Source organism: Variovorax sp. IB41 (assembly GCF_016405905.1).
In the GTDB taxonomy this organism is placed as follows: domain Bacteria; phylum Pseudomonadota; class Gammaproteobacteria; order Burkholderiales; family Burkholderiaceae_C; genus Variovorax.
Map to the genome: position 1 here is coordinate 57,672 of NZ_JAEFCB010000014.1, position 54,384 is coordinate 112,055.

A 54,384-nucleotide genomic window follows, 5' to 3' on the forward strand; every position below is an offset into this window, starting at 1 on the left:
GCAGCGCGGTGCGCAGGCTGCGCAGGCTCTCCACCGCCGGGTCTTCGGGTTGCAGGTGCGAGAGCACGTGCAGGCCGGCGACCTTGTTCTCGATGTTGCGGTCGAGCGTGCGCTGCGCGGCGCTCAGCGGAATGCTGCTGTAGACGTTCAGGCCCGTGTGCGTCTCGATCTCGCCGGGGTTGCGGATGCCGCCGAAGAACGAGCTGCGCGCCACCGCGGCGCCGATGCCGGCGGCCAGCCCCAGGATCAGCGCGAGCGCGACGACCAGCGGGCGCTTGGGCCACACCGGCTCCTCGGGCACGATGGCTTCGTCGAGCAGGCGCACGTTGCCCACCTTACCCTCCTTGGCCAGGCGCATCTGCAGCGAGCTGTTCAGCAGCGACACGTACAGGTCGGTGTTCACCTTGATGTCGCGCTGCATGCGCACGGTGTTCTGCTGCAGCTCGGGCATCTTGCGGATGCGCGCGTCGATGCCGGCGATGGCGCTCTTCCAGGCCCGCACTTGCGTGTCGAGCGTCTGGATGGCCGGGTGCTCGTCGGTGAAGCGCGCGGCGAGCTCGCGGCGCTTCTGCTCGGCCTCCAGCAGCTTGGACTGCAGGTCGACGGTTTGCGTGAGCGCGTTCTTGGCCTCGTCGTCCAGGCTCACCGTGCCGTTCTGGTTGCGGTAGCGGTTGTAGATGTCTTCGGACTGCTCCAGCTGCGTCTTGAACTGCGGCAGCGCGGTATCGAGGAAGCCCAGCGTCTTCTCGGCCTCGGCCGCCTTGCGCTCCATGTTCTGGCGCACGTAGAGCGTGCCGATCTCGTTGAGCAGCTGCGTGAGCTTCTCGGGGTCGGCGCTCTTCCAGCTCACGTCGAGCACGCCCGACTGCTTGCCCTTTTCGACGACCTTCAGCGCGTCCTGCAGCGCGAGCAGCGTCTTCTGCGTGGACGAGCGCACGAGCTGGAACTGCGCGCCCGGCTTGCCGCCGAGGCTGGTGACCATGAGGCTCAGGCTGCCGTTCGCGACGTTGGGAATGTTCGCCGACAGCAAGGTGCCGACGGTGCCCTTCATCGGCGTCTCGATGTCGGGGTGGCTCAGCTCGTACTGGCCGTTGGTGCCGACGGTGAGCTTGAACGGTTGCTCCTCGAAGTCGGGCGGCACGTCGAAGCGCGGCACGAGGATGCTTTCGGTCCCCGTGACGTACCCCGAGAGCCCCATGAAGCCCGGCTCCGACAGCTCGGTGGCGCGGCGCGAGAGGTAGCTCCCCACGAAGGGCGCATAGCGCGGCCGCGCGCTGATGTAGAGCTTGGTGTTGTCCACCGCCTTGCCCAGGATGGCGCGCGATCGGAGGATTTCGATTTCGCCCGCGGCCGGCGTCTTCACGCTCAGGAGCGACGAGGCCGCATCGCCGAGGAAACTGCCCGCGGAGTTGCCCGAGTCTTCCACCTGCACCGCGAGGTTGCCTTCGTAGACGGGCTTGCCCAGCAGCGCATAGGCGGTGCCCAGGAAGAGAAAAACGACGACCACGGCCGCGACGAGCCAGCGGTTGTCCACCAGGATGTCCCAGTACTCCGCGAGGTTGATGCCCTCGCCGTCGTCGTCCGGCGCTTGCATCGCTGGGGCGGCTTGCGGGGATGCGTTCATATGGTTTGCTGCTCAGGTTTTGTGATCTTCAGGACGCGGTCGATCCACGTCCGTGCGCCGGCGTCGATGAGGGCCAGCGCCCGCTCGAACGCGGCGTCGCCCTGCCGGTAGGGGTCGGGCACGTCCTGGGCCATGGTGTCGGCGATGCGGAACACCTTGCCGCGCACGAACGGGTAGGCCGACTCCAGGTAGCGGCGCTGCGCCAGGTCCATCACCAGGATGAGGTCGGCCTGGCGGCACAGCATCTGGCTGACCTGCTGGGCAACGTGGCCCGAGATGTCGATGCCGCGCGCGCGCATGAGCGCCTGCGCGGTGGCGTCGGCGGGTTTGCCCACCAGCGCGCCGGTGCCCGCGGACACCACGCGAAGGTGCGGCAGGCCCGCCGCGAGCAGGCCCTCGGCCATCGGGCTTCGGCAGATGTTGCCGATGCAGACTGTGAGCACGGTTTTCATCGGCGGCTCATCGGTGGTTCATGTAGATGCGGTCGCCGATGTCCATGACCTGGGCGGCCGGCAGGATCAGGCTGGCCACGCGGTTCCAGCTCACCAGCGGCACCGAGTCGATGTAGACGACGTCGCGAGGCTGCAGCGGGAAGCGGTCGGCCAGCGCGAGCGCGGCGGGGTTCTTCGCGTTCAGGTGGAACACCGCGGGCGTGCCCTTGGCGGTGTTGCGCACCACGTAGATCTGGCCCGGGTTGGCCGTGCCCAGGTTGGCGCTGCCGGCTTCGCCGAGCGCCTCGTTCAGCGAGAGGCGCCCGTTGTGCATGAGCAGCGCCGAGGGGCGCAGCACTTCGCCCATCACCACCACCTTGCTCTCGTCGCGGTTGCGCACCTGCACCACGTCGCCGTTCTGCAGCGGGATGTCGCCCGCGCCGTTGCCCAGGTCCTGCAGGCGCGTGAGATCGACCAGCGTGGTGCGGTCGCCGCGCGTGAGCGTGACGAACGAGCGGTCGCCGTTGGCGGTGATGCCGCCCGCGCGGTTGAGCGCCTCGGCCAGCGTCATCGGCACGTCGGTGAAGATCTGCAGCCCCGGCGTGCGCACCTCGCCCTCGACGAAGGCGCGGCGGCTGCGGAACGACTGGATGCGCACCGTGACCTGCGGCTCCTTGATGTAGCGCGCGATGCGCCTGGCGATGAGGTCGGAGGCCTCGATTTCGGTGAGGCCCTGCATCTTCACGCGGCCGATGTAGGGAAAGCTGATCTCCCCGTTGGCGCCCACGATGAAGCCCGGCGCCACGCTGATGCCGGTCGGGTCGACCTGCTGGGTGATGACGGCGCCGGCGTTGGGCAGGAGCTCGGGGTGGTCGTAGACGATGACGCCCACGACGTCGCCCGGCCCGATGGTGTACGGGGCGGCCTCGCCGAACAGCGCCTTCACGTCGGAGGGCACCGCGGTGGGTTGCGCATCGGCCATCGCGCGGATGAGCGCCGGCGAAATGGGCGTGAGCGCGCCTTCGGGCGAGCCGTCGGCGGACAGCGCGGGCGCGGGGCTCTGGTCGGGCTCGGAGGCCGCCAGGGTGCCGAAACCCGGTGCGCAGCCCTGGAGCAACATCGCGCCGGCCAGGGCGACGCTCCACCCCATCAGGTACACGTAGCGTGTCAAATTGATCTCCATTGCAAAACTGGTTTTTTCAACCACTGCGGTTCATATGCAAAGGTCGAGCCCGATTGATGCGGGAGGTCGCCTTTGGATCGCGGCGCACTTCAAAGCGAGCCTGTGCTTTATCGGTACGCGGTCGAAAACCCAATTGTCGCTGCGGCCGAAGACCTTCTTTTTCGTCGCAGAGGCGAAAAAATCGTGTCTATTCGTGGCGCAACCCTGCGCCGTGCGGGGTTATCTCCCATCGCACTCTCCGGAACATCGTTTTCATTGGGAAAACGGCCGCTGGAACAGCATTCCGGAATGCAATTGAGGCGATTGAAATGGCGACTTATTAATTACCCCGGCGCGTGGGGCGATCGTCGCATCCAGACCACGAAATCCTGGATTCAAGGGTTTTTGACCTTGCGTCCCGTTTTTGTAAGATTTTGTATTTTCGTGCAACCCCTCGAATGGAGCGCGCCCCTGAACTTGGGGTACCCTGTTCGCGAACCGGGTGCGGCGGCACCACAAGGGGCACCTCGCCAACCATTTCCGCCCGGTTTTGAATTGCTGTAGGTTCTTCGGTCTACTTCGAATTGATGCGGCTGCGGGCGGGGGCAGCACCAGGATCGTGCAACGATTGCACACGAAATAAAATGAATGATTTCAGATTCATTTTGAATTGAAACTTTCGTAGTGTTATTTGAATTCCGGTAATTCGAATGCCACGGAATTTTCGTAATTCCGTCATGCAAAACCTGTCTAATCGGACGCAATGACAGGAGGAGGCATGAAAAAGAATTCAACGCCGGTGCACCGCAATGGAATGGCGCATTTCCAGGAATTGGGCGCGCTCGGCCGCGGCCAATAAATGCAAAAGGCCTCACGAAGAGGCCTTGGGTGGGGATGTTCCGCCGAGCGAGTGGCGGAACAGGGGGCGCGGCTTACTGCTCTTCGTCGTTGCCGCCTTGGCCGAGCTGGTCTTTGGTGGCGCGAACGCCGCGCAGCACCAGGTAGAGGGTGATGCCGACCAGCACCAGGAACACGGCCAGCGCCCAGCCGCCCATGCCGAAGGCCCACCACCAGAACAGGCCGCTCAGTGGCAGCAGCACCAAGGCCAACAGCAATTCGATGAAGATCAAGCGCATCTGTCTCTCCCCCTTCGCTCGGGCACGCGTCAGCCCCAGGATGTGTAAAAAATCGCTACGCGTGTCGGGTGCGAGAGGATAGCTCAAGAAAAGTGAAGGATAGGCAGGTTCCGGGACGCTGCCTACAGAGTATTCCGGGGCAACCTGCATGCGGCCTGACTGCGCATGCCGCGCCGCCGCTCACGCCCGCGCAGAGGCGCGGAATTCGCCCGGCGTCATCCCCTGGAGGCGCCGGAAGTGGCGGTTGAAGTTCGAGATGTTGTTGAACCCCACCTCGTAGCAGATGCTGCTCACTTGCTGGCGCGTCGAGGCCAGCAGGCGGCAGGCCGTGGCCACGCGCAGGCCGATCACGAAATCGGTGAAGGTCTGGCCGGTGGCGCGGCGAAAGCTGCGCGAGAACGCGTTCTCCCGCATCCCCACGATCGCGCCCACTTCGCCCAGCGACATCGCCTCGGCGTAGTTGTCGCGGATGTGGTCCATCGCCTTGTGGATGCGCACCGCGTGGCCGTGCTCGTCGGCCCCTTCGCCATGGAGCGCAGGCGCCTCGTCGGCGAGCAGCCGGTAGTCGGTCCACTGCGCGAGTTCGTTCAGCAGCACCGTGAATTCGGAAAAACGCGCGAGCCCCTGCAGCGATGCGATGCGGCGCAGCCGCGCGAGCGTGCCTTCGCCCAGGCCTACGAACTGCACGCCGCGCCGCGCGCGCGCCAGGAGCGGCCCCGCATCGCCGAGCTCGGGAAAAAGCACCATGCCGCGGCGCAGCGGCTCGTCGCCGAAGCGCAGCACGATGCCGTCCGCATCGCCGCCGGACATCGCCCGGTGCGCGAACGCCATGGTGTGCGGCAGGTGCGGGCCGAGCAGCACGACGGTGCCGGGCGCGAAGCGGTGCGTCTCCTTGCGCGCGCCGCTGCCGATGCGAAGGCTCGCGGGCATCGTGCCGATCAGGTGCAGCTCGTGGTCGTGCAGGCAGCGCGGCTCGTGCGCGCAAGGCGTGAGCGGGAGCGCGACGGCGGGTTCGCAATGGACCGTGTTCAGCAAGACCGCATCTCCAATCTGCAGCGAAAGCGACGGGCCGCGTCAGCCCTGGCGCGCCGGCGGCGGCGCGGCGGTCTGCTGCTGGAACGCGGCCAGCAGCCGGTACTCCTCGCCCAGCTTGCGCGGCAGCGACAGGTACACCGGCAAGAGCTGCCGGTAGAGCGCGGCGTTCTTCGCATTGGGCGTGTGGCGGTGCGTGGCGCCGACCATGCCCGCGACCACGTCGAGCGAATCGACGTGGCCCAGCGCATAGAGCCCGAGCACCGCGGCGCCCAGGCACGAGCTCTCGAAGCTCTCGGGCACCACCACCTCGCGGTCGAACACGTCGGCCATCATCTGGCGCCACATGCCCGAGCGCGCGAAGCCGCCGGTCGCCTTGATGTGCGCGCTGCGCCCCGCGATGGACTCGACCGCCGGCAGGATGCTGTAGAGGTTGAAGATCACGCCCTCCAGCACCGCGCGGATCATGTGCTCCTTGCGGTGGTGGATGCCCAGGCCGAAGAAGGAGCCGCGCAAATCGGCGTTCCAGTAGGGCGCGCGCTCGCCGGTGAGAAAAGGGTGGAAGACGAGCCCCTCGGAGCCGGCCGACACGCGCTCGGCGATGCGCGTGAGCACCTCGTAGGTGTCGATGCCCAGGCGCTTGGCGGTCTCGGCCTCGGCCGAGGCAAACTCGTCGCGCACCCAGCGCAGGATGATGCCGCCGTTGTTCACCGGACCGCCCACCACCCAGCGCCGCTCGGCGAGCGCATAGCAGAAGGTGCGGCCCTCGGGGTCGGTCATCGGGTGGTCGACCACGGTGCGCATCGCGCCGCTGGTGCCGATGGTCACGGCCACCTCGCCGGGCGCGACCGCGTTCACGCCCAGGTTGGAGAGCACGCCGTCGTTGGCGCCGATGACGAAGGGCGTGTCGGCCGCAAGGCCCAACTGCGCCGCGACGTCCGCCGCGAGGCCCTCGATGTGCCAGGTGGTCGGCACCGGGCGCGGCAGCTGCTCGGCGCGCACGCCGGCCAGCGCGAGCGCGCCTTCGTCCCAGTCGAGCCGCTCCAGGTTGAAGAGCCCGGTGGCCGAGGCGATCGAATAGTCGACCTGCCACTGCCCGAAGAGCCGGAAGAACACGTACTCCTTGATGCCGACGAAGCGTGCCGCGCTGGCGAAGAGTTCGGCGCGCTCGTGGCGCAGCCACACCAGCTTGACCAGCGGCGACATCGGATGGATCGGCGTGCCGGTGCGGCGGTAGATCGCGTCGCCGTCCCATTCGTCGCGAATGCGTCCGGCCCATGCCGAGGCGCGGTGGTCGGCCCAGGTGATGCTGCGCGTGAGCGGCGCGCCCGCGGCGTCCACCAGGACGAGGCTGTGCATCGCCGCGCTGAAGGACACCGCGAGCACGTCGCCCGGCGCGGCCTGGCAGGCCTTCACGCAGCCGGCGATGGTCTGCAGCACGGCCTGGAAGATCTGCTCGGGGTCCTGCTCGGCGGCCGCGGCCTCGGGCTGCAGCAGCGGGTACTCGGCCGCGTCGTGCGCCAGCACGCGCCCGGCCGGCGTGAAAGCCACCGCCTTGGTGCTGGTGGTTCCGATGTCGACCCCGATGACGATGCGGCCCATGGCGTTGGTCTCCTTGCTTGCGATGGCGTTCAGCCGGCCATGCTAGACGACCATGCCCAGAAGCATGATGAAGACGATGGCCACCACCGAGATCAGCGTCTCCATCACCGTCCAGGTCTTGAAGGTCTCGGCCACCGTCATGTTGAAGTACTGCTTCACGAGCCAGAAGCCCGCGTCGTTCACGTGCGAAAGAATCAGCGAGCCCGCGCCCGTGGCCAGCACCAGCAGCTCGCGGTTCACGCCCGGCACCATGGTGGCGAGCGGCGCGACGATGCCCGCGCCCGTGATGGTGGCGACCGTGGCCGAGCCCGTGGCGATGCGGATCACGCCCGCCACCAGCCAGGCCAGCAGGATCGGCGAGACCTGCGCCTGCAGCGCCATGTGGCCGATCGCGTTGCCCACGCCGCTGGCCACCAGCATCTGCTTGAAGCCGCCGCCCGCGCCGATGATGAGCACGATGGCCGCGGTGGGCGCGAGGCTGTCGTCCACGAACTTCATGATCTGCTTGCTCGTGAACCCGCGCGCCGTGCCGAAGGTGTAGAGCGAGAGCAGCAGCGCCGCCAGCAGCGCGGTGATCGGGTGGCCGATGAAGTCCATCCACTGGCGCACGATGTTCTTCTCGTCCAGCGCCACGTCGGCGAAGGTCTTCAGCAGCATCAGCGCCACCGGCAGCAGCACCGTGACCAGCGTGATGCCGAAGCCCGGCAGCTCGCGCGCCTCGGGCTCGCGCGCCAGTTGCGCCAGCAGTTCGGGCGATGCCTCGCCCGGCACGTATTTCGAGATGAACTTGCCGAAGATCGGGCCCGCGATCATCGCGGTGGGCAGGCCGACGATGAGGCCGTAGAAGATGGTCTTGCCGATGTCGGCGCCGAACACGCCGATTGCCAGCAGCGGCCCCGGGTGCGGCGGCACGAGGCCGTGCACCACCGACAGGCCCGCCAGCAGCGGAATGCCGATGCGGATGAGCGACACGCCCGTGCGCCGCGCCACGATGAACACCAGCGGAATCAGGAGCACGAAGCCGATCTCGAAGAAGAGCGGAATGCCCACCAGGAAGGCCGCGAACATCATGGCCCAGTGCACGCGCTCGCGGCCGAAGGCGTCCACCAGCGTGCGCGCGATGCGGTCGGCGCCGCCCGACTCGGCCATCATCTTGCCCAGCATGGTGCCCAGGCCCAGCACGATGCCCACGAAGCCGAGCACGCCGCCGAAACCGTCCTGGAAGGACTTCATCACCAGGTCCACCGGCATGCCCGAAGTGAGGCCCAGGAACCCCGCGGCCAGCGTGAGCGCGATGAAGGGGTGCACGCGCCAGCGCGTGATCAGAAGGATGAGCCCGAGGATCGCCACCAGGGCGTCGACGAGCAGGAAAACCTCTTTGCTCATTCCGAACATTCCGAACATGTCTTGTCTCCTGAGTCCGGGGGCTGCGAGGGCGCCCGGTGGGTGGAACGACGGCGGGGACAGCGCTATCCCGCACAATCCAAAAAAACCAGCGCTGGCAGTTCCGGGTTTCTCCGGTCGGCAAAGGGCTGGGACAGCGCTATCCTAGGACAGCGCTGTCCGATTCAATCTTGGTATTAACCCTGAGAAACGACCAACGACCATGGCCGACGTCCCCGAGCGCCCCCGTTCCCGCTCTGTCTCCCGTTCTTCCAGTCACGTGACCCTCGACGACGTGGCGCGCGTCTCGGGCGTGAGCGCGATCACCGTCTCCCGTGCGCTGCGCGGCGCGCGCAACGTGGCGCCCGAGCTGAAGGCGCGCGTGCAGGCGGCGGTCGATGCGCTGGGCTACGTGCCCAACGTGGCGGCGCGCGCCCTCGCCTCGGCGCGCAGCTCGCACGTGGCGGTGCTGATTCCGTCGCTCACCAACCAGCTCTTCGTGGAACTGCTCGAGGCGGTGCAGGACGCGCTGGCGCCGCACGGCTTCCAGTCGCTCATCGGCGTGACCCACTACGACCCCACGCAGGAAGAGGCGCTGCTGCGCAGCTACCTCTCGCAGCGGCCGGCCGGCGTGCTGCTGACCGGGTTCGATCGCAGCGCCGCGTCCCTGCGCATGCTCGAGCGCAGCCACGCGCCCTGTGTGTACCTGATGGAAACCTCGGCCGCGCCCGGCATCCACAGCGTGGGCTTCTCGCAGCAGGACGCGGGCCGCGCCATCGTGCAGCACCTGCTCGCGCGCGGCCGCCGCCGCATCGCCTACGCCGCCGGCCAGCTCGACCCGCGCGTGATGCTGCGCCTGGAGGGCTACCGCGAGGCGCTGCGCGCGGCCGGCTGCCACGACCCGGGGCTCGAACTGCTCGTGCCCGGGCCGACCTCCATGGCGCTGGGCGGCCGGCAGTTCGAGGACCTGCTCGCGCGCCACCCCGACGTGGACGCCATCTTCTATTGCAACGACGACCTCGCCCAGGGCGCACTGCTCGCCGCACTGCGCACCGGCGTGAAGGTGCCCGAGCGGGTGGCGATCGCGGGCTTCAACGACCTGGGGGGCAGCGACCAGATGCTGCCGCCGCTCACCACCGTGCGCACCCCGCGCCAGGCGATCGGCGAGCGCGCGGCGACCATGCTGCTCGCGCTGATGCGCCAAGAGACCGTGGCCGAGCGCACGCTGGACCTGGGCTTCGAGCTGATGGTGCGGCAGAGCAGCTGAGTGCGCTCAATGCGAGACGACGGCGATTCCCTTGAACTGCCCTGCCTGCGCCTTCTCCTTTTTTTCCGGCCGCGGATAGCGCTCCGGCGAGAAGCGGTGCAGCAGCTCCGCCTCGCGCTCGTTGGCGAGCGCGAGGTTGGCCAGCTTCACATGCCCGAAGCCGCGGATCGAGAGCGGCAGCGCAGCGATCTGCGCGGCGATCTGCTGGTTGGCCGCTGAAAGTTCGGCGGCCAGTTCTTCGAGCCGCTGGTCGAACCGGGCGATGAGCGCGCGCTCCGTCCGGCGCTCCTGCGTGTAGCCGAACAGGTCCAGGCCCGTGCCGCGCAGCCGCTTGCCGTGCGCGAGCCACTTCATCATCGGCAGCATCCAGGCACCGAGGCGGATCTTCGCGGGTGCCTGGCCGTTCGCGGGGCGCGCGAGCAGCGGCGGGGCCATGTGGAATTCCAGCTTCAGCTCGCCTTCGAACTGGTCCTTGAGCTTCTGCAGGAACGCGCCGTCGGTGTAGAGGCGCGCGACCTCGTACTCGTCCTTGTAGCTCATGAGCTTCAGGAGGCTGCGCGCCGCGTTGCGCGTGAGCGGCAGGCGTGCATCGCCGCCCGGCAGCGCGGCTTCGGCCGCCTGCAGCGCGCGGATGCGCTGGTCGAAGCGCGCGGCCCATGCGGCGTTCTGGTAGCCGGTGAGATGGCGGCGCGCATCGGCGAGCAGCGCGTCCAGCGGGCGCTCGTCGGCCTGCTGCGCCTCTGCATTCATTGGCGCGGCACGCAACTGGTCCAGCGCGGCGGGATCACCCGCTGCGAGCCGGCCCAGCGAGAACGCCGACTGGTTCGCCGCCACGGCCACGCCGTTGAGTTCGATCGCATGCATCAGTGCCTCCAGGCTCAGCGGCACCAGGCCGCGCTGCCACGCATAGCCGGTCGCGACGATGTTCGCGGCCAGCGTGTCGCCCAGGAACTCTTCGGCCAGGCTCTGTGCGTCGAAGGTCTCGACCTGTTCCTCGCCCGCGACGAAGCGCATCTTCTCCAGCAGCAGATCGACGTGCAGGTCGGCATCGGGATTGCGCAGCGACTCGGCCACGGGAATCTCGTGGATGTTCGCAAGCACGCGCGTGCGTCCGTGCCGCACGGTCTGCAACGCGTCGGGCGAGGCGCCCACCACCACGTCGCACGCGAGGATGGCGTCGGCCTGCTGCGTGTCGATGCGCACCTGGTTCAGCCGCTCGGGCGTGTCGGCCAGCCGCACGAAGCTCAGAACCGAGCCGCCCTTCTGCGCGAAGCCCATGAAGTCGAGCACGCTGGCCGATTTTCCTTCGAGGTGCGCGGCCATCGCGATGACCGCGCCCACCGTCACCACGCCGGTGCCGCCCACGCCGGTCACCAGCAAATCGTAGGGGCCGGTCCACGCATGCGGCGCGGGATGCGCGAGCGCGGCCACGCGGTGCAGGAAGGCGTCGCGCCCGGCCGCCAGCGCCCCGCTCTTGCGGCGCAGCTTGCCGCCGGTGACGCCCACGAAGCTCGGGCAGAAGCCCTTGGCGCAGGAATAGTCCTTGTTGCAGCTGGTCTGGTCGATCTTGCGCTTGCGGCCCATGGGCGTTTCGTGCGGCAGCACGGCCACGCAGTTGCTCTGCACGGTGCAGTCGCCGCAGCCTTCGCACACGGCCTCGTTGATGTAGAGGCGCTTGGGCGGATCGGCCAGCTCGCCCTTCTTGCGGCGGCGGCGCTTCTCGGCGGCGCAGGTCTGCTCGTAGATGAGCACGGTCACGCCGGGCATTTCGCGCAGGCGCCGCTGCACCGCGTCGAGCGCGGCGCGGTCGTGGAACTCGGTGCCTGCAGGAAACTTGTTCTTGATGGCGTCGTACTTGTCGATGGCATCGCTCACCAAGACCACCTTGGTGACGCCTTCCGATTCCACCTGCCGCGCGATCGCATCCACGCTGATCACGCCGTCCACCGGCTGCCCGCCGGTCATCGCGACCGCGTCGTTGAAGAGGATCTTGTAGGTGAGCGTCGCCTTGGCCGCGACCGCCTGCCGGATCGCGAGATAGCCCGAGTGGTAGTAGGTGCCGTCGCCCAGGTTCTGGAACACATGCGGCGTCTTGGTGAACATGGCGTGCGAGATCCAGTCCACGCCCTCGCCGCCCATCTGGATGAGGCCCGCGGTGCTGCGGTCCATCCAGTTGGCCATGAAGTGGCAGCCGATGCCCGCGCGCGCGGTCGATCCCTCGGGCACCTTGGTGCTGGTGTTGTGCGGGCAGCCGGCGCAGAAGTACGGAACGCGCTTGACGGCATCGCTCGCGTTGCCCAGCAGGTCGGGCGGCGTGAAGTCGCGCACATGCTGCAGGTGGTCGCCCAGGTCGTGGTTGTCGGGGAAGTGCACGGCCAGCCAGTGCGCGACCAGCTCGATGAGGCGCGAAGGCCGCAGCTCGCCGAGCGCGGAGACGAGCGGCTGGCCTTCGCGGTCGTGCTTGCCCACGAGCACGGGGCGCGCATCGGGCGGCGCGTTGTAGAAGATGTCGCGCAGCTGCGTCTCGACCACCGCGCCCTTCTCTTCCACCACGAGGATCTCGCCGAGCCCGCGTGCGAATTCCTTCAGGCGCGTCTGCTCGAGCGGAAAGCTCAGGCCCACCTTATAGAGCCGCACGCCGGCGCGCGCCAGTTGCTCGGGCGAGAGCTCCAGGCGCCGCAGCACTTCCATCAGGTCGTGGTGCGCCTTGCCGCAGGTGACGATGCCCACCTTGGCATGCGGGCTCACGATGACGTGGCGGTCGATGCTGTTGCGCTGCGTGAACGCGGCCACGGCGGCGAGCTTGTCTTCCAGCCGCGACTCGATGCGCAGCGACGGCAGATCGGGCCAGCGGTAGTGCAGGCCGTCGGGCGGCGCGGCATGGCCGGTGGCGGCGCGCACCGCATCGGCGTCTTCCCAGTCGGCGACGCGCGCGTTCACCGCGTCGAGGTCCACGGTGCCCGCGCTCTCGACGATCTCGGACAGCGCCGCCATGCCGACCCACGCGCCCGAATAGCGCGAGAGCTCGTAGCCGTAGAGGCCGAACTCCAGGTACTCGGCCACGCTCGCGGGCTGCATCACCGGCATGCGCCAGGCCATGAAGGCGTGGTCGCTCTGGTGCGGCATCGACGACGAGACGCAGCCGTGGTCGTCGCCCGCCACCACCAGCACGCCGCCGCGGGGCGACGAGCCGTAGGCGTTGCCGTGCTTGAGCGCATCGCCCGCGCGGTCCACGCCCGGCCCCTTGCCGTACCACATGGCATAGACGCCATCGACGGTGCGCTCGGGGTCGGACTCCACGCGCTGCGTGCCCAGCACCTGCGTGGCCGCAAGCTCCTCGTTCACCGCGGGCACGAAGCGGATGCCGGTCTGCTTGAAGCGCTCGCCGGCCTTCCAGATGGCCTGGTCGACCATGCCCAGCGGCGAGCCGCGGTAGCCGCTCACGAAGCCCTGCGTGTGCAGGCCGCGCGCCGCGTCGCGCTGTTTCTGCATCGCCAGGATGCGGATCAGCGCATGCGTGCCGGTGAGAAAGACCGAGCCGGCATCGGCCCAAAGGTTGTCGGAGAGCTGGTAGTCGGGCCGTCGCAGCGCGGCCGTCTTGTGGGGGGCGTTCATGCCCGGAATTGTTCTGCCGCACCCCGAGTAAGTGTTTCTTCAATACACTGGCGCAGACCCTTGTTTGAAGAAGAATCCACTCGAAAACCACCATGAACGTCGGTTCTGTTTCTCTGGACGAGCATTGCCTCAAGATCCTTTCTGCACTGCAGCACGACGGGCGGCAGACCGTGCAGCAGATCTCGGAGGCCGTCGGGCTCTCGCCCACGCCCTGCTGGAAGCGCATCAAGGACATGGAGGCGGCCGGCGTGATCCGCGGCTACACCACGCGCGTGGACCCCGAACTGGTGGGCCTGCACGTCTCGGCCGTGGCCGAGGTGAACCTGGACCGCCACAGCGAAGCGATGGTGCAGCGCTTCGAAGAGGTGGTGGCCGCGAGCCCGCAGATCATCCGCTGCGTCTCGGCCACGGGGCCCGCGGACTACATCCTGAACGTGACGGTGCCGGACATGAAGCACTACGAGCGCTTCCTGCACGAGGTGCTCTTCAGCCTGCCGGGCGTGACCCACGTGCGCTCGAGCATCGTGCTGCGCGAGATCAAGTCGGAGGTGGCGCTGCCGCTCGGGCACCTGATGGGCGCGAAGTCGGGCGCGGCGCCTTCGCGGCGCTGAGAAGGCGCAGACCGACCGGGCCGATCAGTAGTAGCGCCGCTCGGATCGGTCGAACGCCAGGAGCAAGCCCGCAAGCAGTGCGCCGCCCGCCGCGGCGATGAGCACCGCCTTCACCGGCTCGGCTTCGATCTGCTTCACGCAGGAGGCCTGCCATCCGGCGGCTCGCTCCTTGAAACCCCCGATCTTTTTACCGGCCTCGTTGACGGCGCTCCGGGCGTAGGCCCGGCCGGTGTCGGCGGCGTCCGAGGCGACGTCCTTCGCATCGGCGGCGATGCCGCGCGCGGTGTCGAGCGCCTCGCCGGCCGTGGCCTTCGCATCCGCGGCGCTCGAGCGCAGGGTCTGGGCCGTGGCGCGTGCAATCGTCTTCGCCTCATCGGCCAGGCCGCCGGCTGCGGCCGATGCATCTCGTCCGGCCCGGCGTGCTTCGTCGGCGAGTTGGGAGGGGGTCTTCGGGTCGTCTGCCATGGCGGTCTTTCGAAAGGAGCAACAGGATTTGCGAAGGAGCTATTTGGGCGACGCGATGCACGCCGGGGTGTCGGGTGGAACGGGCATCTCTTGTAGGCCAAAGCAAACCGCGGCCATCGCCGGCCCGCACGGTTGGACGCGGGCCGGACGGGATCACTGCCTACCCCGCGTTGCGCCGGGCACCGACTGAAGCCCGCGCGCGCCGGCGAAAGATTTCCAGCACCACAACAAAGTGCACAAGGAGCAGCCATGGCCCAGTACGGCGTCAATTCACCAGTCGGCGTGATCGAAGGGTCCGCCAGCCAGAGCGGTGTGTCCTGGGGGGCGATCTTTGCCGGCGCCGCGGGCGCGGCATCGCTGTCGCTCATTCTTCTGTTGCTCGGCACGGGGCTGGGCATGTCGTCGATCAGCCCGTGGGCGAGCCAGGGCGCGAGCGCCGCCACCATCGGCGTCGCGACCATCCTGTGGCTCACGTTCACGCAGATCGCCGCCTCGGGCATGGGCGGCTACCTGGCCGGCCGGCTGCGCACCAAGTGGGCCGGCGTGCACACCGACGAGGTGTACTTCCGCGACACGGCCCACGGCTTTCTCGCCTGGTCGGTGGCAACGCTGCTGACGGCGGCGCTGCTCGGCTCGGTCGTGGGCTCGATCCTCGGCGCCGGCGCGCAAGCGGGCGCCGCGGTGGCCGGCGGTGCGGCGACGGCCGCGACCGCAGCAGGTGCTGCGGGTGCCGCGAGTGCCGGTGCCGCGGCTTCGGGATCGCAGTCACCTTCGGAGGCCGGCCCCGGTCCGATGAACTACTTCATCGACTCGCTGTTCCGCCGCGATGCGAGCGCCACGCCCGCGACCCCGGGCGACGCCAGCGCCGCACCCGCGACCGCAGCGCCCGATCGCCCTGCTGCCGCAACCAACGCGGAAGTCAGCCGCATCTTCCTGAACAGCATCCGCACCGGCGCGCTGCCGCCCGAAGACGCGCGGTACGTGGGCCAGGTCGTCGCGCAGCGCACCGGTCTCAGCCAGCAGGACGCGGAGAAGCGCGTGACCGACACCTACGCGAAGGCCCAGGCCGCGCTCAAGGATGCGCAGGCGAAGGCCAAGGACGCCGCCGATGCGGCACGCAAGGCATCGGCCTATGGCTCGCTGTGGCTGGTGATCTCGATGCTCATCGGCGCGTTCGTCGCGAGCTTCGCGGCCACCTACGGCGGTCGCCGGCGCGACCTCTGACCGGCATCCACCCACTTCCAGATTCAAGGAGATTTCCATGCGCTCACTTCTGCTGCTTTTTCTCGGCGTGCCCATCCCGGTCATCATCCTGATCGCGTTGTTCTTCCACTGAGCCGGCGCCGCGGGCCGCGCCTTCGCAGGCCCGCGGCGGCAACCCGCACCATGCACATACAGCATGCACAGACAGCCGATGCTGAAGTGCTCCTACGTGGCTGCGAATTCATTCCACTGAATCTGCATTCATGAACAACCCTTCCAACCCCCATTTCGCGCTTCGCGGCATTGCCGTTTTCAGCATCGCGGCGGGCCTCGCGCTATCGGCCGCGGCACAGTCCACCGGCAATCCCAAAGGCTCGGTGGCGCCTCCGACGAGCGATGCACAGAAGGCGCCGGCTTCGCGCAGCCCCACGGGCGGCTTCGGCGACAGCGGAAAGATCGTGACGGACAAGGAAACCGTCCAGAGCCGCTCGCAGACGATGACGCCGCCTGCCAACGCGGGGCCGGCCCAGCCCGCGCCCGACAAGTCGCCCGGTCGCGCGAACAGCGGCCCCAGTGCCAAGGGCGCCGGCACGACGACCAAGCCCGCCCCCCAGTAAGCCCAGCCCCATCCAGCCTCACAAGGAGATCGACATGAGCGACAGACCCCCCACCGGTTCAGGCGACGGAACCCGTCCCGCCACCAGCGGCGGCGTGGACAACATGGGCGGCGCCGAGAGCTTCTCCGGCAAGAAGACCGCCGCGGGCGAGGACGTCTCCGGCCCCGCGCCGAAAGAGCGGATGCAGGACAAGCGCAAGAACGTGGAGGCCACGAAGCACGACGACTCCGCCGCGTTCGGCCTCACCGAGGACCTGACGCCCGACAGCAACCGCGAGCCCGCCGAACCCGCACCTCCCCCCCACTCTGACTCCCGCCCGGACTCCCGCGAAGAAGCCATCCGCCGCGCCGCCTACGACGCGTACCAGCGCCGCGGCGGCGAAGCCGGACACGAGACCGAGGACTGGCTCGAAGCCGAGGCGCAAGTCGACCGCCAGGCCGGCACGAAAGTTTGAAAGCACAGAGGAATCCGAACATGGCGACCAGCAGCATCCTGGGCGGCGAACGCGCGCCCATCGAACCCAAGGGCACCGACGAAGACACGCTCGGCCCTTCCGATTCCAGCGACAGCGGCAGCGATGCCGCGGGCACGGGCGGCAACCGCGCGGCCGCCGAGGCGGGCCTGGAGGAGCCGACCGATTCGGACATCCTTCCCGACCGCGTCGGCGTGATCCCCGACGCGGCGCATGAAGTGGACACGGCCACCGAAGATCCGGACGCGTCCCGCGTCGAGGACCTTGCCGAGGACAACGACAGCAGCGAAGACAGCGAGGACGGCGAGCCCGAGAACGCCTGATGCCCGCCAGGCCCGCCGGCAAACAGCCCGAGGAAATACCGCCCGCGCGCCGCGTTGCAACGACCCTGCGCGGCGTCTTCGGCCACAGCCGTCTGCGCGCCGGCCAGGCCGAAGTGATCGAGCGCGTGCTGTCCGGCCTGTCCACGCTCGCGGTGATGCCCACGGGCGCTGGCAAGTCGCTCTGCTACCAGTTGCCCGCGGTGCTGCTCGAAGGGCAGACGGTGGTGGTCTCGCCGCTCATCGCGCTGATGAAAGACCAGTGCGACCGGCTGCGGGCGCTCGGCATCCGCGCCGTGCAGGTCAACAGTTCGCTCGGCGCCGAGGAACTGGCGCAATCGGAAGCCGACATCGACGCGGGCCGCGCGCGCATCGTGCTGACGACGCCCGAGCGCTTGTCCGATCCGGATTTCCTCCGGCGCCTGGGCGCGCACCCGGTGGCGCTGGTCGCGGTCGACGAGGCGCATTGCATCTCGCAATGGGGCCATGACTTCCGGCCCGCCTTCCTGGAGATCGGCCCCGCGATCCGGGCGCTGGGCAGTCCGCCCGTGCTCGCGTTGACGGCGACCGCGGGCGACGAGGTGGCCGCCGATGTGATGAAGCTGCTGGGCATTCCGCGCGCGGGGCTGGTCGATACCGGCGCCTACCGCGCGAACCTGCGCTTTGCCGTCGAACAGCTCGCGAACGAGAAGGAACGCCTGCGCCGCACGGTTGAATTCGTGCGCGAAGCGCCGGGCAGCGGCATCGTCTACGCCGCCACGGTGAAGGCTGCCGAGCATGCGTTCGATGCGTTGAAGGCGCAGGACGAATCCGTGGCGCTCTATCACGGCAAGCTCGGCGCGCGCGAGCGCAGCGCCGCGCAGGAGGCATTCATGGCGGGCGAGGTGCGCGTCATGGTCGCCACCAATGCCTTCGGCATGGGCATCGACAAGCCCGACATCCGCTTCGTTCTGCACTGCCAGATGCCGGCGAGCCTGCATGCCTATTACCAGGAGGCCGGGCGCGCCGGACGCGATGGCGACGAGGCGCGCTGCCTGCTGCTGTTCCATGCGAAGGACCGCACGGTGCAGCAGTTCTTCCTGGCCGGAAAGTATCCGCAACTGGAGGACCTGGACGCGATCTACCGGCAACTGCTGGCCGAGCCGCCCGAGACCGACGGATGGACGGCCGCCAGCCTGCTCGACGCGCTGGAGCGGCCGCGCACCCGGATGCAGTCGGGCATCGCGGTGCTCAAGCAAGCGCAGGTGCTCCAGGCCGACCGCCGCGGGCGCCTCTCGGTGCGCGAGCGCGCGGCCGGCAAGGTCGATTTCACAGCGGTGCTCGATGCCTACAAGACCCGGCGGCAGCAGGACCGCGAGACGCTCGAGCGCATGGTGTCGTACGCGCAGTCGGGCCAGTGCCGGTGGCAGTTGCTGCTGAGCGATCTCGACCGGGCTGCGGAGCCGAAACGCTGCGGCACGTGCGACAACTGCCGGCGCATCGCGGCCCATGAAAAAGAAATGGCGCAGCCCATCGTGATGAATGGCAGCGACACCGGGCCCGCCGCGCGCATACAGCCGGCCTTCGCCGCCGACGATCGGGTGCGTGTCCGGCGCTTCGGGCCCGGCGTGGTCATCGCTTCGGACGCGACGTCGATCACCGTCGGGTTCGAGGACGGGACCCAGCGCTGCTTTCATCCGGACTATGTGACCCCGCTGCACCGCAGGCCGAGCGCTGCCCGCGTGCACGGCTGAACGCCTCTGCCCCTCGCCGTCGCGTTATCAGACGCCGGGATACAGCACGGTTCAGCTTTGTCCGACGCCGGCCCCGCGCGCAAAGAACCAGACTGCCGCCTTCACCATTGGAGGACCGAGAGATGAGCAGCCGTGATCCAAGAGGTCATCAGCACCCACAACCGCCGCGCGGGGAGTTCTGGCTCCTGGTCGCCGTGGCGGTCCTGATCGCCACCATGGCGCTGTTGCACCTTGCCGTACAACGCGAGCGCGCCGCCGGCTCCGGCGCGCTCGATTTCCAGCTTCTCTCCGGCTCGCCGGGCAAGAGCACCATCCAGGCGATGCGCGAGCCGCGCGACGTGCGATGACGCGAGCGATCCGACCGGGTGCGAAAAGCATCTCGACCCCCACGCCCGCCGCGGCGAAGGCGTGGGCCGACCACCTGGGGTGCTCCGTCGCCGAACTCAGGATCGCGATGCGCGCCGTCGGCACGTCGGTGGAGCGCGTGCAGGCTTACCTCGATGCGCTCAAGCGGCGGGAAAGCGCGGCGCCGGGGAACGATGCCCGCTTCGGCCAGGCCGCGGCGCCATGAGCACGGGCCAAGACGTCCTGCGCCGGATCGCGGTCCATGTGGAGGAAACGCCATCCGGCGGATTCGAGTGGGTGCTGAGCGAAGCCGGCGACGACGACGGGGACGAGGCCGACGAGGGGCCGTGGCGGTCCTTGAAGCGCGCCCGCAAGGCGGCCGACACCTACAAGGCATCGATGGCCGATGGCCTCCTCGCGCTGCAATCGCTCATCGACGACCTGGATGCCGGACCGCGAAAGCCGACCGGCAGCGACCCCGATTCGAAAGCCTTGCGAGCCGGCAAGCACCCCGCCCGCAAGGCAGCGAAGCCCGAGCCTGAAAAGAGGCCCGCCACGGGAAGCGCCTTCGGATTCGGCCTGATGAAGTAGCACATCGCTGCCAACGCTGGAAGCGCCGGATGGAGGGCCCGATGTGCGCCGCGTCCTCCCGGCGGCATTGGCCATGTCCCACACCGCGCCCATGCAGCGCGAGACACGCTTTCCATTCGCCGGTCTTCGCCGGCTCCGTTTTCTTTCCAGCGTTAAGGATGAACTCCATGGCCACAGGCAGCAGGACCCTTTGGAAAGGCGCGATCACTTTCGGCCTGGTTCACATCCCGGTGGGCCTGCACACGGCCAGCAGCGAACAGGGCATCGATTTCGACTGGCTCGACAAGCGCAGCATGGACCCGGTGGGCTACAAGCGCATCAACAAGAAGACGGGCCGGGAGATCGACAAGGACAACATCGTCAAAGGCTTCGAGTACGAGGACGGCAAGTACGTGGTGATCTCGCCCGACGAGATCGAGGCGGCGTATCCGCGCACGACGCAGACCATCGAGATCCAGCGCTTCATCGATGCCAACGAGATTCCCTTCGTGTACCTGGAGCGCCCCTACTACGTGGCGCCGGTCAACAAGGGGCAGAAGGTCTATGCGCTGCTTCGCGAGGTGCTCATCAAGACCGGCAAGGTCGGGCTCGCCAAGGTGGTCATCTCGACCAAGCAGCACCTCGCAGTGCTGGTGCCGTCGGGCAAGGCGCTGGTGCTCAACCTGCTGCGCTGGGGCGACGAGGTGAAGCCGCTGGAAGGGCTCGATCTGCCCGCCGCCGGGGTCAAGGGCGCAAAGATCACCGCGGCGGAAGTGAAGATGGCCGAACAGCTCGTAGGCGACATGTCGGGCGAATGGAAACCGGAAGACTTCACCGACGAGTTCAAGCACGCGGTGATGAAGATCGTGCAGAAGAAGGTGAAGGCCGGCGACACGGAAACCGTCATCCAGCCAGAGGAAGAGGCGCCGGAAGAAAGCTCGAACGTGATCGACCTCACCGAACTGCTCAAGCGCAGCCTGAAGGGCGGCAAGGCTGCCAAGGCCGGTACGCCGGCGAGCAAGAAGCGTGGCGCGGGGGCTGCGGCCAAGTCGGCCGGAACCGCGCGCAAGGCGGCATCGAAGAAGACCAGCGCCAAGGCCCGGAAGGCGGCATAGCGCCGCTTCTTCGCCGCGCCGTCCGGCAGCGTCTCGATGAAAGCATCCGCCGATTTTTCGCAGTCGTTGCGCGGGGTGTCGCAGTCGCTCGGGCTGTCGCGCCATGCGGTCGGCAAGCTCATCGAGCTCGGCTTCGTGGCGCCCGTGAAATTGCAGGGCAAGGTCTGGAAGTTTTCCTTCCAGGACCTGGTCGTCCTGCGTTCCGCGCATGAGCTGCGCGCGGCACGCATTCCCACGCGGCAGATCCTCAAGGCGCTGCGCCAGCTGCGGGCCACGCTGCCCGAGGCGCAACCGCTGCAGGGCATGCGGATCACCGCCGAGGGCGACCGCGTGACCGTCAGGTGGGGCGATGCGCAATGGGAACCGCAGACCGGGCAATTCGTGCTCGATCTGCAGATCGCTGCTGGCGGCGACAGCGCATTGCGCTTCTTTCCGCGGCCGCACGAGCCGGTCGTCGATGCGGCCGCGCTCGATGCGCGCTTTGCCGAAGCCCAGGCGCTGGAGGAAAGCAGCCCCGAGGCCGCCGAGGCGCTGTACCGGCGCATCCTGAAAGACGATCCCTCGTACGCCCACGCGTACCTGAACCTGGGCTTCATGCTGTGCGAATCCGGCCGGTGCGAGGCGGCCGCGGCGCTCTACGAAAACGCGCTGCACTTCTGCGCCGACGATCCGCTGATGCATTTCAACCAGGCCGTGGCGCGCGAGGGCATCGGCGACCTCGACGGCGCGCTGGCAAGCTACGAAGAGGCGCTGCGGCTGCAGCCGGACCTTCTGGACGCGCACCGGAATGCCGCCCTGCTCTGCGCGCAGACCGGGAGGCATCAGATGGCGATACGGCACTTCAGCGCGTTCAGGCGCCTTCAGAGAACCTGATAGATGCGAAAGTCGATCCGCCCTGCCGACATTTCGTTGTAGCCCAGGAGAACGAGTTCGTTCAGCCACAGGTAGCGCTCGTCCGAGGTCTCCAGCTTTGGCGTGGTGCGCAGGTAGGTCTCGCCGAACGGCAGGCGCTCTCCCTTGGCCAGCCGCTTCCTGCCGTCCGGCGGCAGCTTGGCGACGCCCTTGCTCTCGAAGTAGACGAGCGCGCCGTCGTCGGTGCGGATCGCACCGCGAATGTCGAGCCGGCTGATGCCGTCCGCGCCGATCGCGACCCAGTCGACGCTGCCCGGCAGGAATTCGCCGCGCAGCTTCGGCCCTTCCAGCCGGCCGCCTTTGCCGATGTAAGGGACCAGCGTGCCGCGCGGCGTGGGGATTGCGATCGGTGTTTCGAGGTCGACCTGCAGATCGCACAGGTGCCTGATCGGCATCTCTTCGAGCAGTGGCTGCTCGAAGAGAGACTGCGTGGTGAGGATGGCGTTCATGGCGTCAGCTCGAGGCGGCCTTGACTTGCGCGTAGTCGAAGAACGTGTCCTTGCGCGTGATGAGCCCGGCGCTGTCCACCTCGACGACGTCCAGCGCATGGAACCCGCGGCGCTCCTTGCCGGGGGGTTGGAAGGTCAAGGTCCAGTCGAGCGTCCAGTGCCCGTCGCCCAGGAGCAGGCGGTGGGTCTCCACGCCGAAACCGGGATAGCGCTCGAAGACGCCGGCGAACTCCTGCAGCAACGCGGCCTCCCCCCGCACCTCGGCGCCGCGGCCGTGCGCCTGGAAGGTCGAGTCGGGCGCGTGCAACGCAAGGATGGCTTTGGGATCGTGCGAGAGCCACGCGGCGGCGTAGCGATCGGCAATGGCGGCCAGGTCCAGCTTGACAGGTTCAGACATGAGAAACCTTTCGATGTGGTTCAGTGAATGTTCACGGAAAGCCCCATGGATTCCGCGGTGCGCGAGGAGGTTTGCAAGTCGCCCCGCGAACGCTGGCGACTATACCTATGATTTTCATAGTGACAAGAGGTATGATGCCGGAAATGACCAAGACGCCGAGAAATTCATCCGCAGATGGCGAGACGACGGGCCCAAATTCCAGCCCGACCCTGTGCCCGGTCGCGCGCGCGCAGGACGTCGTCGGCGACCGCTGGACCGTGCTGGTGCTTCGGGAGTTGTTCCTCGGAACGCGCCGCTTCGAGGAGATCCAGGCGCACACGCAAGCCACGCCGCAGATGGTGGCCAGCCGCCTCAAGAAGTTGGAATCGGCGGGCCTGATCGAGCGCCGGCCCTACAGCGAAAGGCCGCCGCGGCACGAGTACCACCTGACAGAGATGGGCATCGCCTTTCATCCGGTGTTCCTGGCACTGCGCGCCTGGGGCGAGACATGGTTCAAGTCCGAGGACGAGGAAGTCGCCATCCACTACATCCACATCCCCTGCGGGCAGGACCCCGGCCTCGGCCCCGCCTGCCAGGCCTGCGGGAAGACGATGCGCAGGGAGGAGCTTTCCGGGAAGCTGAGCGGGTCGTTCCATGCGGAGCGGCAAGCGCGGCTGGGGGCTTTCAAGGCCGGGCGGCCGTAGCGGCGGGCGTTCACCGAACGCCTTGCATCACTTCGCTGGCGGGCGCGCCGCGCGCCACGTTGGCAGAGGCGCGCGCAAGAGCCGCCTCACTCCACCGTCACGCTCTTGGCCAGATTCCGCGGCTTGTCCACATCGGTCCCGCGCGCGCAAGCCGTGTGATACGCCAGCAACTGCAGCGGCACCACATGCAGCAGCGGCGACAGCTGGCCGTAGTGCTCCGGCATGCGGATCACGTGCAGGCCTTCGCTGCTCTTGATCTTCGTGTCGCCATCTGCCAGCACATACAGCACGCCGCCGCGCGCGCGCACTTCCTGCAGGTTGCTCTTGAGCTTTTCGAGCAGCGCGTCGTTCGGCGCGACCGCGACGACCGGCATCTCGCTCGTCACGAGTGCGAGCGGGCCGTGCTTGAGTTCGCCGGCCGCGTACGCCTCGGCGTGGATGTAGGTCACTTCCTTGAGCTTGAGCGCGCCTTCGAGCGCGATCGGGTAGTGCAGCCCGCGGCCGAGGAAGAGCGCGTTGTCCTTGCGCGCGAAGTCCTCGGCCCAGCCGATGATCTGCGGCTCCAGCGCGAGCACCGATTGCAGTGCGACCGGCAGGTGGCGCATTTCCTTCAGGTAGCGCGCCTCGTCGGCTTCGGTGAGGCGCCCCTTGGTCTGCGCGATGGCCAGCGTCAGGAGGAACAGGCCCGCCAGCTGCGTGGTGAAGGCCTTGGTCGATGCCACGCCGATCTCCACGCCGGCGCGCGTGATGTAGGCGAGCTTGCACTCGCGCACCATCGCGCTGGTGGCCACGTTGCAGATCGTGAGGGTCTGCTCCATGCCGAGCGAGCGCGCGTGCTTGAGCGCGGCGAGCGTGTCGGCCGTCTCGCCCGACTGGCTGATGGTGACCACCAGCGTCTTGGGGTCGGGCACCGATTCGCGGTAGCGGTATTCGCTCGCGATTTCCACCTGCGTCGAAATCTTCGCGATGCCCTCGAGCCAGTACTTGGCGGTGCAGCCGCTGTAGTAGCTGGTGCCGCAGGCGAGGATCAGGATCTTGTCGATGTCCTTGAACACGCGGTGCGCGCTCGCCCCTGTGGCGCCGTCCTGCCCGATGCCGTCGAACAGCTCGGGCACGATGCCCGCGACGCCCTCGAGCGTGTCGCCGATGGCGCGCGGCTGCTCGAAGATTTCCTTCTGCATGTAGTGGCGGTAGGGGCCGAGCTCGGCCGCGCCGCTGTGGGCCTGCACGGTGCGCACCTGCCGTGTCACCGGCTTGTGGTTCTTGTCGACGATCCAGTACTTGCCGGGCTGCAGATCGACCACGTCGCCTTCTTCGAGGTACACGATCTGGTCGGTCACGCCGGCGAGGGCCATCGCATCGCTCGCGAGGAAGTTCTCGTTGCCTTCCTTGCCCGCACCGAGGATCAGCGGCGAGCCGGCGCGCGCGCCGACCACGCGCTGCGGCTCGTCGCGGCAGATGACAGCGATGGCGTAGGCGCCGTGCAACTGCAGCACCGCGGCCTTCACGGCCTCGAACAGGTCGCCGTCGTAGAGGCTGTCGACCAGGTGGGCGATGACCTCGGTGTCGGTCTGGCTCTCGAACACGTAGCCCTTGGCTTCGAGCGCGGCGCGCAGCGTTTCGTGGTTTTCGATGATGCCGTTGTGCACGAGCGCGATGCGGCCGGGGCGCGTGCCTTGCGCATCGGCACCGGGGCCGTGGCTGAAATGCGGATGGGCGTTGTGCACCGCCGGCGCGCCGTGCGTGGCCCAGCGCGTGTGGGCGATGCCGGTCAGGCCTTCGACCTTGTCGTCGCGCACCTGCGTGACGAGGTCCGCCACGCGCGAGGTGGTGCGCGCCCGCGTCAAGCCGCCCGCATGCACCGCCACGCCGCAGGAGTCATAGCCGCGGTATTCGAGCCGCTGGAGGCCCTGCACGAGGACCGGAACGATGTTGCGATGGGACGCTGCCCCGACGATGCCGCACATGGTGAGCTGCCTTTGGATGAAGAGGATGGGTCGATGGTAGGTAGGGGAAAGAAAAATATGCCCTCGAAATTCGATAGATTTTGGAGTTTTATTTCACCATTTCTTTAATTTGGATTTTTATTCCATAATTTATAGATATATGGAATCAATCTCCCTCGATGCAATAGACCTCCGATTGCTCGACGCCCTCCAGCGCGACGCCTCGCAGACCAACCAGCGGCTGGCCGCCGACATCGGCATCTCCCCGCCCACGTGCCTGCGCCGCGTGCAGCGGCTGAAGGACGAAGGCCTCGTCGAGCGCCAGGTCGCGCTGCTCTCGCCCGACCGGCTGGCCGCGGTGCTCGGCCACGGATTGCAGGCGGTGGTCGAGATTTCGCTGGACCGGCAGGACGCTGGCGCGCTCGACGCCTTTGAAGCGCGCGTGATCGCCGACGACGCGGTGCAGCAGTGCTGGCGCGTCTCGCCCGGCCCGGATTTCGTGCTCATCGTCGCGGCGCGCGACATGCCGGGCTACGGCGCGTTGACGCAGCGCCTCTTCACCGCCGACGCCAACGTGCGCAACGTCAAGGCCTTCTTCAGCCTCAAGCGCGCGAAATTCGAGCCCGCCGTGCCGCTGGCCTGAGGCCTCGGTTTTCCGTCAGGCCTTGGGCTTTTTCTGTGGCCGCTTCCAGTTGGGAAAGCTCACCGGCTTGCTGCGCGCCACGGTCAGCGCGCCCGGCTCGGTCGACTTGTTGACGGTCGATCCGCCACCGATGGTGCCGCCCGCGCCGATGGTGATCGGCGCCACCAGCACGCAGTTGCTGCCCACGTGCACGTCGGCTTCGATCACCGTGCGGTGCTTGTTTGCGCCGTCGTAGTTGGCGGTGATGCTGCCCGCGCCGTAGTTCACGCGCTCGCCCACCGTGGCATCGCCCAGGTAAGCCAGGTGGTTGGCCTTGGCGCCGGCCGCCAGCGTTGAATTCTTCACCTCGACGAAGTTGCCGATGTGCACTTCGGCGCCCAGCTGCGCGCCGGGCCGCAGCCGCGCGAACGGGCCGATCAGTGCCCGCTCGCCCACCGTCACGCCGGCCTTCTCGCCTTCGATGTGGGTGAACGGATGGATCACCGCGCCGGCTTCGATGCGCGCATTGGCGATCACGCAGTTGGCCCCGATGCGCACGCCTTCGCCCAGCGACACCTGGCCTTCGAACACGCAGTTGACGTCGATCTCGACATCGGCCGCGCATTCGAGCGTGCCGCGCAGGTCGAAGCGCGCCGGGTCCGCGAGGCGCACGCCCTGCTCCATGAGCGCATTGGCCTGGCGCAGTTGCCAGGCGCGCTCGAGCGCCGCGAGCTGCGCCGGGCTGTTGATGCCCGCCACCTGCAGCGCATCGGTCGTGATGTGCGCCACCACCGGCACGCCATCGGCCGCGGCGAGTTTCACGACGTCGGTCAGGTAGTACTCGTTCTGCGCGTTGCGGTTGTCCAGCCGCGCGAGCCAGCCCTTGAGCAGGCGCGCGGGCACGGCCATCACGCCGCTGTAGATCTCGCGGATGGCGCGCTGCGCGTCGGTGGCGTCCTTTTGCTCGACGACGGCGGTCACCGCGCCGCCGGCCGACGTGCGGATCACGCGGCCGTAGCCGGTCGGGTCGTCGAATTCGATGGTCAGCAGCGCGAGCCGCTGGCCCGCGCTCGCGGCCACGAGGGCGCGCAATGTGTCTTCGCCGATCAGGGGCACGTCGCCCGAGAGCACGAGCACCGTGCCGTCGTCCGGCAGCAGCGGCACGGCCTGCTGCACGGCGTGGCCGGTGCCCAGCTGCGGCTCCTGGCGCGCAAAGCGCAACCGGGTGCCGTCCATGGCCGCCTCCACCTCGGCCGCGCCGTGGCCGGTCACGACCACCACGTGGCGGGCGCCGATGCGCGCGGCGGTGTCGGCCACATGCGCGATCAGTGCGCGGCCGCTCAAACGATGCAACACTTTGGGCAGTCTGCTTTTCATGCGCGTGCCCTTGCCGGCCGCCATGATCACCACGTCGATCGGCCCCTGGATGTCTTGCTGCTGCGGAGTCTGATTCATGCTTTCTTCTTTCCGGATTCGTTGCGCGGAGCTCGCGCGGATTATCGGCGTGCTGACATTGGTCGCCGCGCTGGGCGCCTGCAGCGCGATCAAGCTGGCCTACAACAACCTGCCCGAGGTGAGCTACTGGTGGCTCGATGGCTATTTCGACTTCGACAGCACGCAGACGCCCAAGGTGCGCGACGAGCTGGCCCAGCTGCTGGCCTGGCACCGGCAGAACGAACTGCCCAAGGTCATCGCCCTGCTGCAGGACGCGCAAGGCCTGGCGCCGGGCGAGGTGACGCCCGCGCAGGCCTGCAGCTTCGCAGACGGCATTCGCGAGCGCCTGCTGGCCGCGGTCGAGCACGCCGAGCCGGCCACGGCCGACCTCGCGCTGACCCTGAGCGAATCGCAGCTGCAGCAGCTCGAACGCAAGTACGCCAAGCTCAACAACGAGTACCGCAAGGACTGGCTCGACCGCACGCCCGCGCAGGTGCAGGACAAGCGCTACGACCAGTTCCTTGACCGCATGGAAGACTTCTACGGACGGCTGACGGCCGAGCAGCGCGATCTGCTGAAGCTTCAGGTCGCGCAGTCGGCGTTCAACCCGCAGCTCGCGGACGTCGAACGCCGCAAGCGCCAGCAGGAGGCGCTGGCGATGCTGCGCGGATTCAATGCGAAAAAGCCGTCGCCGGCCGAGGCGCGCGCGGCGCTGCACGCCTACCTGCTGCGCATCGCCGAGCCGCCGCCCGGGCCCTGGCGCGACCAGCAGCAGGCGTTGCTGGAAGAAGGCTGCCGCAACCTCGCGGCCCTGCACAACGGCACCAGCACCAGCCAGCGCGAGCAGGCGGTGCGACGGCTGCAGGCCTACCAGAGCGATCTGCGCCAGCTGGTGGCCGCGCGCTGAGGCCGCGGCGCGGGCACTTTTGCGTCAGATCAGGGGAACGGGCCGCAGGGGCCGCTCGAAGTAATCGCCCAGCGCTTCCAGCGCATGCGGCTCCAGGATGCGCAGCCACCCCGCATCGAGCTTGTAGAGCCCCAGGCGCTGCAGCCGCCGCAGCGTCTTGTTGGTGTGCACCAGCGAGAGCCCCAGCGCATCGGCGATGTGCTGCTGGTTGAATGGAAACTCCACCCAGCCGTCGCGCACCATGCCCACGCGCTCGGCGCGGCGGTACAGGTGCATGAGCAGCATGGCGATGCGCTCGCCCGCGTTGCGCCGGCCGGCGGTGACGAGGTTGTCGTCCACCATCTTTTCCTCGCGCGCGGCCAGCCAGGTGATGTCGTAGCCCAGCTTGGGCTGGGCGTGAAAGAGCGGCCAGAGCCGGTCGCGGGAGAAGGCGCAGAGCGTGGCGTCGGTCACGGCCTCCACGCCGTGCGTCTGGCCTTCGGCGAACTCGTCCTGCAGCCCTATGAAGTCGCCGGGCAGGAGGAAGCTCAGGATCTGCCGGCGCCCGTCGGTCAACGTCTTGTAGCGGAAAGCCCACCCCGAATAGAGGGTGAACAGCTGCGCGCTGGGCCGGTGCTCCTCGACGATGGCGCCGCCGGCCGCCACGCGCCGGGCGCCGACGCGGAACGACTGGATGGTCTTGAGTTCTTCCTGCGACGCGGGCAGGAACGCATCGAGCCGCCGCAGTGCGCAGTCGTCGCAGGGATTGGCACCTTGCGGCGGGGAAGCGGCTGCGGGGTAGTCGTCGAATCGCACGGCTCACTATAGGCGCTCCGGCCATGTCTTTTTACATTTCGCCGTGCGTCGCGGCTGTCTAGACTGCGCACCGTTTTCCCTTCCAGACGCATGACAGAACCACAGACGCTTCACGAGATTTTTTACTGCAGCGTGCTCGCGCAGGACTTGCCCGCCAACGCCGTGGGCGCCATCGTCAGCCAGGCGCGTGCACGCAACGCGGCGCAGGGCATCACCGGCCTCCTGGTCTTCGACGGCCTGCGGTTCTGCCAGCACCTGGAGGGGCCGCGCGAAGCGGTGGCGGCATTGATGCAGCGCATCGAATCGGACCCCCGGCACATCGAAGTGCGGGTGGTGCACCAGGGGCCGCTGCCAGCGCGCCGCTACAGCGGCTTCGGCATGGGGCTGGCCGAGAGCGAAGGCCCCGACCTCATGGCCGGCGTGCATGCCCTGGAGGGCGAGGCGGCCCTCAAGCACTTCCTGGCGCTGCGCTCCAGCTTCGACATCAACGGCTGAAATAGAAAAAACGGGGCGAAGGCCCCGCGCAAAAAGAAAAAGGCGGCCGAAGCCGCCTTTCCCGTCCATGGGAGCGCGTGGCCGTTCAGGCCTGGTCCCACGTGTAGGTGGCACCGTAGCCATCCCATGCTTCCATGACGATGCGCTGGCCGGCGGCCACCGCCATCGATTCGCCCGGTGCGAGCACCAGGTCTTCGCTGGGGTGGGCCAGCGTGGCGTCGGGCGTGATCCACACCCGGCCCTGCTTGACGCGCAGGACGCTGGCCGCCCGCGCCTTCAGGCTCATCGCCTCGCCGGGAGCGATCTGCCAGGCGCCACGGCGCACGGCCGCAGGCACGGTGACGGCGGTGCGGGCGGGAATGGACAGGGAAGCGAGCGATTCGGTGGTGCAGACGGCGGTGGACATGATGGAGACTCCTTGGGCTGTGCCGAAGTGCGATGCCAGGACGGTGGCAATGGCGCAGTTCGGGAATGAATGATCGTTTCTATGGCGTTGTGGGTCCAATGAAAACGAAGTAGCCTACTGATGCTGATACCGCATCAATCGACCCGACCGCCGGGCCGCCCCCGGAAGCTCCATCCATGCAACATTCGCAAACCCACCTGCGCTCCCGGCCCATCTCGGCCGGGCACCTGCGCGCCTTCGAGGCCGTCGCCCGGCACCTGAATTTCCGCGCCGCGGCCGAGGAAATGGCGCTGACCCAGTCGGCCGTGAGCCGGCAGATCCAGTCGCTGGAAGAGGAAGTGGGCGTGTCGCTGTTCCTGCGCCATACGCGGGCGGTGGAGCTGACCAGCGCGGGGGCGCAGCTGCTGCTCTCGGTGCAGCAGTCGCTGCCGCGCATCGACATGGCGGTGCGCCAGATCCGCCAGAGCGCGGGACGCAAGAGCGTGTCGCTCACCACGTTCGCGTCGTTCGCCTCGATGTGGCTGATCCCGCGGCTGGAGGTCTTCCAGCGCGACAACCCCGAGATCGACATCCGCATCGACGCGAGCGACGTGGCGGTGGACCTGGAAGTAGCCGACGTGGACATCGCCCTGCGCTACGGCCCGCGCGAGGCCATGCCGCCCACCGCGGTGCGCCTGTTCGGTGAAAACCTGACGCCGGTGGCCAGCCCCTGGCTCATCAAGAGCAGCCCGCCGATCAAGACGCCGGAAGACATCACCCGCTTCACGCTGATCGAGGCGGGCGACGCGCACCGCACACACCTGGAATGGCTGACCTGGCGGCGCTGGTTCGAAGTGAACGGTCTGGAGCGCGCGCAGCCCAAGCGCTGGCTCTATTTCAACTACGCCTACCAGATGGTGCAGGCCGCGCTCACCGGCCAGGGCGTGGTGCTGGCGCGCAGCTCGCTGATCGCCGAGAGCCTGGCCAACGGCGACCTGGTCGAGGTGCTGCCCCAGCACCGCATGGATTCACCGATGTCCTACTGGCTCATCGCCGGTCCGCGCAATGCGCTGCGGCCCGAGATCAAGGCCTTCTGGGACTGGCTGCTGCTGCAGGCCGGCACCACGCGTGGGACCATCGGCGAGGTGCCCGATCCGGACATGATCGACGATATCGATTGAGGCTTTTCAGCTCGTCGGCCAGACGACGCCGTTGTCGTTCAGGATCGCGTCCAGCGGCAGGTCGTGCGCCTCGGGCTCGAAGTCGTCCAGAAAGCCGTGCGTGAATCCGAGCCCCACCGTGAACGGCCGCGGCTCCAGCGCCGCCAGCGTGCGGTCGTAGAACCCGCCGCCGTAGCCCAGCCGGTACCCGCCAGCGCTGTAGCCCACGCAGGGCACGAACAGGAGGGTCGGCACGATGAGTTCGGTGTCCTTGGGCTTGGGAATGCCGTAGGCGTCTTCTTCCATCTGGCAGCCGGGGTACCAGGCATGGAAGGTGAGGGTCTTGTGGACCTTGTCGATCACGGGCAGTCCGATGCGGCGGCGCTGGGTTTCTTCCATCAGCTCGCCGTCTTCCTTCCAGCGGTGCAGCGCGGGCAGCGGATCGAACTCGCCCTTGATGGGCCAGTAGGCGCCGATCACGGTGTCGGGCCGGCCGACCAGCCAGATGCGCATGACGCGCTGCAGCAGGTCGGCGCGCGTCATCCGATCCGGCATGGCCAGGCGTTGTTCGATCAAGGCCTTGCGCAGTTGGTCCTTCAGAAAACTCGCCGTCGCCGAAGTGTCGGCACCCTTTGACTTGTCCATAATCCCCCGATGCAGTTCCCAAGCATTTTGGCATCCACGCGCAACCGCCCGCGCAACGCAACGCCAGCCGTTGCTTTTTCCCTCGTCCTCGCTGCCGCCGCACTGCTCTTTCACCCACCCGCCAGCGCACAGACCAACACCAACGACGACGTGCTGGTGCAGATGAAGCAGGCCTTCGGGCGCGGCGACAAGGCCCGCCTCACCGCCCTCCTGCCGCAAGCCCGCGGCCACGCGCTCGAGCCCTGGGCCGCCTACTGGGAACTGAAGGCCCGCCTGCAGGAAGCCCAGCCCAACGAAGTGCAGGACTTCTACGCCCGCTACCCCGGCACCTACCAGGAAGACCGCCTGCGCAACGACTGGCTGCTGCTGCTCGGCCAGCGCCGCGACTGGGACGGCTTTGCCGCCAACGTGGCCGGCTATCGCATGGGCGACGACGCGCAGGTGCGCTGCTATGCGATCCTGGCCGAGACGCTGCGCTCGGGCACCGCCACGCAGGCCCAGGCCGACGACGTGCGCCGCGCCTGGCTCGGCCAGAAGGACGCCGACGACGGCTGCCTCACCGCGGCCGACCGCATGGTCGCCTCCCGCCTCATGTCGCCCAACGACGCCTGGAAGAAGGCGCGCCTGGCCATCGAGGCCAACCGCCCGCAGGCCGCGCGCGGTGCCGTCACCATCGCCGCGCCCGATGCGCTGCCGCTCTTCGAGGAACTGAACGCCAGCTCGGCCAAGTTCCTCACCGGCCGCGCCTTCGTCGCCGCCAAGTCGCGCAAGGAACTGGTGGTGCTCGCGCTCATCAAGGTCGCGATCGCCGATCCGGACATGGCCGCTTCGCAGCTGGACAGCAAATGGGGCCCGATGCTCTCGGCCGAAGAGCGCAACTGGCTCTGGGGCGCCATCGGCCGCGCGGCCGCCAACAAGCTCTCGCCGCAGGCGGTGGGCTATTTCGCGAACGTGACGAAGAACGGCGACCTCTCGGACGACATGCTCGGCTGGCGCGTGCGCGCCGCGCTGCGCGCCGGCCAGTGGAAGGACGTGGCGCCCGCGATCAACGCGATGAGCGAAACCGCCCAGCTCGATCCGACCTGGGTCTACTGGAAGGCCCGGGCGCTCGCCACCGAACGCAGCGACGAGCGCCGCGCCCAGGCCCGCGAGCTCTACACGAGCATCGCCGGCACGCGCGGCTTCTACGAAATGCTCGCGCTCGAAGAGCTGGGCGAGCGCGTCGTCACGGCCACCCGGCCCGCACCGCTCACGCCCGAGGAAAAGGCCGCCGCGCGCGGCAACCTCGCGCTCAACCGCGGGCTCTACGCGATCGCGATCGGCCTGCGCTCCGAAGGCACGCGCGAGTGGAACTACGCCACCAACCTGCACGACAAGGGCGGCATGGACGACCGCGCGCTGCTGGCCGCGGCCGACTTCGCCTGCCAGCGCGAGGTGTGGGACCGCTGCATCAACACCAGCGAGCGCACCAAGGGCGCGATCGACGTGGAGCAGCGCTTTCCGATGCCCTTCCACGACACCGTGCTGCGCAAGAGCCAGGACATCGGCCTGGACCCGGCCTACGTCTACGGCCTCATCCGCCAGGAGAGCCGCTTCATCATGGACGCGCGCTCGGGCGTCGGCGCCTCGGGCCTGATGCAGGTCATGCCCGCCACCGCGCGCTGGACGGCCCGCAAGATCGGCATGGCCGACTTCACGCCCGGCCAGATCAACGACCGCGAAACCAACATCACCATCGGCACCAACTACCTGAAGCTGGCGCTGGACGATTTCGACGGCTCCATGGCGCTGGCCGCCGCCGCCTACAACGCCGGCCCGGGGCGCCCCCGCAACTGGCGTAACGGCCCGGTGCTCGACGCGGCGATCTGGGCCGAGAACGTGCCCTTCACCGAGACCCGTGACTACGTGAAAAAGGTGCTGGCCAACACCACGAACTACGCGGCGATCATCAGCGGCCGGCCGCAGTCGCTGAAGGAACGGCTGGGCCGCATCGGCCCGCGCGACGCCGCCGAATCGGAACCAAATAAGGACCTTCCCTGAGATGAGTTGGCACGACGAGGTGCTCGACACCATCGCCTCCGAGTTCTCGGACGTGACGGACGTCGCGCAGCTCACGCGCATCGTCGTTCGCCTCATGCTCGCGGCCATCCTGGGCTTTGTGCTGGGGTTCGAGCGCGAGCAGCAGGGCAAGGCGGCGGGGGTTCGCACGCACATGCTGGTGGCCATCGGCTCGGCGATGTTCGTGCTGATCCCGCAGCAGACGGGCATCGTGCCGGCCGACATGAGCCGCGTGATCCAGGGGCTGGTGGCGGGCGTGGGCTTTCTCTGCGCGGGCACCATCCTCAAGCAGGGCAAGGACGAATCGCACGTGCAGGGCCTCACAACCGCCGCCGGGCTCTGGATGACGGCGGCCATCGGCATGGCCTGCGGGCTGGGCCGCGAGGCGACCGCGGTGCTCAGCGCGCTGCTGGCGCTGGCGGTGCTGTCGCTGGTGCCGCGGCTGGTGAGCCTGCTCGAGCGCACCGTCGCGAAGAGCGACGACGCGCAAGATGCGCCGCGCGTGATCGCATCGACGGACGACAAGCCGCGCAACGGCTGACCGCGCCGCCGGCCCGCATCAATTCGCGCCGCGTTCGGCATCAATGGCCGCGCGCCGCGCGGCTAGCATCGAAGGCTTTGCACCGAACCGAACCGAAGGAACCCCCATGCGCAAGCTCTACATCGGCAACAAGAACTACTCGTCGTGGTCCATGCGCCCCTGGGTGCTCATGAAGCAGGCCGGCATCGCCTTCGACGAAGTGATGGTGCGCTTCGATTCGTTCGAGGCGGAGTCGCAGTTCAAGCACACCATCGCGCCGCTCAACCCCGTGGCCAAGGTGCCGGTGCTGGTCGATGGCGACCTGGTGGTCTGGGACACGCTGGCCATCGCCGAATACCTGGCCGAGACCTTTCCCGAGAAGCAGCTGTGGCCCAAGGCCGCGGCCGACCGGGCGCGCGCGCGCAGCATCTGCGCCGAGATGCATTCGGGTTTCGGGGGCCTGCGCGGTCACTGCGGCATGAACATCGAGGCGTCGCTGCCCGAAGTCGGCGCGAAGCTGCTCGAGGACGAGCCCGCCGTGCGCAGCGACCTGGACCGCATCGTGCAGATGTGGAGCGACCTGCTCGGCACCCATGGCGGCCCGCTGCTGTTCGGCGAATTCACCATCGCCGATGCGTACTTCGCGCCCATCGGCACGCGCCTGAAGACCTACGGCTTGCCGGTGCCGCCGGCCATCTCGGCCTACATCGAACGCGTGCAGGCGCTGCCCGGCATCAAGGCCTGGATCGACGAAGCGCTGGCGGAGAAGGATTTCCTGCAGTTCGAAGAGCCCTACCGCACGGGGCGGTAAGGCTTTCGGAGCAGGTGCCGGGACCGGTCAGAACCGGTAGGTTGCCGACAGGAAGGTGACGATCGGGTTGAGCTTCAGGCTCGCTTCGCTGCGCGCGACCGGAAGGCCCGTGATCGAGGTCGTCGTCAGCTTGGCCTTGGTCTTCAGCGGGATGTACGACACCGAGAACGAGATGCCCCAGTGCTTGTCGAACTGGTAGGAGACACCGGCATTGAGCACGGGCGCGAACGAGCTGTCGAGCTTGGCGGTGGTGTTCACCGCGTACGGCGACTGGCGGAACTGGCTGGCCAGCGCGCCCTGCAGGTTCGAGGTGAGCTTCACGTCGCTGTACCAGACATAGGTGGCGCCCAGGCCGACGAACGGACGGAAGGCGTCGTTGCCTTCGTTGAAGTTGTACTTGACCAGCACCGTGGGGCTCCACTGGCGGGCCTCGCCCAGTTCGCCCACGCGGGCCAGCGTGCCCTTGCCCTCGAGCTTGAACTTCGGCGGAACGCCCAGCACGCCTTCCACGGCCCAGTGGCTGTCGAGGAAGTAGGCCAGGCTCAGGCCGAGCGTGTCCGAGTCCTTGACGCTGGCGCCCGACCCCTGGAGCACGCTCTGCACCGGCGCCGTGACTGTGAGCGGCTTGCTCGAGTCCTGGGGCGCCAGGTGGAACCAGCCTGCCCCCGCGACCCAGTCGCCGGCGTTTTGCGCAAACGCACTGCCGGACGCCAAGGCACCCAGAGCCGCCAGCGCAAACATTGTTTTCTTCATGATGTGAATGCTCCTTTGGTTGAAAAATCCCCGCGAACGCGGTGCCGGCCCGTGGCGGGCGCTGCATTCGAGCAAATAAACGAACGTTCGTTCTGTTTGCAATTCGAATTATCGAACGCTCGTTCTATTTAGTGGGTGCGGGGTATCCCTATCTCGTATCCCAGGCTAATTCCGGGCTAATTCCGGGCTAGTTCCCGGCTCATTCGCGACCGCCCCATCTCTCTGCCTCCCTACACTGCGGCCATGAAAATCTTTCTCGTCGGCGGCGCCGTCCGCGACCGGCTGCTCGGGCGGCCGGTCTCCGACCACGACTGGCTGGTGGTCGGCGCCACGCCCGAAGACATGACCCGCCGCGGCTACCTGCCCGTAGGGCGCGACTTTCCGGTGTTCCTGCATCCGAAGACGCGCGAGGAGTACGCCCTGGCCCGCACCGAGCGCAAGAGCGCCCCCGGCTACCGCGGCTTCACCATCCACACCGCGCCCGACGTGACGCTGGACGAAGACCTCGCCCGGCGCGACCTGACCATCAACGCCATCGCGCTGCCGGCCGAGCTGGTGGGTGCCGACGGCCAGTTCGAACCCGACCCCGAAAAACTGGCCGACCCCTTCCACGGCCAGCGCGACCTCGAGGACCGGCTGCTGCGCCACGTGACCGACGCCTTCCGCGAAGACCCGGTGCGCATCCTTCGGGTGGCGCGCTTCGCCGCCCGCTTCGACGATTTCTCGGTCGCGCCCGAAACCATGCAACTGATGCGCGAGATGGTCCACGCCGGCGAGGCCGATGCACTGGTGCCCGAGCGCGTCTGGCAGGAACTCGCGCGCGGCCTCGCGGAAACGCGCCCCTCGCGCATGTTCGAGGTGCTGCGCGAATGCGGCGCCCTCGCCGTGCTGCTGCCCGAGGTCGACCGCCTCTGGGGCGTGCCGCAGCCCGAGGCCCACCACCCCGAGATCGACACCGGCGTGCACCTGATGATGGTCGTGGACACCAGCGCGCGGCTTGCGGCCAGCTTGCCGGTGCGCTTCGCCTGCCTGATGCACGACCTGGGCAAGGGCACCACGCCCGCCGACGTGCTGCCGCGCCACATCGGCCACGAAAAGCGCAGCGTCGAGTTGCTGCACGCGGTGTGCGACCGCTGGCGCGTGCCGGTCGAGATCCGCGAGCTGGCCGAGGTGGTCGCGCGCGAGCACGGCAACGTGCACCGCAGCGGCGAGCTCGATGCGGCGCCGCTGGTGCGCCTCCTGGAGCGCTGCGACGCCTTCAGGAAGCCCGCGCGTTTTGCCGAAGTGCTGCTGGCCTGCGAATGCGATGCGCGCGGCCGGCTCGGTTTCGAGGACAGGCCTTATCCGCAGCGCGAGCGCCTGCTCGCCGTGCTGGCCACCGCCGCGGCCGTGCCCACCGACGTGGTCGCGCGCAAGGCACAGCAGTCCGGCGCCACCGGTCCGCGCATCGGAGAAGCGATCCACCGCGCGCGCATCGACGCGGTCGCCGCCTCGCTGGCCTGAACAAGGCGAAGGGAAGATGCGAAAAGCGCTGCCCTGCCCCGCGCGGTGCATGGCCTTTTGATGAAGCGCCGCACCGGGAGGAGCGTCCGCGCGCTTCCGGTTTTGGCCGACACGCGGCGGCGGACGCCCGTGTTATGGTTTTTCCCAATGCCAAAGTCCTCCGACAGCAACGCGCAGTTGCCCCCTCCGCTGGGCCGGAACGCCGCCCTTTTCCTCGACTTCGACGGCACGCTGGTCGGCCTTGCGCCCACCCCCGAGGCCATCGAGATTCCCCCCGCGCTCGTCGCTCTCCTGAGCGACCTGCGCGACCAACTGGGCGGCGCGCTGGCCGTGGTGTCGGGCCGCCAGATCGACTCGATCGACCGCTTTCTCGCGCCGCTGCGGCTGCCCGCGGCCGGCGAGCACGGCGTGCAGCGCCGCGATGCCAAGGGCCACATGCAGGAGCAGCACGCGCCCGATCTCGTGCCCATCCTGGACATCGCCAACGAACTCGCGCGCGTGCACGAAGGCCTGCTGGTGGAGCGCAAGCACGCCGCCATCGCGTTGCACTACCGGCTCGCGCCGCAGCTGGAGGCGGTGTGCCGCGACGCGATGTCGCGCGCCATCGAGGGCCGGCCGGCGCTCGAACTGATGCACGGCAAGTTCGTCTTCGAGGTGAAGCCCGCGGGCGTCAACAAGGGCATCGCCATCGACGCCTTCATGACCGAGGCGCCCTTCGCGGGCCGCGTGCCGGTGTTCGCGGGCGACGACACCACCGACGAGAGCGGCTTCGCGGTCGTGCAGCCGCGCGGCGGCATCGCGATCAAGGTCGGCTCGGGGCCGAGTCTGGCGCTGCACCGGCTCGAATCGCCGCGCGCGGTGTACGAGTGGCTGGTGCAGGCGCGCGACATGCTCGTGGCGCCACCCGCATCGCCACCGCCGCCTGCCTCCAGGGTCGAAGAAAACACCGAACAGAAAACCGAAGACCCCAGGAGCCCCGGATGAGCGAAGAACAATTGTCGAAGGCGCCCGAGGACCGCGCCGGCGAGGCGCTGGCCGACGCTGCCGGTCCCGACGACCGCGCGCCGGTCGACGTGAAGGCCGCCGCCGCACCCGGCCCGCGCGGCTTCGCACCGCCGGCCGAGCCGTCGCTCAACGTCGGCGTGATCGGCAACTGCGCCTACAGCGCGCTCATCGATGCGCGCGGCCGCGCGGTCTGGTGCTGCCTGCCGCGCTTCGACGGCGATCCGGTGTTCAACGCGCTGCTGCATCCCGGCGACGGCGCGGGCGCATGGAGCATCGACATCGAGGACTTCGCCGAGGCCAAGCAGTGGTACGAGCCGAACACGGCCGTGCTGCGCACCCAGCTCTTCGACAGCGCCGGCCAGGGCATCGAGATCACCGATTTCGCGCCGCGCTTCTACAGCCGCTCGCGCTACTTCCGCCCGCTCATGATGGTGCGCCGCGTGCGGCCGATCGCGGGCGCGCCGCGCATCCGCGTGTCGCTCGATCCGCGCTTCCAGTGGGGGGCCTCGGAACCCATCGAGGTCACGCGCGGCAGCAACCACATCCGCTACGTCGGGCCCGACGTGACGCTGCGCCTGAACACCGACGCATCGATCTCGCACATCCTCGCGCGCCAGCCCTTCGTGATCTCGCGCGAGTACAACTTCATGTTCGGCGTGGACGAGACGCTGCTGGACGGCATCGCCGACACCGCGCGCAAGTTCGAGCAGGAAACCATCGCCTACTGGCGCACCTGGAGCAAGCGCCTGGCGATCCCCTTCGAGTACCAGGACGCGGTGATCCGCGCGGCCATCACGCTCAAGCTCTCGCTCTACGAGGACACCGGCGCCATCGTCGCGGCCATGACCACCAGCATCCCCGAGGCGCCGGGCAGCCAGCGCAACTGGGACTACCGCTACTGCTGGCTGCGCGATGCCTTCTTCGTGGTGCGCGCGCTCAATTCGCTGAGCGAAGTGGGCACGATGGAGGACTACCTGCGCTGGCTGGGCAACGTAGTGATCGGCTCGCACGGCGAGCACATCCAGCCCCTCTACGGCATCGGGCTGGAGCGGGAGCTGCCCGAGTCGTTCGTCGAGGGCCTGCCCGGCTACCGCGGCATGGGCCCGGTGCGCGTGGGCAACCAGGCGCAGGAGCATTTCCAGCACGACGTGTACGGCAACATCGTGCTCGGCGCGGCGCAGGCCTTTCACGACCACCGGCTGCTCGCCCGCGCGGGGGTGGCGGAGTTTCCGCACCTGGAGGCGGTCGGCGAACAGGCGGTGCGCGTCTACGGCACGCCCGACGCCGGCATGTGGGAGCTGCGCACGCGCGCACGCGTGCACACCAGCTCGGCGCTGATGAGCTGGGCCGCCTGCGACCGGCTCTCCAAGATCGCGCGCACCCTGGAGCTGCCCGAGCGCGCCGCCTACTGGCACGGCCACGCCGCGCGCATGAAGGAAGAGATCCTCGCCAAGTCGTGGTGCGAAGAGCGCCAGGCCTTCGCCGAGAGCTTCGGCGGCCATGAGCTGGACGCGAGCATCCTGCTCATGGTCGAGGTGGGCCTGATCGACGCGCGCGATCCGCGCTTCATCTCCACCGTCGATGCGATGGAAAAGTCGCTCTGCGATGGCCCCTACATGCGCCGCTACGAAGCGGCCGACGATTTCGGCAAGCCCGAGACCGCCTTCAACATCTGCACCTTCTGGCGCATCGACGCACTTGCCAAGATCGGCCGCAAGGCCGAGGCACGCCAGATCTTCGAGACCATGCTCGCCGCGCGCAATCCGCTGGGCCTGCTCTCGGAAGACACCCACCCGGTCACGGGCGAGATGTGGGGCAATTTTCCGCAGACCTATTCGATGGTCGGCATCATCAATGCGGCTGTGCGTCTGTCCGCCCCCTGGGATTCCTGCATATGACAACAACAGCCCCCCGGCTTTTCACTCGCTTCGCTCCTGTAACTCCACCCCCCGGGGGGGAGGCGCGGCCCGGCGGCGGCCGCAAGGAGGCGCCATGAGTCGCCTTGTCGTCGTTTCCAACCGCGTGGCCGACCCACGCAAGCCCGCCGCCGGCGGCCTGGCCGTCGCCCTGGGGGAGAGCCTGCAGCAAAGCGGCGGCCTCTGGTTCGGCTGGAGCGGCCAGATCGTGGAGGACGGCCCCACGGGCGAGGGCGAACTGCACAAGCAGCAGGCCGGCAAGGTCACGCTCGCCACCATCGACCTGAGCCGCGAGGACCACGACAGCTATTACCTCGGCTACAGCAACGACGTGCTCTGGCCCGTGTTCCACAACCGCCTGGACCTGGCCCACTTCGACGCCGGCTTCATCGGCGGCTACCGGCGCGTGAACCAGCTGTTCGCGCGCAAGCTGCTGCCGATGCTGAAGGACGACGACGTCATCTGGATCCACGACTACCACCTGATGCCGCTGGCCGCCGAGCTGCGCGCGATGGGCTGCAGGCAGCGCATCGGCTTTTTCCTGCACATTCCGCTGCCGCCGCAGATCATCGTGGCGGCCATTCCGCAGCACGAGTGGCTGATGCGCTCGCTGTTCTCCTACGACCTGATCGGCTTCCAGGCCCAGCAGGACGTGCAGCACTTCGAGCACTATGTGCGCAACGAAGCGCATGGCGAATACCTGGGCAACGAGATGTACCGCGCCTACGGGCAGACGGTGCGCTGCAGCGCATTTCCGATCGGCATCGACGTCGACGAATTCGCGGCGCTCACGCACGCCAAGGAATCGCGCGACATGTACGAGACGATGAAGCGCGAGTACTCGAGCCGGCGCCTCCTCCTGGGCATCGACCGGCTCGACTACTCCAAGGGCATTCCGCAGCGCGTGCGCGCATTCCGCGAACTGCTCGCCAACTACCCCGAGAACCGGCGCAGCGCCACGCTGATCCAGATCGCCTCGCCCACGCGCGAGACGGTCGACGCGTATGGCGACATCCGGCGCGAACTCGAATCGCTGTGCGGCGCGATCAACGGCGACTACGGCGAACTCGACTGGATGCCGGTGCGCTACATCCACCGCATGGTGGCGCGCAAGCGCGTGCCGGGCCTGTGCCGCGCTGCGGCGGTCGGACTGGTCACGCCATTGCGCGACGGCATGAACCTCGTTGCGAAGGAGTACATCGCGGCGCAGGACCCGGCCGATCCGGGTGTGCTGGTGCTGTCGCGTTTTGCCGGCGCGGCCGAGCAGTTGAAGGAAGCGCTGCTGGTCAATCCATACGACACGCACGGCACGGCCGAGACCGTGCAGCAGGCGCTTCAGATGCCACTGGAAGAGCGGCGCGAGCGGCACCAGAAATTGCTGTCGCGCATCCGCGAGCAGGACATCCACTGGTGGCGGCGGACCTTTCTGGACGCATTGCGCGAGGCGGCCAGCGAACGCTGAGGTTTGCTGTTCGGGGCGGCGATCGCGCCGACGGGGTACCTTGCTCCGCGAATGTCCCCCGGGCTTCGCCCTCCTCCTTGATTTCGCTGCGCAAGGCACCCCATCGGCGCGCTCGCTTTCAGAGCACTGGTTGATCAGCGATACACCAGCAGCGCGTCCAAGTGCGCAGGGCATCGGGTGCTCCCCGCAGCGAAATCAAGGAGGAGGCCGCAGGCCGGGGGACATTCGCGGAGGGGAGTACCCGGTGGCCTGCGCACGCCGCCCTGAATGCCCCTTACCAGCCAGTGAGCAGCCGCACGAAGCGCATCACCGGCCGAGCCTCCGAATAAGCAGAAACCGGCGACACCTTCGGCGCATGCACCCGCAGGTGTGCAGAGGTCAGCGCAGACACCTCGATCCACCCGCCGTGCGTCAGGCGATGCACGTCGCCTTCATCGAGCGCCGTCTCGCTCATGAACACCGTGCCGCCGAACCAGCCCGGCGGCGACACGAGCCGCACGCGCCCTTCTGCCACCTGCAGCCAGGTGCCCGCATCGACGCAGGTGCGCAGGGACTGGCCGGGCTCCAGGACGATGGAGTCGGGTGCTTGGGACAGGGTGGTGATCATGGCGGGCCTCGAAGGTGAGTGAGTGAACGAGCGGATGAAGAAGCGGTTCGGCGAGTCCAGATCGTAGAAATTCGGGCGCTCAAAAAACAGGCACAAACATTGGCTATTCGCACCGGAACAGTCAGGCGTCGGCCCATCTGTTATGGTCGTTTTCCCGTTCAACTGCATCTGTTTTCGGATGCCCGTTTGGGGGAGCATCGACGCCATGGACTCGCTACCGCTCTACCGGCAACTCGCAGCGCACTACGTGGACGCGATCCACACCGGCTCGCTCAAGCAGGGCGACAAGCTGCCCTCGCTGCGCGGCCTCATGCGCCTGCACGACATCAGCCTCTCGACCGCGCTGCAGCTGTGCCGCGCGATGGAGAGCGACGGCTGGGTCGAGGCGCGCGACCGCTCGGGCTACTTCGTGCGCCGGCCGCAGCGCCTGGCCATCGCGCCGATGGAGGAGCCCGTGGCCGACGTGCCGCCGGACCCCGCGCAGTTCGTCAGCATGCGCACCCGCATGGCCAACTTCATGGCGCGCGGGCGGCACGCGGGCGTGAAGCTCAACTTCGCCATCGCGCGCGCCGCGCCCGAGCTGTACCCGGCCGAGGCCCTGCGCAATTCCATGACGCGGGCGCTGCGCCAGCGGCCCGAACTGCTGACCACCGCCTCGTCCCAGAAGGGTCACGAGCAATTCCGCGAGGCCGTGGCGCAGCGCAACCTGCGCGTGGGCATGACGGTGTCGCCCGACGAGGTGTTGGTCACCAACGGCTGCATCGAGGCGCTGAACCTCGCATTGCGCGCGGTCGCCAAGCCCGGCGACACCGTGGCCGTGGAGTCGCCCACCTTCTACGGCCTGCTGCAGGTGCTCGAGAGCCTGGGCATGCGCGCGCTGGAGATTCCGACCAGCCCGCAGACCGGCATCTCGATCGAGGCGCTGGACCTGGCCATCCACACCTACGACGACATCAAGGCCGTGGTGGTGGTGCCGCACCTGCAGAACCCCATCGGCAGCGTGATGCCGGATGCACACAAGCAGCGGCTCGTGCAGCTGTGCGAGAGCCATGGCATCGCGCTGGTCGAGGACGACACCTACAGCGACCTGGTGGAGACCGAGGTGCCGCTGCGCGCAGTGAAGTCGTGGGACCGCACGGGCAACGTGATCTATTGCGCTTCGCTGCACAAGGTGCTCGCACCGGGCCTGCGCCTGGGCTGGATCACCGCCGGGCGCTGGCACGCGCAGGTGGAAATGCTCAAGTACGCGCAGACGCGCAACAACGAGGCGCTGGCGCAGATCGCCGCGGGCGAGTTCATCGCGAGCGGCGCCTACGACCGGCACCTGCGGCGCCTGCGCGACCGGCTGCATGTGCAGCGCGACCAGACGGCGGACGCCATCGCGAAGTACTTTCCGCCCGGCACGCGGCTGAACCTGCCGCGCGGCGGCCTGCAGCTGTGGGTCGAGCTGCCCGAGCAGCGCTCGTCGATCACCGTGTTCGAGGCCGCGCTGCGCGAGCACATGCTGGTGTCGCCGGGCGCGCAGTTCTCCAACTCGGGGCGCTTCGACAACTACCTGCGCATCAACTGCGGCTGGCCGTATTCGAAGGCGGTGGACGCGGGGCTGCAGCGGCTGGGCGAGATCGTGTCGGCCACGCGCAAGACGCCGCGCGCGCCAGCTGCCTAACCTGCCAACCTGCCTAGACGATGTAGAAAACGACGGCGTCGCGTCGCGCAGCCGCCTCGGCGAAGAAGCGCTTCACGCCTTCCAGGAAGTCCGCGAGGTCTTCGGTGCCGCTTTGCCAGGCTTTCGCCCAGTAGAGCTCGGCGAACTGCGCCGGCTCGCCGGTGAAGCGCGCCATCGCGTCCGGCACGCTGCGCCGCGCGAGCCGTGCCGCAGCGCGCTCGACGTGGCTGGCCGTGAGGTAGATGCAGCCCAGGCCCTCGGTGCCTTCGAGCTGCTCGCCGTCCACGGCTTCGGGCAGCAGCGCGCGCACCACGTCCCAGGCCTGCTCGACCGTCTGGCTGGCGTGCGGGCCGCCCTTGTTCGCTGGCGTGTGGAAGAGAAAGCCCGAGACGCTGGCCGGATCGATGACCAGTTCGCGCAGCCGGTAGCGGTCGAAGGCGTAGAACGCGCCCCCGATGCTCACGTGCTCGGCTCCAGCCGCGCGGCCCGCGCGACCGCCGCCAGCGCGAGGCTCACGTTGTCGATGTTGCGCTGCGCATTCGCGAGGTTGCCCAAGTGGTCCGGCGCGCAGATCTGGTTGAGCAGCAGCGTGCGCTTGAAGTGCCTGAGCGCTTCGCGCAGGTCGCCCTCGTCCTGCGCGATCAGGCCCAGGTCGTTGTGCGCGGTGGCCGCGCTGGTGGAAATGCCCCGGCAGCTGCGCTCCTGGATGGCCAGCGCGCGCTCGAACAGGGGCTTGGCATGCTCGGACTCGTTGCGCGCCATGTGCAGCTGGGCGAAGTTGATCAGGAGGTCGGCGTGCAGGTCGGCATCGCCCTCCCCTTTGTCTTCCGACGCGAGCTTGTCCAGGTGCACCATGGCCCGCGCATAGCAGAGCTCGGCCTTCTGGTCCTGGTCGGTGTTGGCGTAGAGAAACGCGAGGTTGTTGAAGGCGCGCACCACTTCGTCGGTCGAGTTGCCCTTGCTCAGCGCGACGGCCATCGCAATGGTCTTCTTGTAGAGAACCTCCGCCTCGTCCGAGCGCCCCGCGCCGGCGTGCAGCAGCGCGAGCGTGTTGCTCGGGCCGAGCCGCCAGCTGTCGTCCAGGCCCAGCTGATCGATGATGGCCAGGCTCTCGTCCAGCAGGGAGACGGCCTTGTCGTGCCATTGCAGCTGCCGGCAGAACTCGGCATGGCTCACGAGGTGGAACACGACGGCTTCGCCGAGCCCGCCGCACAGCTGGCGGCTGGTGTGGACGGCCTCGGCGCAGAGCCGCTCGGCGAGCGCGAGGTCGCGCCGCTCGAAGGCCGCCTTGTAGCGCCGCTCCTGGTCTTCGAGCAGGCCCAGCAGCACGGTGTCGTCGCCGGTGCGGCCGTCCGTGGAAAGGTGTGCGGGGAGGTTCGCGGGCAGGTGCGCACGGCGCCGGCGCGCGGCGGCATGCTCGCCGATGCCGGCCAGGGTCATGGCCAATGCCTTGCGGACGATCTCCATGTCCTCGGCCGGCATGCCGATCTGGCGGCCGATGGCGAGGCTTTCTTCAAGGCTGGCCTTGGCCTCGTCGAAGGCCTTGAACTGGTAGCAGGCCTGGCCGTGCATGCACAGCGACATCGCCAGGTTCTGGTGCGGTCCCTTGAAGACCTTGCGCGCGTTGGCGACGATCAGCTCGCCCAGCGCCACGGCCCGGGCCCAGTCGTGCATTTCGGCGGCGGCGACGAAGCGCTCGCGCAACTCGTCGGCCTGGCCGAGCGCCTGGAGGTCGTAGGCCTTGGCGGCCCGGTGGCGGGCGGCGTCGAGCGCTTCCTGCCGCTTGAGCTGGACGTAGACCCAGTAGATGTCCACCAGCAGCCAGGACAGGAGCAGGGCCAGCCCGACGCGCGCGCCCGGCAGCCCGGTCGCTGCGAAGAGGCACAGCAGCAGTTGCGCCGCCGCGCCCAGGTAGCTGCGCAGGTAGAACCGATGCGCCCCGAGGAAGCCGCCCACCAGCAACAGCAGGTAGGCGAACGGCTTGCGGCGGGGCGTCGGGATGCGCATGGTTCGCCGAGGGTATTGCGGCGCGGCCGCTCAGTCCAGCAAAGCCAGCGCGGCGTAGTCGCCGACCTTCTCGCCGAGCCCCGCGGGCACGAGCAGCACGCCGCGGGTGAGCGGCATCAGCTTGCCGTCGATCTGCGCCTGCAGCCGGGGCAACAGGAAATCGCGGTGGTGCCAGAACACGCTGCCGCCCAGGCTGATGCGCTGCAGGTCCAGCGTGATGATCATGTTGTAGAGCATGCGGCCCATCACGCGGCACAGCGCATCGACGATTTCCAGCGCATGCGGCTCGCCGGCCGAGGCGGCCGAGAACAGGTCCGCAGCGGGTTGGCCGAAGCGGCGCGAGATCGAATTGCCGGCGACCAGCGCTTCGACATCGCCCAGGTTGCCGCAACCGCACAGGGCGCCGCTTGCATCGTCGGCCACGAAGCTGTGTCCCGCATGGCCCGCATTGCCGTTCTTGCCGCGCAGCGCACGGCCGTCCACGCACAGGCCCACGCCGACGCCGGTGCTCCAGGTGGCATAGGCGCAGTGATCGAATCCCTTGAGCGCGCCCCAGTGGCGCTCCGCCTCGAGCCCGGCCACCGCATCGTTCTCGACGCGCACCTGTCCGAAGCGCTGCGCCAACGGGGCTTCGATGATCGCGGTCATCCACTGGTTGGGCAGACCGCGAGCCGGGCCGGCGATGCCGCCGCAGATGTTGGGCGTGGCCAGTTCGACCATGCCGTCGCGCAACTCGAAGGGCCCGGTCGACGACACGCCCACGCGGTCGATCGCGGCCGGATCGACGCCCTGCTCGGCGCAGACCTCGTCGATCATCCGCATGATCTGCACCGCCACGGCGTCGTTGTCGCCGGTCTTGGCGGTCGGCTCGCTGCGGCGGCCGACCAGCGGCGCATCGCTCGAGGGGGAAAGGCTCACGGCGACCTTGGTGCCGCCGATGTCAACGCAGGCTCTCATTGCGGTTTGTCTTTTCTCTACAGGAGGCGCGCCACCAGCGCCGCGATCATGCTGAGCACCACGGTGCTCCCGATCGGCAACTGCCAGTCGCGGCCGAAGGCGCGAAACTCGAAATCGCCGGGCAACCGTCCGAAGCCGAAGCGGCGCAGCCAGGCGGTCAGCCCGCTCATGAGCAGCAGCGCAAGGACGACGACGATCAGCCAGCGGAACATGGGGAGAGTCTAGGCCGCGAGGATCGCCATGGCTTGTCGGTGAAGTTCGGGCGTTGCGGCCGCGATGACCCGGCCGTCGGACTTCAGGTTCAGCGGCTGCCCCTGCCAATCGGTGATGACGCCGCCCGCAGCTTCGATCAGCCCGGCGGGGCCGAGGTAATCGTAGGGCTGCAGGCCGGTTTCCACCACCAGGTCGATGGTGCCGCCGGCCAGTTGGGCGTAGCCGTAGCAGTCGCCACCGAAGCGGCGCATCGCGCACTGGCGGCTCAACCGGTCGAAGGCCTGCCAGTCGGCCGGCGCGAAGATGTCGGGCGAGGTGGTGACGATGCGGGCCTTGGCCACCTCGGTGCAGTTGCTCACGCGCACCGGCTGGCCGTCGCGCGTGGCGCCCTGGCCGGCCCGGCCGATCCAGCGTTCTTTCAGCACCGGCATGTCGATCATGCCCAGCACCACGCGCTCGCCCTGCAGCACGCCGATCAGCGTGCCCCAGAGCGGCGAGCCGGTGATGAAGCTGCGCGTGCCGTCGATCGGGTCGAGCACCCAGATGCGTCCCGCGTCCAGCCGCTCGGCGCCGTGCTCCTCGCCGTAGATGCCGTCCGCCGGCACGCGCGCGCCGAGGATCTCGCGCATCGCCGTCTCCGCCGCGCGATCGGCCAGCGTGACGGGGCTCTCGTCGGCCTTGGTGATGATGTCCAGTGGCGTGCGGAAATAGTGCAGCGCCTTTGCGGCGGCCGCATCGGCCAGCGCCTCTGCAATCGATGACAGATCGGGAGTGGGAGAGCTCATGGGAGAGAGTGAACGCGTGCCAAAACTGCGATTAGACCCGAGCCCACGCGGGTTTGACACGACAAGGGCTGTCGCCCTAGCATGGCGCGAAAATTGCCAGGGATAGAACCAATGGCCTCCTTAAGATTCCTGCGCGCCGCGCTCCTCACCCTGCTCCTTGGCGCCTTCGCCGCGCTGGCCCAGGCCACGCCCTCCGACGCCGAGGGAAAGCTGATCGACACGCTGATCCAGCGCGTCTCCAGGATGAGCGCCATGGTGTTCCTGCGCAACGGCAACGAATACAACGCCGCCGATGCCGCCAAGCACATGCAGGCGAAGTACGACTACTTCAAAAAGGAACTGGCCACGGCCGAAGACTTCATCGAGCGCTGCGCCTCGCGCTCCGAGATGACCGGGCAGGCCTACAAGGTGAAGCTCGACAACGGCGCGGTGCGCGACGCCAACGAGTTCCTCAACAGCGAGTTGCGCGCGCTGCGGCAGCAGGCGAAGAAATCGAGCGGTTGAGCCAGCAGCCGCTCTAGCGCTGCTGGCCCCAGCGCCGCACGGTCAGCCGCTCCAGCGTCTTGAAGCCCAGGCTTTCCACCAGGAGGCCGATCAGCACCACCATCGCGAGACCCGCGAACACGCGGTCGGTGTAGAGCTCGTTGCGGTTCTGGAAGATGTACCAGCCCAGCCCGCCCTTGCCCGAGGAGGCGCCGAACACCAGCTCGGCCGCGATCAGCGTGCGCCACGCGAAGGCCCAGCCGATCTTCAAGCCCGAAAGAATCGACGGCAGCGCGGCCGGCACCAGGATCTGCAGCACGTAGCGCAGGCCCTTGAGCCCGTAGTTGCGCCCGGCCATGCGCAGCGTCTCGGGCACGCCCTGGAAGCCCGCATAGGTGTTGAGCGCGAGCGGCCACAGCACCGAATGAATCAGCACGAACACCAGGCTCCCGCGGCCGAGGCCGAACCACAGCAAGGCGAGCGGCAGCAGCGCGATGGCGGGCAGCGGGTTGAACATCGACGTGAGCGTGTCCAGCAAATCGCGGCCGATCTGCGTCGATACCGCCAGCGTGGTGAGCGCGAAGGCCAGCAGCACGCCGGCCAGGTACCCCTGCAGCAGCACGGCCAGCGAGATGCGCACCTTCTCGATCAGCTCGCCGCTCGCGAGCCCTTCGAACAGCGCCGATGCGGTGGCGGTGAAGGTGGGCAGCAGCAGGTCGTTGTTCTGCCAGCGCGCCGCGAGCTCCCAGAGCACGGCGATGACGGCGAGGATCAGGCCCTTGCGCAACCAGGCCTGCGACCAGATGCGCACGCCGAGTGGCAGCGTGCGCTCGACGGCCAGTTCGGTGAAGGGCTCGAGCGTGCGCTCGTACTCGGGCCGGATCGGCGGGACGATGGCGCTCATGCCACGGCCTCCGCGTGTTCTTCCTCGAACAGCATGTCGTGGATGCGCTGCGCCGTGCCCTGGAATTCGGCGCCGCCCAGACTCGCGAGCGAAAAGCCGTGGCTGTTGACCTCCGCGCGCATGCGCCCCGGATGCGGCGACATCAGCGCCACGCGGTTGCCCACCACCAGCGCCTCTTCGATGGAGTGCGTGACGAAGAGCAGCGTGAAGCGCACTTCGTCCCACAGCTCGAGCAGCTCCTGCTGCATCTTGCGGCGCGTGAGCGCATCGAGCGCGGCGAAGGGCTCGTCCATCAAGAGCACGCGCGGCTGCATTGCAAGCGCGCGGGCGATGGCCACGCGCTGCTTCATGCCGCCCGAGAGCTGGTGTGGATGCACGTCGGCGAATTTGGCCAGGCCCACCTTGTCCAGGTAGTGCAGCGCGCGTTCGTTCGCTTCTTTCTTGCCGAGCGTTCGGGAGGCGAGCAGCGGGAACATGACGTTCTGCTTCACGGTCTTCCACGGCGGCAGCTGGTCGAACTCCTGGAACACGACGATGCGGTCGGGGCCGGGCTGCGTCACGCGCTGGCCGTCCAGGCGGATCTCGCCTTCGACCGGCGCGATGAACCCGCCCACCGCCTTCAGCAGCGTGGACTTGCCGCAGCCCGAGGGGCCGAGCAGCACGAAGCGATCGGCCGCGTGCACGTCGAAGCTCACACGGTGCGTGGCGCGCACGACGCGCTCGGGGGTGCGGTATTCGAGGCTCACGCCGTCGACCTGGAGCAGCGGCGCCGTGTCTTGTTCCCTCTCCCGCTCACGCGAGAGGGTTGGGGTGAGGGCGGGTGGCGATGCCAGAGGCTCCCCCCTCACCCCCGCCCTCTCCCGATGGGAGAGGGAGTCACCCCGCGAATCCAGGACGGCCGCGTTGCTCACTCAGTTCCCCGAAGCGTTCTGCGCGTCGTCGAAGAAATAGTCCTTCACCGACGCCGGCTTGTTCTTGATCGCGCCCACGCGGTGCATGAACTCCGCCAGCGCGTAGGTGTTCTGCGGCGTGGTCTTGAACTGCACTTCGGGGTTCTTGATGATCTTCAGAAGCAGCTCGCGATCAAGCTTGGCGTTGCTCACCTTCAGGTAGATGTCGGCGGCCTTCTCGGGGTTGGCCGTGACGAACTTCGCCGCCTCGTCGAGCGCATCGACGAAGGCCTTGTAGGTCTTGGGGTTCTCGTTGCGGAATTTCTCGGTGGCATAGAGCACCGTGGCCGAGGCCGGACCGCCGAGCACCTGGTACGAATTGAGCACGATGTGCGCATTCGGATTGCCCGCCAGTTCCTGCTCCTGGAACGGCGGATTGCCGAAGTGGCCGGTGATCTCGGTGCCGCCCTTGATGATGGCCGCGGCCGCGTCGGGGTGCGGAATGGCCACGCTGATCTTGTCCAGGCGGTTGAATTCCTTGTCGCCCCAGAGCTTGGCCGAGGCGAACTGCAGCACGCGCGACTGCACCGACACGCCCACCGCAGGCAGCGCGATGCGGTCCTTCTCGGTGAAGTCGGCGATCGTCTTCACGTTCGGGTTGTTGCTCACCAGGTAGTAAGGGAAGTTGCCCAGCGACGCCACGCCCTTGACGTTCTGCTTGCCCTTGGTGCGGTCCCACAGCGTGAGGAGCGGGCCGACGCCCGCACCCGCGATCTCGATGTTGCCGGACAGCAGCGCATCGTTCACCGCCGAGCCGCCCGAGAGCTTGATCCACTCGACCTTGGCATCGACGCCCGCGGCCTTGGCATGCTTCTCGATGAGCTTCTGCTCCTGCGCGACGTTGAGCAGCAGGTAGACGATGCCGAACTGCTCGGCGATGCGGATCTGGCCCTCGGCGTGCGCCGCGAGGCTGCCGGCGAGGAGGCCGAGGCCGGTAACGAATGCAGCGGCCTTGCGTGTGAAGCGGTTCATGGAAAGCGGTCCGGAAAAAAGAACGATCGAAAAGGATCAGAAAGGCGTGTCGCCCACGATGGTGGTGCGGTTCAGGCGCCGGCGCAGGTGGTCCGGCGTGCCTGCGGCCAGGTGCATCAGCGAGCGGTTGTCCCAGAACACGAGGTCGTGCGGCGCCCAGGTGTGGCGGTACACGAACTCGGGCTTCACGCTGTGCGCGAACAGCTCGGCCAGCAGCGCATCGCTCTCGTCCTGCGGCAGGCCGACGATGCGCGTCGTGAAATGCTCGCTCACGAAGAGCGCCTTGCGGCCGGTCTCCGGATGCGTGCGCACCACCGGCTGCACGGCGGGCGCGACCTGGTCGATCTGCGCCTGCGAGAGCTTGGGCCGCCACGGGTTCTTCGCGCGCAGCTCGTCGTACTTGGCGAGGTAGCTGTGCTCGGCTTTCAAGGGCAGGATGCGTTGCTGCAGCTCGCCCGGCAGCGATTCCCATGCGAGATGCTGGTCGGCGAAGAGCGTGTCGCCGCCTTCGCTCGGCAGCTCCTGCGCATGCAGCAGGGAGCCGAGGCTCGGCTTGGTCTTGTACGAGATGTCGGAGTGCCAGTACACGCCCGCATCGCCCAGGCCGATGGGCTCGCCGTTCTCCTTGATGTTGGAGACGATCAGGATCTCGGGGTGGTTCTTGAGCTGGAACTGATGCAGCACATGGATTTCGAGCGGGCCGAAACGGCGGCTGAATTCAATGTGCTCGGCGGGGGTGACCTGCTGGTCGCGGAACACCACGACGTGATGGTCCAGGTGGGCGCGGTGGATGCGTGCGAAGTCTTCGGCGTTGATCGGCTTGGAGATATCGAGGCCGACGATTTCGGCGCCGACCGGGGCGGCGAAGGGGCGCACTTCGAAGTGCTGCGCGGCGGCCTCGGGTTCGTGGGAGAGAACGGCAGTCATGCCGGGAATGTAGGGGCCGGCCTTTCGTTTCCCAACGAACTCTTCGTTGCTAGCTTATGACTTGTTTTTTGTTTTGAAGTCGGGGGCCGGGTCTCGAGAAGCCAACGAAGCAGCAAAGAGAACTTCACAGCGTATGGCTGCGATCCCCTTCAACAAACCCCATCGCATCCCACGGCGCGCCGACTGCGAAACCAATCACCTTGAAGAGCTCCCCCATCTCATGCTCATGGATGAGGCGCGCCGCCATCGCCCGCTCCGCAGTCGTCCCCTGCTCCATCTTCGACAGCAACCCGCAGTTCAGCAGAAACCGCGCCTGGCTCGTGTACCCCAGCACCTCGAGCCCCGCATCCTGCCCCGCCAGCGCGATCCCGGTGAAATCCACGTGCGCGGTGATGTCCTTGTAGCCCACGTCGGCCAGCGGATCGCCATCGGCCTGGTGCGCCCGGTGGCACATCACCGTTCCCATGTGCCGCTGCGGGTGGTAGTACTCGCTCTCGGGAAAGCCGTAGTCGATGAGAAAGGCCGCGCCCTTGTCCAGCCGGTCTGCCAGCGTGGCGATGAAGGCCTGCGCCTGCGGATGGATCTCCGTGAGGTAGTCGTGCTCGCCGGGCACATCGACCGGCGGGCGCAGGTCGGTCGCGCGATCGGCCCAGGTCCAGCCGTCGTTGCCCGCATTGCGCACCACGCCGCGCTCGAACCACAGGCCTTTCACGCGCGCCAGCAGTTGCACGGGCATCGCATCGAGCACCTCGTTGCCGACCACCACGCCCTGCATCTTCTCGGGCAGTTCGCCGAGCCATTCGACGCGGTCCGCATAGCGCACCAGCGCCTGCTGCTGGCGCTCGCGCAAGGTGCCCGAGAGATCGACGATGCGGTAGCGCACGTCGCTGCGGCCCATCTCGTCGAGCGCGTGCAGCAGCTGCACCGCCAATGCGCCAGAGCCGGCGCCGAATTCCCAGACGGTGTCGGTGCCGGTTTTTTCCAGCGCTTCGGCCACCTGCGCGGCCAGCGTCTGGCCGAACATCGGCGTGAGCTCGGGGGCGGTCACGAAGTCGCTGCCCGATGAAGGCATGTGGCCGAACTTGGCCGAGGTGTTGGCGTAGTAGCCCAGGCCCGGCGCGTACAGGGCGAGCGCCATGAAGCGATCGAAGCCGATCCAGCCGCCCGCGCGCTCGACGGAGCGGGCGATCAGGTGGTCCAGGGCGGTGGGTAAACTGTTCGGGGTCTTGGTCGTCACCCCCCCATTCTCCCTCTGTCTTTCTCTCTCCTCGCCTCTCTCCTCGCATGAGTACCGCCCCCCTCCCCCCCGTCCGCCGTACCGTCCTCGTCACGGGTGCGGGCCGACGGCTGGGCCGCGAGATCGCGCTGGCGCTCGCGGCGGGCGGCTGGCAGGTGGCGGTGCACTACCGCAGCTCGCGCGCCGAAGCCGAGGAGACGGCCGCCGATTGCGCGGCGCGCTCGGGCGACTCGGCGCTCTTCGAAGCCGACCTCGAGGACGAGCACGCCACGCGCGCGCTGCTGCCCCGCGTGGCGGCGCGTTTTCGCACCGTCGATGCCGTGGTCCACAGCGCGGCCCTCTTCGAGCACGACGACACCGCCAGCTTCGGCTACGCGCTCATGGAGCGCCATGCGCGCAGCAACACGGGCGCGGCCATCCTGCTGGCGCAGGCGCTGCACGACCACCTCGCGCGGCGCGATGCGCAGGGCGCGGTCGTGCACCTGCTCGACCAGAAGCTGTGGAACCCGAACCCCGATTTCGTGAGCTACACGCTCTCCAAGGCCGCGCTGGAAGCCGCCACGCCGATGCTCGCGCTGGCCCTGGCGCCGCGCGTGCGGGTGGTGGGCGTCGCGCCCGGCCTCACGCTGCCCAGCCACATGCTGGACGACGACAAGTTCGCGCAGCTGCACAAGCTGTCGCCGCTGGGCCGCTCCTCCACGCCGGCCGACGTGGTCGCCACGGTGAAGTTCGCGCTGGAGAACGGCTCGATCACCGGCACCACGCTGCTGGTGGACGGCGGCCAGCACCTGATGAAATTCGAGCGCGATTTCTCGCTCATGTGAAGAACGACTGCGAGCAACCACCATGTCCTCCCCCCACACCCACGGCCGCCAGACCCTCACCCTGCTGGGCCTGCGCTTCAACGCCAACCTGGGCATCCTGGACCACGAGAAGGTCGCGCCGCAGCCGATCCAGGTCGATGCCGAACTGAGCATGGGCCAGCAGCCGCTGCTGCCGCAGGACGACAACATCTTCCACGTGCTGGACTACGGCAAGGTGCGCCTGATCATCATCGACGAGTGCACCGCCGAGCACGTCAACCTGCTGGAGAGCCTGATCGGCAAGGTGGTGCA

At 68.2% G+C, this 54,384-nt stretch carries 57 protein-coding genes (2 of these 57 running past the window's edge); 29 read left to right on the forward strand and 28 right to left on the reverse strand.

The features are described 5' to 3' along the window. The 3 genes in view from JC881_RS22640 to JC881_RS22650 are tightly spaced (at most 7 nt apart) and all read right to left on the reverse strand, a layout consistent with a single transcriptional unit that may run on beyond the window. Window positions 1-1,624, reverse strand: the 5' portion of a protein-coding gene (locus JC881_RS22640) for a polysaccharide biosynthesis tyrosine autokinase (RefSeq protein ID WP_198787928.1). It extends 638 nt beyond the left edge of the window; 1,624 of the gene's 2,262 nt are visible here — the first part of the coding sequence; the start codon lies at window positions 1,622-1,624; its stop codon lies beyond the left edge, outside the window. After that, window positions 1,621-2,076, reverse strand: a complete 456-nt coding sequence (locus JC881_RS22645) for a low molecular weight protein-tyrosine-phosphatase (RefSeq protein WP_198787929.1) — start codon at window positions 2,074-2,076, stop codon at window positions 1,621-1,623. The genes JC881_RS22640 and JC881_RS22645 overlap by 4 nt, the downstream gene beginning before the upstream one ends. A 7-nt stretch (window positions 2,077-2,083) precedes the next feature. Further along, a complete protein-coding gene (locus JC881_RS22650) occupies window positions 2,084-3,238 on the reverse strand; it encodes a polysaccharide biosynthesis/export family protein (RefSeq protein WP_198787930.1) in 1,155 nt (384 codons plus the stop codon). Between the two features lie 72 nt (window positions 3,239-3,310). Between JC881_RS22650 and JC881_RS22655 the strand changes: the two genes are divergently transcribed. Further along, the gene (locus tag JC881_RS22655) at window positions 3,311-3,781 is read left to right on the forward strand and encodes a hypothetical protein (RefSeq protein WP_198787931.1); all 471 of its coding nucleotides are present in this window, start codon (window positions 3,311-3,313) and stop codon (window positions 3,779-3,781) included. Window positions 3,782-4,149: 368 nt separating this feature from the next. Here the strand turns inward: JC881_RS22655 and JC881_RS22660 are convergent, their stop codons facing one another. The 4 genes from JC881_RS22660 to JC881_RS22675 form a co-directional block, all read right to left on the reverse strand. Continuing rightward, window positions 4,150-4,353, reverse strand: coding sequence for a hypothetical protein (locus JC881_RS22660; protein WP_198787932.1), 204 nt, complete (start codon window positions 4,351-4,353; stop codon window positions 4,150-4,152). Window positions 4,354-4,533: 180 nt separating this feature from the next. Further along, window positions 4,534-5,388 carry an AraC family transcriptional regulator gene (locus tag JC881_RS22665; RefSeq protein ID WP_233101979.1) on the reverse strand — a complete coding sequence of 285 codons (855 nt, stop codon included), beginning with the start codon at window positions 5,386-5,388 and terminating at the stop codon, window positions 4,534-4,536. 39 nt (window positions 5,389-5,427) lie between these two features. After that, window positions 5,428-6,987: a gluconokinase gene (gntK, locus tag JC881_RS22670; RefSeq protein WP_198787933.1), complete on the reverse strand. Its 1,560-nt coding sequence runs from the start codon at window positions 6,985-6,987 to the stop codon at window positions 5,428-5,430. Between the two features lie 42 nt (window positions 6,988-7,029). Continuing rightward, window positions 7,030-8,382, reverse strand: coding sequence for a GntP family permease (locus tag JC881_RS22675; RefSeq protein WP_198788038.1), 1,353 nt, complete (start codon window positions 8,380-8,382; stop codon window positions 7,030-7,032). A 211-nt stretch (window positions 8,383-8,593) separates the two neighbouring features. On the opposite strand from JC881_RS22675, the gene JC881_RS22680 reads away from it, so the two are divergent. Beyond that, window positions 8,594-9,637: a LacI family DNA-binding transcriptional regulator gene (locus tag JC881_RS22680; RefSeq protein WP_198787934.1), complete on the forward strand. Its 1,044-nt coding sequence runs from the start codon at window positions 8,594-8,596 to the stop codon at window positions 9,635-9,637. Window positions 9,638-9,643: 6 nt separating this feature from the next. Here JC881_RS22680 and JC881_RS22685 read toward each other — a convergent pair whose 3' ends face one another. Beyond that, a complete protein-coding gene (locus JC881_RS22685) occupies window positions 9,644-13,252 on the reverse strand; it encodes an indolepyruvate ferredoxin oxidoreductase family protein (protein ID WP_198787935.1) in 3,609 nt (1,202 codons plus the stop codon). A 92-nt stretch (window positions 13,253-13,344) separates the two neighbouring features. On the opposite strand from JC881_RS22685, the gene JC881_RS22690 reads away from it, so the two are divergent. Next, complete coding sequence (locus JC881_RS22690; RefSeq protein ID WP_198787936.1) at window positions 13,345-13,863, forward strand: Lrp/AsnC family transcriptional regulator; 519 nt, start codon at window positions 13,345-13,347, stop codon at window positions 13,861-13,863. Window positions 13,864-13,887: 24 nt separating this feature from the next. On the opposite strand, the gene JC881_RS22695 is transcribed toward JC881_RS22690, so the two are convergent. Then, window positions 13,888-14,328: a hypothetical protein gene (locus tag JC881_RS22695; protein WP_198787937.1), complete on the reverse strand. Its 441-nt coding sequence runs from the start codon at window positions 14,326-14,328 to the stop codon at window positions 13,888-13,890. Window positions 14,329-14,577: 249 nt separating this feature from the next. Between JC881_RS22695 and JC881_RS22700 the strand changes: the two genes are divergently transcribed. The 10 genes from JC881_RS22700 to JC881_RS22745 all read left to right on the forward strand — a co-directional run bounded on the left by JC881_RS22700 (window position 14,578) and on the right by JC881_RS22745 (window position 21,576). Continuing rightward, a complete protein-coding gene (locus JC881_RS22700) occupies window positions 14,578-15,552 on the forward strand; it encodes a hypothetical protein (protein WP_198787938.1) in 975 nt (324 codons plus the stop codon). 242 nt (window positions 15,553-15,794) lie between these two features. Continuing rightward, window positions 15,795-16,148 (forward strand): hypothetical protein, encoded by a 354-nt coding sequence (locus JC881_RS22705; protein WP_198787939.1) that lies wholly within the window; start codon window positions 15,795-15,797, stop codon window positions 16,146-16,148. A 34-nt stretch (window positions 16,149-16,182) separates the two neighbouring features. Continuing rightward, a complete protein-coding gene (locus JC881_RS22710; protein WP_198787940.1) occupies window positions 16,183-16,602 on the forward strand; it encodes a DUF2934 domain-containing protein in 420 nt (139 codons plus the stop codon). A 20-nt stretch (window positions 16,603-16,622) separates the two neighbouring features. Then, the gene (locus JC881_RS22715; protein WP_198787941.1) at window positions 16,623-16,943 is read left to right on the forward strand and encodes a hypothetical protein; all 321 of its coding nucleotides are present in this window, start codon (window positions 16,623-16,625) and stop codon (window positions 16,941-16,943) included. Then, the gene (locus tag JC881_RS22720) at window positions 16,943-18,673 is read left to right on the forward strand and encodes a RecQ family ATP-dependent DNA helicase (RefSeq protein ID WP_198787942.1); all 1,731 of its coding nucleotides are present in this window, start codon (window positions 16,943-16,945) and stop codon (window positions 18,671-18,673) included. Before JC881_RS22715 ends, JC881_RS22720 begins: the two co-directional genes overlap by 1 nt. Window positions 18,674-18,795: 122 nt before the next feature. Continuing rightward, window positions 18,796-19,020, forward strand: coding sequence for a hypothetical protein (locus JC881_RS22725; protein ID WP_198787943.1), 225 nt, complete (start codon window positions 18,796-18,798; stop codon window positions 19,018-19,020). Then, window positions 19,017-19,244: a DUF3606 domain-containing protein gene (locus JC881_RS22730; protein WP_198787944.1), complete on the forward strand. Its 228-nt coding sequence runs from the start codon at window positions 19,017-19,019 to the stop codon at window positions 19,242-19,244. The genes JC881_RS22725 and JC881_RS22730 overlap by 4 nt, the downstream gene beginning before the upstream one ends. Then, window positions 19,241-19,609, forward strand: coding sequence for a hypothetical protein (locus tag JC881_RS22735; protein WP_198787945.1), 369 nt, complete (start codon window positions 19,241-19,243; stop codon window positions 19,607-19,609). Before JC881_RS22730 ends, JC881_RS22735 begins: the two co-directional genes overlap by 4 nt. Before the next feature lie 167 nt (window positions 19,610-19,776). Further along, window positions 19,777-20,703, forward strand: coding sequence for a non-homologous end joining protein Ku (ku, locus tag JC881_RS22740; RefSeq protein ID WP_198787946.1), 927 nt, complete (start codon window positions 19,777-19,779; stop codon window positions 20,701-20,703). Window positions 20,704-20,739: 36 nt separating this feature from the next. After that, window positions 20,740-21,576 (forward strand): tetratricopeptide repeat protein, encoded by an 837-nt coding sequence (locus JC881_RS22745; protein ID WP_198787947.1) that lies wholly within the window; start codon window positions 20,740-20,742, stop codon window positions 21,574-21,576. Here the strand turns inward: JC881_RS22745 and JC881_RS22750 are convergent. Beyond that, a complete protein-coding gene (locus JC881_RS22750; protein WP_198787948.1) occupies window positions 21,564-22,064 on the reverse strand; it encodes a DUF3237 domain-containing protein in 501 nt (166 codons plus the stop codon). The genes JC881_RS22745 and JC881_RS22750 overlap by 13 nt on opposite strands. A 4-nt stretch (window positions 22,065-22,068) precedes the next feature. Then, complete coding sequence (locus JC881_RS22755; RefSeq protein ID WP_198787949.1) at window positions 22,069-22,461, reverse strand: nuclear transport factor 2 family protein; 393 nt, start codon at window positions 22,459-22,461, stop codon at window positions 22,069-22,071. Window positions 22,462-22,604: 143 nt separating this feature from the next. On the opposite strand from JC881_RS22755, the gene JC881_RS22760 reads away from it, so the two are divergent. Further along, complete coding sequence (locus JC881_RS22760; RefSeq protein WP_198787950.1) at window positions 22,605-23,144, forward strand: winged helix-turn-helix transcriptional regulator; 540 nt, start codon at window positions 22,605-22,607, stop codon at window positions 23,142-23,144. A gap of 86 nt (window positions 23,145-23,230) precedes the next feature. Here the strand turns inward: JC881_RS22760 and glmS are convergent, their stop codons facing one another. Beyond that, the gene (gene glmS / locus JC881_RS22765; RefSeq protein ID WP_198787951.1) at window positions 23,231-25,111 is read right to left on the reverse strand and encodes a glutamine--fructose-6-phosphate transaminase (isomerizing); all 1,881 of its coding nucleotides are present in this window, start codon (window positions 25,109-25,111) and stop codon (window positions 23,231-23,233) included. 139 nt (window positions 25,112-25,250) lie between these two features. On the opposite strand from glmS, the gene JC881_RS22770 reads away from it, so the two are divergent. Next, window positions 25,251-25,733, forward strand: a complete 483-nt coding sequence (locus JC881_RS22770; RefSeq protein ID WP_198787952.1) for an Lrp/AsnC family transcriptional regulator — start codon at window positions 25,251-25,253, stop codon at window positions 25,731-25,733. A 15-nt stretch (window positions 25,734-25,748) separates the two neighbouring features. On the opposite strand, the gene glmU is transcribed toward JC881_RS22770, so the two are convergent. After that, window positions 25,749-27,167, reverse strand: a complete 1,419-nt coding sequence (gene glmU / locus JC881_RS22775; RefSeq protein WP_198787953.1) for a bifunctional UDP-N-acetylglucosamine diphosphorylase/glucosamine-1-phosphate N-acetyltransferase GlmU — start codon at window positions 27,165-27,167, stop codon at window positions 25,749-25,751. On the opposite strand from glmU, the gene JC881_RS22780 reads away from it, so the two are divergent. Beyond that, complete coding sequence (locus JC881_RS22780) at window positions 27,166-28,053, forward strand: DUF6279 family lipoprotein (protein WP_233101980.1); 888 nt, start codon at window positions 27,166-27,168, stop codon at window positions 28,051-28,053. The genes glmU and JC881_RS22780 overlap by 2 nt on opposite strands. 24 nt (window positions 28,054-28,077) lie before the next feature. On the opposite strand, the gene JC881_RS22785 is transcribed toward JC881_RS22780, so the two are convergent. Then, window positions 28,078-28,848 carry a Crp/Fnr family transcriptional regulator gene (locus tag JC881_RS22785; protein ID WP_198787954.1) on the reverse strand — a complete coding sequence of 257 codons (771 nt, stop codon included), beginning with the start codon at window positions 28,846-28,848 and terminating at the stop codon, window positions 28,078-28,080. A gap of 90 nt (window positions 28,849-28,938) precedes the next feature. Here JC881_RS22785 and JC881_RS22790 point away from each other — a divergent pair, with 90 nt between their 5' ends. Next, window positions 28,939-29,343 (forward strand): BLUF domain-containing protein, encoded by a 405-nt coding sequence (locus JC881_RS22790; RefSeq protein WP_198787955.1) that lies wholly within the window; start codon window positions 28,939-28,941, stop codon window positions 29,341-29,343. An 85-nt stretch (window positions 29,344-29,428) separates the two neighbouring features. Here the strand turns inward: JC881_RS22790 and JC881_RS22795 are convergent, their stop codons facing one another. After that, entirely contained in the window at window positions 29,429-29,749 is a 321-nt protein-coding gene (locus JC881_RS22795) for a DUF2917 domain-containing protein (protein ID WP_198787956.1), read from the reverse strand. 176 nt (window positions 29,750-29,925) lie between these two features. On the opposite strand from JC881_RS22795, the gene JC881_RS22800 reads away from it, so the two are divergent. Then, window positions 29,926-30,909, forward strand: a complete 984-nt coding sequence (locus JC881_RS22800) for a LysR substrate-binding domain-containing protein (protein WP_198787957.1) — start codon at window positions 29,926-29,928, stop codon at window positions 30,907-30,909. 6 nt (window positions 30,910-30,915) lie between these two features. On the opposite strand, the gene JC881_RS22805 is transcribed toward JC881_RS22800, so the two are convergent. Then, complete coding sequence (locus JC881_RS22805) at window positions 30,916-31,533, reverse strand: 5-formyltetrahydrofolate cyclo-ligase (RefSeq protein ID WP_198787958.1); 618 nt, start codon at window positions 31,531-31,533, stop codon at window positions 30,916-30,918. Window positions 31,534-31,542: 9 nt separating this feature from the next. Here JC881_RS22805 and JC881_RS22810 point away from each other — a divergent pair, with 9 nt between their 5' ends. The 3 genes from JC881_RS22810 to JC881_RS22820 all read left to right on the forward strand — a co-directional run bounded on the left by JC881_RS22810 (window position 31,543) and on the right by JC881_RS22820 (window position 34,922). Further along, window positions 31,543-33,573 carry a lytic transglycosylase domain-containing protein gene (locus JC881_RS22810; protein WP_198787959.1) on the forward strand — a complete coding sequence of 677 codons (2,031 nt, stop codon included), beginning with the start codon at window positions 31,543-31,545 and terminating at the stop codon, window positions 33,571-33,573. Between the two features lies 1 nt (window position 33,574). After that, entirely contained in the window at window positions 33,575-34,132 is a 558-nt protein-coding gene (locus JC881_RS22815; RefSeq protein ID WP_198787960.1) for an MgtC/SapB family protein, read from the forward strand. A 106-nt stretch (window positions 34,133-34,238) separates the two neighbouring features. Beyond that, complete coding sequence (locus tag JC881_RS22820; protein ID WP_198787961.1) at window positions 34,239-34,922, forward strand: glutathione S-transferase family protein; 684 nt, start codon at window positions 34,239-34,241, stop codon at window positions 34,920-34,922. A gap of 27 nt (window positions 34,923-34,949) precedes the next feature. On the opposite strand, the gene JC881_RS22825 is transcribed toward JC881_RS22820, so the two are convergent. Further along, entirely contained in the window at window positions 34,950-35,675 is a 726-nt protein-coding gene (locus JC881_RS22825; protein ID WP_198787962.1) for an OmpW/AlkL family protein, read from the reverse strand. Between the two features lie 243 nt (window positions 35,676-35,918). On the opposite strand from JC881_RS22825, the gene JC881_RS22830 reads away from it, so the two are divergent. The 4 genes from JC881_RS22830 (at window position 35,919) to otsA (ending at window position 41,561) form a co-directional block, all read left to right on the forward strand. Then, the gene (locus tag JC881_RS22830) at window positions 35,919-37,178 is read left to right on the forward strand and encodes a multifunctional CCA addition/repair protein (protein WP_198787963.1); all 1,260 of its coding nucleotides are present in this window, start codon (window positions 35,919-35,921) and stop codon (window positions 37,176-37,178) included. 147 nt (window positions 37,179-37,325) lie between these two features. Beyond that, complete coding sequence (otsB, locus tag JC881_RS22835) at window positions 37,326-38,162, forward strand: trehalose-phosphatase (protein WP_198787964.1); 837 nt, start codon at window positions 37,326-37,328, stop codon at window positions 38,160-38,162. Next, window positions 38,159-40,081 (forward strand): glycoside hydrolase family 15 protein, encoded by a 1,923-nt coding sequence (locus tag JC881_RS22840; RefSeq protein WP_198787965.1) that lies wholly within the window; start codon window positions 38,159-38,161, stop codon window positions 40,079-40,081. The genes otsB and JC881_RS22840 overlap by 4 nt, the downstream gene beginning before the upstream one ends. Window positions 40,082-40,175: 94 nt before the next feature. Then, window positions 40,176-41,561, forward strand: a complete 1,386-nt coding sequence (gene otsA, locus JC881_RS22845) for an alpha,alpha-trehalose-phosphate synthase (UDP-forming) (protein ID WP_198787966.1) — start codon at window positions 40,176-40,178, stop codon at window positions 41,559-41,561. 274 nt (window positions 41,562-41,835) lie between these two features. Here the strand turns inward: otsA and JC881_RS22850 are convergent, their stop codons facing one another. Continuing rightward, complete coding sequence (locus JC881_RS22850) at window positions 41,836-42,168, reverse strand: hypothetical protein (RefSeq protein ID WP_198787967.1); 333 nt, start codon at window positions 42,166-42,168, stop codon at window positions 41,836-41,838. A 205-nt stretch (window positions 42,169-42,373) separates the two neighbouring features. Between JC881_RS22850 and JC881_RS22855 the strand changes: the two genes are divergently transcribed. After that, window positions 42,374-43,834 carry an aminotransferase-like domain-containing protein gene (locus JC881_RS22855; protein ID WP_198787968.1) on the forward strand — a complete coding sequence of 487 codons (1,461 nt, stop codon included), beginning with the start codon at window positions 42,374-42,376 and terminating at the stop codon, window positions 43,832-43,834. 13 nt (window positions 43,835-43,847) lie between these two features. Here the strand turns inward: JC881_RS22855 and JC881_RS22860 are convergent, their stop codons facing one another. Genes JC881_RS22860 through hisN form a run of 5 tightly spaced genes read right to left on the reverse strand, consistent with a single transcriptional unit; the run spans window position 43,848 to window position 47,796 of the window. Next, on the reverse strand, window positions 43,848-44,297 hold the full coding sequence (locus JC881_RS22860) for a DUF1877 family protein (protein WP_198787969.1): 450 nt from the start codon (window positions 44,295-44,297) through the stop codon (window positions 43,848-43,850). Continuing rightward, window positions 44,294-45,841: a tetratricopeptide repeat protein gene (locus JC881_RS22865; RefSeq protein WP_198787970.1), complete on the reverse strand. Its 1,548-nt coding sequence runs from the start codon at window positions 45,839-45,841 to the stop codon at window positions 44,294-44,296. Before JC881_RS22865 ends, JC881_RS22860 begins: the two co-directional genes overlap by 4 nt. A gap of 30 nt (window positions 45,842-45,871) precedes the next feature. After that, on the reverse strand, window positions 45,872-46,798 hold the full coding sequence (locus JC881_RS22870) for an ROK family protein (RefSeq protein WP_198787971.1): 927 nt from the start codon (window positions 46,796-46,798) through the stop codon (window positions 45,872-45,874). A gap of 17 nt (window positions 46,799-46,815) precedes the next feature. Next, window positions 46,816-47,010, reverse strand: coding sequence for a DUF2905 domain-containing protein (locus tag JC881_RS22875; protein ID WP_198787972.1), 195 nt, complete (start codon window positions 47,008-47,010; stop codon window positions 46,816-46,818). Between the two features lie 9 nt (window positions 47,011-47,019). After that, the gene (gene hisN, locus JC881_RS22880; protein WP_198787973.1) at window positions 47,020-47,796 is read right to left on the reverse strand and encodes a histidinol-phosphatase; all 777 of its coding nucleotides are present in this window, start codon (window positions 47,794-47,796) and stop codon (window positions 47,020-47,022) included. A 111-nt stretch (window positions 47,797-47,907) separates the two neighbouring features. Between hisN and JC881_RS22885 the strand changes: the two genes are divergently transcribed. Beyond that, window positions 47,908-48,300, forward strand: a complete 393-nt coding sequence (locus JC881_RS22885; RefSeq protein WP_198787974.1) for a DUF5329 family protein — start codon at window positions 47,908-47,910, stop codon at window positions 48,298-48,300. Window positions 48,301-48,313: 13 nt separating this feature from the next. On the opposite strand, the gene JC881_RS22890 is transcribed toward JC881_RS22885, so the two are convergent. The 5 genes from JC881_RS22890 to JC881_RS22910 form a co-directional block, all read right to left on the reverse strand. Beyond that, entirely contained in the window at window positions 48,314-49,183 is an 870-nt protein-coding gene (locus JC881_RS22890) for an ABC transporter permease (RefSeq protein ID WP_198787975.1), read from the reverse strand. Further along, window positions 49,180-50,016 carry an ABC transporter ATP-binding protein gene (locus JC881_RS22895; protein WP_443083370.1) on the reverse strand — a complete coding sequence of 279 codons (837 nt, stop codon included), beginning with the start codon at window positions 50,014-50,016 and terminating at the stop codon, window positions 49,180-49,182. The genes JC881_RS22890 and JC881_RS22895 overlap by 4 nt, the downstream gene beginning before the upstream one ends. Window positions 50,017-50,094: 78 nt before the next feature. Continuing rightward, window positions 50,095-51,105, reverse strand: coding sequence for an ABC transporter substrate-binding protein (locus JC881_RS22900; protein ID WP_198787976.1), 1,011 nt, complete (start codon window positions 51,103-51,105; stop codon window positions 50,095-50,097). Between the two features lie 36 nt (window positions 51,106-51,141). After that, a complete protein-coding gene (locus JC881_RS22905; protein WP_198787977.1) occupies window positions 51,142-52,032 on the reverse strand; it encodes a TauD/TfdA dioxygenase family protein in 891 nt (296 codons plus the stop codon). Window positions 52,033-52,156: 124 nt separating this feature from the next. Further along, on the reverse strand, window positions 52,157-53,269 hold the full coding sequence (locus JC881_RS22910; RefSeq protein ID WP_198787978.1) for a class I SAM-dependent methyltransferase: 1,113 nt from the start codon (window positions 53,267-53,269) through the stop codon (window positions 52,157-52,159). Between the two features lie 47 nt (window positions 53,270-53,316). Here JC881_RS22910 and JC881_RS22915 point away from each other — a divergent pair, with 47 nt between their 5' ends. Continuing rightward, a complete protein-coding gene (locus JC881_RS22915) occupies window positions 53,317-54,093 on the forward strand; it encodes an SDR family oxidoreductase (RefSeq protein WP_198787979.1) in 777 nt (258 codons plus the stop codon). 22 nt (window positions 54,094-54,115) lie between these two features. Next, window positions 54,116-54,384: the 5' portion of a dihydroneopterin aldolase gene (locus JC881_RS22920; protein ID WP_198787980.1), read on the forward strand. It continues 109 nt past the right edge of the window; the window shows 269 of its 378 coding nt (coding positions 1-269); its start codon is at window positions 54,116-54,118; its stop codon lies off the right edge, out of view.

Coding starts and splice junctions, on each gene's coding strand:
- JC881_RS22795 (WP_198787956.1), bottom strand. CDS start 29,749: ATGTCCACCGCCGTCTGCACCACCGAATCGCTCGCTTCCCTGTCCATT.
- JC881_RS22725 (WP_198787943.1), top strand. CDS start 18,796: ATGAGCAGCCGTGATCCAAGAGGTCATCAGCACCCACAACCGCCGCGC.
- JC881_RS22645 (WP_198787929.1), bottom strand. CDS start 2,076: ATGAAAACCGTGCTCACAGTCTGCATCGGCAACATCTGCCGAAGCCCG.
- glmS (WP_198787951.1), bottom strand. CDS start 25,111: ATGTGCGGCATCGTCGGGGCAGCGTCCCATCGCAACATCGTTCCGGTC.
- JC881_RS22760 (WP_198787950.1), top strand. CDS start 22,605: ATGACCAAGACGCCGAGAAATTCATCCGCAGATGGCGAGACGACGGGC.
- JC881_RS22870 (WP_198787971.1), bottom strand. CDS start 46,798: ATGAGAGCCTGCGTTGACATCGGCGGCACCAAGGTCGCCGTGAGCCTT.
- gntK (WP_198787933.1), bottom strand. CDS start 6,987: ATGGGCCGCATCGTCATCGGGGTCGACATCGGAACCACCAGCACCAAG.
- JC881_RS22840 (WP_198787965.1), top strand. CDS start 38,159: ATGAGCGAAGAACAATTGTCGAAGGCGCCCGAGGACCGCGCCGGCGAG.
- JC881_RS22690 (WP_198787936.1), top strand. CDS start 13,345: ATGAACGTCGGTTCTGTTTCTCTGGACGAGCATTGCCTCAAGATCCTT.
- JC881_RS22850 (WP_198787967.1), bottom strand. CDS start 42,168: ATGATCACCACCCTGTCCCAAGCACCCGACTCCATCGTCCTGGAGCCC.
- JC881_RS22735 (WP_198787945.1), top strand. CDS start 19,241: ATGAGCACGGGCCAAGACGTCCTGCGCCGGATCGCGGTCCATGTGGAG.
- JC881_RS22900 (WP_198787976.1), bottom strand. CDS start 51,105: ATGAACCGCTTCACACGCAAGGCCGCTGCATTCGTTACCGGCCTCGGC.
- JC881_RS22790 (WP_198787955.1), top strand. CDS start 28,939: ATGACAGAACCACAGACGCTTCACGAGATTTTTTACTGCAGCGTGCTC.
- JC881_RS22915 (WP_198787979.1), top strand. CDS start 53,317: ATGAGTACCGCCCCCCTCCCCCCCGTCCGCCGTACCGTCCTCGTCACG.
- JC881_RS22660 (WP_198787932.1), bottom strand. CDS start 4,353: ATGCGCTTGATCTTCATCGAATTGCTGTTGGCCTTGGTGCTGCTGCCA.
- ku (WP_198787946.1), top strand. CDS start 19,777: ATGGCCACAGGCAGCAGGACCCTTTGGAAAGGCGCGATCACTTTCGGC.
- JC881_RS22710 (WP_198787940.1), top strand. CDS start 16,183: ATGAGCGACAGACCCCCCACCGGTTCAGGCGACGGAACCCGTCCCGCC.
- JC881_RS22885 (WP_198787974.1), top strand. CDS start 47,908: ATGGCCTCCTTAAGATTCCTGCGCGCCGCGCTCCTCACCCTGCTCCTT.
- glmU (WP_198787953.1), bottom strand. CDS start 27,167: ATGAATCAGACTCCGCAGCAGCAAGACATCCAGGGGCCGATCGACGTG.
- JC881_RS22745 (WP_198787947.1), top strand. CDS start 20,740: ATGAAAGCATCCGCCGATTTTTCGCAGTCGTTGCGCGGGGTGTCGCAG.
- otsA (WP_198787966.1), top strand. CDS start 40,176: ATGAGTCGCCTTGTCGTCGTTTCCAACCGCGTGGCCGACCCACGCAAG.
- hisN (WP_198787973.1), bottom strand. CDS start 47,796: ATGAGCTCTCCCACTCCCGATCTGTCATCGATTGCAGAGGCGCTGGCC.
- JC881_RS22800 (WP_198787957.1), top strand. CDS start 29,926: ATGCAACATTCGCAAACCCACCTGCGCTCCCGGCCCATCTCGGCCGGG.
- JC881_RS22650 (WP_198787930.1), bottom strand. CDS start 3,238: ATGGAGATCAATTTGACACGCTACGTGTACCTGATGGGGTGGAGCGTC.
- JC881_RS22855 (WP_198787968.1), top strand. CDS start 42,374: ATGGACTCGCTACCGCTCTACCGGCAACTCGCAGCGCACTACGTGGAC.
- JC881_RS22865 (WP_198787970.1), bottom strand. CDS start 45,841: ATGCGCATCCCGACGCCCCGCCGCAAGCCGTTCGCCTACCTGCTGTTG.
- JC881_RS22680 (WP_198787934.1), top strand. CDS start 8,594: ATGGCCGACGTCCCCGAGCGCCCCCGTTCCCGCTCTGTCTCCCGTTCT.
- JC881_RS22810 (WP_198787959.1), top strand. CDS start 31,543: ATGCAGTTCCCAAGCATTTTGGCATCCACGCGCAACCGCCCGCGCAAC.
- JC881_RS22905 (WP_198787977.1), bottom strand. CDS start 52,032: ATGACTGCCGTTCTCTCCCACGAACCCGAGGCCGCCGCGCAGCACTTC.
- JC881_RS22780 (WP_233101980.1), top strand. CDS start 27,166: ATGCTTTCTTCTTTCCGGATTCGTTGCGCGGAGCTCGCGCGGATTATC.
- JC881_RS22700 (WP_198787938.1), top strand. CDS start 14,578: ATGGCCCAGTACGGCGTCAATTCACCAGTCGGCGTGATCGAAGGGTCC.
- JC881_RS22825 (WP_198787962.1), bottom strand. CDS start 35,675: ATGAAGAAAACAATGTTTGCGCTGGCGGCTCTGGGTGCCTTGGCGTCC.
- JC881_RS22830 (WP_198787963.1), top strand. CDS start 35,919: ATGAAAATCTTTCTCGTCGGCGGCGCCGTCCGCGACCGGCTGCTCGGG.
- JC881_RS22675 (WP_198788038.1), bottom strand. CDS start 8,382: ATGTTCGGAATGAGCAAAGAGGTTTTCCTGCTCGTCGACGCCCTGGTG.
- JC881_RS22750 (WP_198787948.1), bottom strand. CDS start 22,064: ATGAACGCCATCCTCACCACGCAGTCTCTCTTCGAGCAGCCACTGCTC.
- JC881_RS22805 (WP_198787958.1), bottom strand. CDS start 31,533: ATGGACAAGTCAAAGGGTGCCGACACTTCGGCGACGGCGAGTTTTCTG.
- otsB (WP_198787964.1), top strand. CDS start 37,326: ATGCCAAAGTCCTCCGACAGCAACGCGCAGTTGCCCCCTCCGCTGGGC.
- JC881_RS22770 (WP_198787952.1), top strand. CDS start 25,251: ATGGAATCAATCTCCCTCGATGCAATAGACCTCCGATTGCTCGACGCC.
- JC881_RS22695 (WP_198787937.1), bottom strand. CDS start 14,328: ATGGCAGACGACCCGAAGACCCCCTCCCAACTCGCCGACGAAGCACGC.
- JC881_RS22715 (WP_198787941.1), top strand. CDS start 16,623: ATGGCGACCAGCAGCATCCTGGGCGGCGAACGCGCGCCCATCGAACCC.
- JC881_RS22755 (WP_198787949.1), bottom strand. CDS start 22,461: ATGTCTGAACCTGTCAAGCTGGACCTGGCCGCCATTGCCGATCGCTAC.
- JC881_RS22820 (WP_198787961.1), top strand. CDS start 34,239: ATGCGCAAGCTCTACATCGGCAACAAGAACTACTCGTCGTGGTCCATG.
- JC881_RS22875 (WP_198787972.1), bottom strand. CDS start 47,010: ATGTTCCGCTGGCTGATCGTCGTCGTCCTTGCGCTGCTGCTCATGAGC.
- JC881_RS22730 (WP_198787944.1), top strand. CDS start 19,017: ATGACGCGAGCGATCCGACCGGGTGCGAAAAGCATCTCGACCCCCACG.
- JC881_RS22705 (WP_198787939.1), top strand. CDS start 15,795: ATGAACAACCCTTCCAACCCCCATTTCGCGCTTCGCGGCATTGCCGTT.
- JC881_RS22720 (WP_198787942.1), top strand. CDS start 16,943: ATGCCCGCCAGGCCCGCCGGCAAACAGCCCGAGGAAATACCGCCCGCG.
- JC881_RS22685 (WP_198787935.1), bottom strand. CDS start 13,252: ATGAACGCCCCCCACAAGACGGCCGCGCTGCGACGGCCCGACTACCAG.
- JC881_RS22815 (WP_198787960.1), top strand. CDS start 33,575: ATGAGTTGGCACGACGAGGTGCTCGACACCATCGCCTCCGAGTTCTCG.
- JC881_RS22890 (WP_198787975.1), bottom strand. CDS start 49,183: ATGAGCGCCATCGTCCCGCCGATCCGGCCCGAGTACGAGCGCACGCTC.